The sequence below is a fragment of the Blastococcus sp. SYSU D00669 genome (genome assembly GCF_054050715.1).
In genome coordinates this window covers 56,903-102,215 of sequence record NZ_JBJGZV010000020.1, presented here as the reverse complement: position 1 = coordinate 102,215, position 45,313 = coordinate 56,903, and the positions used below count along the sequence as shown (strand labels likewise).

The 45,313-nt window shown below is 76.2% G+C and carries 48 protein-coding genes and 1 rRNA gene (1 of these 49 only partly in view); 26 read left to right on the top strand and 23 right to left on the bottom strand.

Annotated features, from left to right (window positions below; all coding sequences use genetic code 11):
- Positions 1 to 9 precede the first annotated feature (9 nt).
- Positions 10 to 126: ribosomal RNA gene (rrf, locus tag ACI8AF_RS15595) — 5S ribosomal RNA — on the top strand.
- Between the two features lie 251 nt (positions 127 to 377).
- On the opposite strand, the gene ACI8AF_RS15590 is transcribed toward rrf, so the two are convergent.
- The gene (locus ACI8AF_RS15590; protein WP_456540640.1) at positions 378 to 1,079 is read right to left on the bottom strand and encodes a PadR family transcriptional regulator; all 702 of its coding nucleotides are present in this window, start codon (positions 1,077 to 1,079) and stop codon (positions 378 to 380) included.
- A 110-nt stretch (positions 1,080 to 1,189) separates the two neighbouring features.
- Between ACI8AF_RS15590 and ACI8AF_RS15585 the strand changes: the two genes are divergently transcribed.
- The 11 genes from ACI8AF_RS15585 to ACI8AF_RS15535 all read left to right on the top strand — a co-directional run bounded on the left by ACI8AF_RS15585 (position 1,190) and on the right by ACI8AF_RS15535 (position 11,070).
- Positions 1,190 to 1,492, top strand: coding sequence for an urease subunit gamma (locus tag ACI8AF_RS15585; protein WP_456540639.1), 303 nt, complete (start codon positions 1,190 to 1,192; stop codon positions 1,490 to 1,492).
- Positions 1,489 to 1,791: an urease subunit beta gene (locus ACI8AF_RS15580; protein WP_456540638.1), complete on the top strand. Its 303-nt coding sequence runs from the start codon at positions 1,489 to 1,491 to the stop codon at positions 1,789 to 1,791. The genes ACI8AF_RS15585 and ACI8AF_RS15580 overlap by 4 nt, the downstream gene beginning before the upstream one ends.
- Positions 1,791 to 3,512, top strand: coding sequence for an urease subunit alpha (locus ACI8AF_RS15575; protein WP_456540637.1), 1,722 nt, complete (start codon positions 1,791 to 1,793; stop codon positions 3,510 to 3,512). Before ACI8AF_RS15580 ends, ACI8AF_RS15575 begins: the two co-directional genes overlap by 1 nt.
- Positions 3,512 to 4,138, top strand: a complete 627-nt coding sequence (locus tag ACI8AF_RS15570) for an urease accessory protein UreF (RefSeq protein ID WP_456540636.1) — start codon at positions 3,512 to 3,514, stop codon at positions 4,136 to 4,138. The genes ACI8AF_RS15575 and ACI8AF_RS15570 overlap by 1 nt, the downstream gene beginning before the upstream one ends.
- A gap of 18 nt (positions 4,139 to 4,156) precedes the next feature.
- Positions 4,157 to 4,822 (top strand): urease accessory protein UreG, encoded by a 666-nt coding sequence (gene ureG, locus ACI8AF_RS15565; protein ID WP_456540635.1) that lies wholly within the window; start codon positions 4,157 to 4,159, stop codon positions 4,820 to 4,822.
- On the top strand, positions 4,819 to 5,490 hold the full coding sequence (locus ACI8AF_RS15560) for an urease accessory protein UreD (protein WP_456540634.1): 672 nt from the start codon (positions 4,819 to 4,821) through the stop codon (positions 5,488 to 5,490). The genes ureG and ACI8AF_RS15560 overlap by 4 nt, the downstream gene beginning before the upstream one ends.
- Positions 5,487 to 6,797 (top strand): allantoinase AllB, encoded by a 1,311-nt coding sequence (allB, locus tag ACI8AF_RS15555; RefSeq protein ID WP_456540633.1) that lies wholly within the window; start codon positions 5,487 to 5,489, stop codon positions 6,795 to 6,797. Before ACI8AF_RS15560 ends, allB begins: the two co-directional genes overlap by 4 nt.
- 55 nt (positions 6,798 to 6,852) lie before the next feature.
- Positions 6,853 to 7,974, top strand: a complete 1,122-nt coding sequence (gene alc / locus ACI8AF_RS15550) for an allantoicase (protein ID WP_456540632.1) — start codon at positions 6,853 to 6,855, stop codon at positions 7,972 to 7,974.
- A 4-nt stretch (positions 7,975 to 7,978) separates the two neighbouring features.
- Positions 7,979 to 8,278 carry a DUF4333 domain-containing protein gene (locus ACI8AF_RS15545; RefSeq protein ID WP_456540631.1) on the top strand — a complete coding sequence of 100 codons (300 nt, stop codon included), beginning with the start codon at positions 7,979 to 7,981 and terminating at the stop codon, positions 8,276 to 8,278.
- A 63-nt stretch (positions 8,279 to 8,341) separates the two neighbouring features.
- Positions 8,342 to 9,685, top strand: a complete 1,344-nt coding sequence (locus tag ACI8AF_RS15540; protein WP_456540630.1) for a protein kinase domain-containing protein — start codon at positions 8,342 to 8,344, stop codon at positions 9,683 to 9,685.
- A 14-nt stretch (positions 9,686 to 9,699) separates the two neighbouring features.
- The gene (locus tag ACI8AF_RS15535) at positions 9,700 to 11,070 is read left to right on the top strand and encodes an 8-oxoguanine deaminase (protein ID WP_456540629.1); all 1,371 of its coding nucleotides are present in this window, start codon (positions 9,700 to 9,702) and stop codon (positions 11,068 to 11,070) included.
- A gap of 11 nt (positions 11,071 to 11,081) precedes the next feature.
- Here the strand turns inward: ACI8AF_RS15535 and egtE are convergent, their stop codons facing one another.
- From egtE to egtA, 9 genes are all read right to left on the bottom strand, one after another.
- Positions 11,082 to 12,197, bottom strand: coding sequence for an ergothioneine biosynthesis PLP-dependent enzyme EgtE (gene egtE / locus ACI8AF_RS15530; protein WP_456540628.1), 1,116 nt, complete (start codon positions 12,195 to 12,197; stop codon positions 11,082 to 11,084).
- Positions 12,198 to 12,215: 18 nt separating this feature from the next.
- A complete protein-coding gene (locus ACI8AF_RS15525) occupies positions 12,216 to 12,950 on the bottom strand; it encodes an anti-sigma factor (RefSeq protein ID WP_456540627.1) in 735 nt (244 codons plus the stop codon).
- The gene (locus ACI8AF_RS15520; protein WP_456540626.1) at positions 12,931 to 13,524 is read right to left on the bottom strand and encodes an RNA polymerase sigma factor; all 594 of its coding nucleotides are present in this window, start codon (positions 13,522 to 13,524) and stop codon (positions 12,931 to 12,933) included. Before ACI8AF_RS15520 ends, ACI8AF_RS15525 begins: the two co-directional genes overlap by 20 nt.
- Positions 13,525 to 13,568: 44 nt before the next feature.
- Positions 13,569 to 14,234, bottom strand: coding sequence for a class F sortase (locus ACI8AF_RS15515; protein WP_456540625.1), 666 nt, complete (start codon positions 14,232 to 14,234; stop codon positions 13,569 to 13,571).
- 9 nt (positions 14,235 to 14,243) lie between these two features.
- A complete protein-coding gene (locus tag ACI8AF_RS15510; RefSeq protein WP_456540624.1) occupies positions 14,244 to 15,053 on the bottom strand; it encodes a DUF4397 domain-containing protein in 810 nt (269 codons plus the stop codon).
- Between the two features lie 93 nt (positions 15,054 to 15,146).
- Positions 15,147 to 16,109: an L-histidine N(alpha)-methyltransferase gene (gene egtD, locus ACI8AF_RS15505; RefSeq protein ID WP_456540623.1), complete on the bottom strand. Its 963-nt coding sequence runs from the start codon at positions 16,107 to 16,109 to the stop codon at positions 15,147 to 15,149.
- The gene (gene egtC, locus ACI8AF_RS15500; protein WP_456540622.1) at positions 16,100 to 16,795 is read right to left on the bottom strand and encodes an ergothioneine biosynthesis protein EgtC; all 696 of its coding nucleotides are present in this window, start codon (positions 16,793 to 16,795) and stop codon (positions 16,100 to 16,102) included. Before egtC ends, egtD begins: the two co-directional genes overlap by 10 nt.
- A gap of 2 nt (positions 16,796 to 16,797) precedes the next feature.
- Positions 16,798 to 18,072, bottom strand: a complete 1,275-nt coding sequence (gene egtB / locus ACI8AF_RS15495; RefSeq protein ID WP_456540621.1) for an ergothioneine biosynthesis protein EgtB — start codon at positions 18,070 to 18,072, stop codon at positions 16,798 to 16,800.
- A complete protein-coding gene (gene egtA / locus ACI8AF_RS15490) occupies positions 18,069 to 19,301 on the bottom strand; it encodes an ergothioneine biosynthesis glutamate--cysteine ligase EgtA (RefSeq protein ID WP_456540620.1) in 1,233 nt (410 codons plus the stop codon). The genes egtB and egtA overlap by 4 nt, the downstream gene beginning before the upstream one ends.
- A 201-nt stretch (positions 19,302 to 19,502) precedes the next feature.
- Here egtA and ACI8AF_RS15485 point away from each other — a divergent pair, with 201 nt between their 5' ends.
- The gene (locus tag ACI8AF_RS15485) at positions 19,503 to 19,955 is read left to right on the top strand and encodes a DUF309 domain-containing protein (protein ID WP_456540619.1); all 453 of its coding nucleotides are present in this window, start codon (positions 19,503 to 19,505) and stop codon (positions 19,953 to 19,955) included.
- Here the strand turns inward: ACI8AF_RS15485 and ACI8AF_RS15480 are convergent.
- The gene (locus ACI8AF_RS15480) at positions 19,942 to 20,430 is read right to left on the bottom strand and encodes a MarR family winged helix-turn-helix transcriptional regulator (protein ID WP_456540618.1); all 489 of its coding nucleotides are present in this window, start codon (positions 20,428 to 20,430) and stop codon (positions 19,942 to 19,944) included. The genes ACI8AF_RS15485 and ACI8AF_RS15480 overlap by 14 nt on opposite strands.
- 109 nt (positions 20,431 to 20,539) lie before the next feature.
- On the opposite strand from ACI8AF_RS15480, the gene ACI8AF_RS15475 reads away from it, so the two are divergent.
- On the top strand, positions 20,540 to 21,217 hold the full coding sequence (locus ACI8AF_RS15475; protein ID WP_456540617.1) for a GTP cyclohydrolase II: 678 nt from the start codon (positions 20,540 to 20,542) through the stop codon (positions 21,215 to 21,217).
- Between the two features lie 4 nt (positions 21,218 to 21,221).
- Here ACI8AF_RS15475 and ACI8AF_RS15470 read toward each other — a convergent pair whose 3' ends face one another.
- Positions 21,222 to 21,515, bottom strand: a complete 294-nt coding sequence (locus tag ACI8AF_RS15470) for a hypothetical protein (protein WP_456540616.1) — start codon at positions 21,513 to 21,515, stop codon at positions 21,222 to 21,224.
- A gap of 54 nt (positions 21,516 to 21,569) precedes the next feature.
- Between ACI8AF_RS15470 and ACI8AF_RS15465 the strand changes: the two genes are divergently transcribed.
- Genes ACI8AF_RS15465 through ACI8AF_RS15450 form a run of 4 tightly spaced genes read left to right on the top strand, consistent with a single transcriptional unit; the run spans position 21,570 to position 24,097 of the window.
- On the top strand, positions 21,570 to 22,367 hold the full coding sequence (locus tag ACI8AF_RS15465) for an alpha/beta fold hydrolase (RefSeq protein ID WP_456540615.1): 798 nt from the start codon (positions 21,570 to 21,572) through the stop codon (positions 22,365 to 22,367).
- A gap of 9 nt (positions 22,368 to 22,376) precedes the next feature.
- Positions 22,377 to 22,805, top strand: a complete 429-nt coding sequence (locus ACI8AF_RS15460; protein ID WP_456540614.1) for a helix-turn-helix transcriptional regulator — start codon at positions 22,377 to 22,379, stop codon at positions 22,803 to 22,805.
- A 23-nt stretch (positions 22,806 to 22,828) separates the two neighbouring features.
- On the top strand, positions 22,829 to 23,236 hold the full coding sequence (locus tag ACI8AF_RS15455) for a VOC family protein (RefSeq protein ID WP_456540613.1): 408 nt from the start codon (positions 22,829 to 22,831) through the stop codon (positions 23,234 to 23,236).
- A gap of 57 nt (positions 23,237 to 23,293) precedes the next feature.
- On the top strand, positions 23,294 to 24,097 hold the full coding sequence (locus ACI8AF_RS15450) for a class I SAM-dependent methyltransferase (RefSeq protein WP_456540612.1): 804 nt from the start codon (positions 23,294 to 23,296) through the stop codon (positions 24,095 to 24,097).
- Here the strand turns inward: ACI8AF_RS15450 and ACI8AF_RS15445 are convergent.
- Together ACI8AF_RS15445 and ACI8AF_RS15440 are read right to left on the bottom strand one after the other, a co-directional pair.
- Positions 24,078 to 27,251 (bottom strand): BTAD domain-containing putative transcriptional regulator, encoded by a 3,174-nt coding sequence (locus ACI8AF_RS15445; protein ID WP_456540611.1) that lies wholly within the window; start codon positions 27,249 to 27,251, stop codon positions 24,078 to 24,080. The two genes, ACI8AF_RS15450 and ACI8AF_RS15445, sit on opposite strands and share 20 nt — an antisense overlap.
- A 29-nt stretch (positions 27,252 to 27,280) precedes the next feature.
- A complete protein-coding gene (locus tag ACI8AF_RS15440) occupies positions 27,281 to 28,183 on the bottom strand; it encodes a CPBP family glutamic-type intramembrane protease (protein ID WP_456540610.1) in 903 nt (300 codons plus the stop codon).
- Positions 28,184 to 28,319: 136 nt separating this feature from the next.
- Here ACI8AF_RS15440 and ACI8AF_RS15435 point away from each other — a divergent pair, with 136 nt between their 5' ends.
- Entirely contained in the window at positions 28,320 to 28,682 is a 363-nt protein-coding gene (locus tag ACI8AF_RS15435) for a cupin domain-containing protein (protein WP_456540609.1), read from the top strand.
- 38 nt (positions 28,683 to 28,720) lie between these two features.
- Positions 28,721 to 30,217: a malic enzyme-like NAD(P)-binding protein gene (locus ACI8AF_RS15430; RefSeq protein WP_456540608.1), complete on the top strand. Its 1,497-nt coding sequence runs from the start codon at positions 28,721 to 28,723 to the stop codon at positions 30,215 to 30,217.
- A gap of 42 nt (positions 30,218 to 30,259) precedes the next feature.
- Here ACI8AF_RS15430 and ACI8AF_RS15425 read toward each other — a convergent pair whose 3' ends face one another.
- The gene (locus ACI8AF_RS15425; RefSeq protein WP_456540607.1) at positions 30,260 to 30,970 is read right to left on the bottom strand and encodes a hypothetical protein; all 711 of its coding nucleotides are present in this window, start codon (positions 30,968 to 30,970) and stop codon (positions 30,260 to 30,262) included.
- A gap of 200 nt (positions 30,971 to 31,170) precedes the next feature.
- On the opposite strand from ACI8AF_RS15425, the gene ACI8AF_RS15420 reads away from it, so the two are divergent.
- From ACI8AF_RS15420 to ACI8AF_RS15410, 3 genes are all read left to right on the top strand, one after another.
- A complete protein-coding gene (locus ACI8AF_RS15420) occupies positions 31,171 to 32,025 on the top strand; it encodes an Fpg/Nei family DNA glycosylase (protein WP_456540606.1) in 855 nt (284 codons plus the stop codon).
- Positions 32,026 to 32,038: 13 nt separating this feature from the next.
- On the top strand, positions 32,039 to 32,698 hold the full coding sequence (locus ACI8AF_RS15415) for a haloacid dehalogenase (RefSeq protein ID WP_456540605.1): 660 nt from the start codon (positions 32,039 to 32,041) through the stop codon (positions 32,696 to 32,698).
- A gap of 93 nt (positions 32,699 to 32,791) precedes the next feature.
- Positions 32,792 to 33,775, top strand: a complete 984-nt coding sequence (locus tag ACI8AF_RS15410) for a LacI family DNA-binding transcriptional regulator (protein WP_456540604.1) — start codon at positions 32,792 to 32,794, stop codon at positions 33,773 to 33,775.
- On the opposite strand, the gene ACI8AF_RS15405 is transcribed toward ACI8AF_RS15410, so the two are convergent.
- The 5 genes from ACI8AF_RS15405 to ACI8AF_RS15385 all read right to left on the bottom strand — a co-directional run bounded on the left by ACI8AF_RS15405 (position 33,776) and on the right by ACI8AF_RS15385 (position 40,338).
- Positions 33,776 to 34,918 (bottom strand): MBL fold metallo-hydrolase, encoded by a 1,143-nt coding sequence (locus ACI8AF_RS15405; RefSeq protein ID WP_456540603.1) that lies wholly within the window; start codon positions 34,916 to 34,918, stop codon positions 33,776 to 33,778.
- A 146-nt stretch (positions 34,919 to 35,064) separates the two neighbouring features.
- Positions 35,065 to 37,524, bottom strand: a complete 2,460-nt coding sequence (locus ACI8AF_RS15400) for an FtsX-like permease family protein (protein ID WP_456540602.1) — start codon at positions 37,522 to 37,524, stop codon at positions 35,065 to 35,067.
- Between the two features lie 6 nt (positions 37,525 to 37,530).
- The gene (locus tag ACI8AF_RS15395) at positions 37,531 to 38,304 is read right to left on the bottom strand and encodes an ABC transporter ATP-binding protein (protein ID WP_456540601.1); all 774 of its coding nucleotides are present in this window, start codon (positions 38,302 to 38,304) and stop codon (positions 37,531 to 37,533) included.
- 169 nt (positions 38,305 to 38,473) lie between these two features.
- A complete protein-coding gene (locus ACI8AF_RS15390; protein ID WP_456540600.1) occupies positions 38,474 to 39,154 on the bottom strand; it encodes a response regulator in 681 nt (226 codons plus the stop codon).
- A complete protein-coding gene (locus ACI8AF_RS15385; protein ID WP_456540599.1) occupies positions 39,151 to 40,338 on the bottom strand; it encodes a sensor histidine kinase in 1,188 nt (395 codons plus the stop codon). Before ACI8AF_RS15385 ends, ACI8AF_RS15390 begins: the two co-directional genes overlap by 4 nt.
- Before the next feature lie 93 nt (positions 40,339 to 40,431).
- Here ACI8AF_RS15385 and ACI8AF_RS15380 point away from each other — a divergent pair, with 93 nt between their 5' ends.
- Positions 40,432 to 40,572 (top strand): hypothetical protein, encoded by a 141-nt coding sequence (locus ACI8AF_RS15380; protein WP_456540598.1) that lies wholly within the window; start codon positions 40,432 to 40,434, stop codon positions 40,570 to 40,572.
- On the opposite strand, the gene ACI8AF_RS15375 is transcribed toward ACI8AF_RS15380, so the two are convergent.
- Positions 40,569 to 41,813 carry a Rieske 2Fe-2S domain-containing protein gene (locus ACI8AF_RS15375; protein ID WP_456540597.1) on the bottom strand — a complete coding sequence of 415 codons (1,245 nt, stop codon included), beginning with the start codon at positions 41,811 to 41,813 and terminating at the stop codon, positions 40,569 to 40,571. The genes ACI8AF_RS15380 and ACI8AF_RS15375 overlap by 4 nt on opposite strands.
- Positions 41,814 to 41,957: 144 nt before the next feature.
- Here ACI8AF_RS15375 and ACI8AF_RS15370 point away from each other — a divergent pair, with 144 nt between their 5' ends.
- Both ACI8AF_RS15370 and ACI8AF_RS15365 read left to right on the top strand, forming a co-directional pair.
- Complete coding sequence (locus tag ACI8AF_RS15370; RefSeq protein ID WP_456540596.1) at positions 41,958 to 42,332, top strand: DUF485 domain-containing protein; 375 nt, start codon at positions 41,958 to 41,960, stop codon at positions 42,330 to 42,332.
- Positions 42,325 to 43,965, top strand: a complete 1,641-nt coding sequence (locus tag ACI8AF_RS15365; RefSeq protein WP_456540595.1) for a solute symporter family protein — start codon at positions 42,325 to 42,327, stop codon at positions 43,963 to 43,965. Before ACI8AF_RS15370 ends, ACI8AF_RS15365 begins: the two co-directional genes overlap by 8 nt.
- Positions 43,966 to 44,058: 93 nt before the next feature.
- Here the strand turns inward: ACI8AF_RS15365 and ACI8AF_RS15360 are convergent, their stop codons facing one another.
- Entirely contained in the window at positions 44,059 to 44,919 is an 861-nt protein-coding gene (locus tag ACI8AF_RS15360) for a manganese catalase family protein (protein WP_456540594.1), read from the bottom strand.
- A 201-nt stretch (positions 44,920 to 45,120) separates the two neighbouring features.
- Positions 45,121 to 45,313, bottom strand: partial view of a hypothetical protein gene (locus ACI8AF_RS15355; protein ID WP_456540593.1) — the final stretch only. 275 nt of this gene lie beyond the right edge of the window; the window shows 193 of its 468 coding nt (coding positions 276–468); its start codon lies beyond the right edge, outside the window; the stop codon is at positions 45,121 to 45,123.

The window sequence follows — 45,313 nt, the reverse complement described above, 5'->3', positions numbered from 1 at the left end:
TCACAGCGTTACGGCGGCCATGGCGAGAGGGAAACGCCCGGTCTCATTCCGAACCCGGAAGCTAAGCCTCTCAGCGCCGATGGTACTGCCCCGGAGACGGGGTGGGAGAGTAGGACGCCGCCGGACACACCTCCCGAACGGGGCCCCAGCCACAGGCTGCGGGCCCCGTTCGCATGTCTACGACACATCCACGGGTGCTTCATCGCGATGAAGTGCGCGCGTCTCCAGCTGCGTTGCGATCTGCCGGATTATCGGCCCGCCGTCCTCCTTCACGCCGGCGCCGAGCCACGAGGAGAGCCCTGTGGTTCGTGGGTTCACTGCTCACGTGCGATGAACCGCAGAACCACCGGGCTCCGGTCCGCGAGACCCTCGCGGGATCAGCCGGCGGGCGTCTCCCCCGACGGGTCCTGCGCCCGCTCCACCGGCACCTCGCCGGCGAGGATCAGGTACAGCGAGCGGCGGGCGTCGGCCAGCACCTTCGCCGCCGCGGCCAGCTGGGCGGGGTCGCCCACCCGGCCGAGCTGGTGGACCGCGCCCATCAGCTCGCCGACGCCGGTGCGCAGGTCGACGCGCTCGCCGTCGCCGGTGAACGCGGCGAACGGGTCGACGCCGCCCATGGTCTCGACGTGCTCGCGGCCGGCCTCGGTCAGCGCGACGAGCTTGCGCCCGCCGTCGGTGCTGACCCGGACCAGCCCCTCGTCCTCGAGCTGGGCGATGGTCGGGTAGACCGCGCCGGGCGAGAGCCGCCACGCGCCGGCCGTGCGGTCGGCGACCGCCTGCATGAGCTGGTAGCCGTGCATCGGCTCGTCGGCGAGGAGCAGCAGGATCGCCGTCCTGACGTCGCCGCGACCGGCACGGCCGCGCCGTCCGCCGCGACGAGGACCGCCGGGGCCGAACCCCGGCCCGAACTCCGGGCCGGCGGGCCGCTCGAAGGGGCCGCCGCGGTGGTGCCGGCGGGGACCGTCGCCGCGGCCGGGGTGGTCGTGCGGGGAGCGCTGGCGCGCACCGGGTTCGGTCCCGGGAGCGCCGAACGCGAGGGGGGAGCGGCCGGGCCGCATCCACGGGTTCGTGGGCCTCATGGCACACCTCCTGTCGTTGTGATGGCATCACGATATATCGTGTTGTGTCACGCCGCCAGGTCTCGTCATCGGCAACAGCGCCGTTACACGGCCGGGTTAGCGTCCGGCCCGTGCACCTGTCCCCCCACGAGCAGGAACGCCTGCTGCTCTCCTACGCCGCCGAGCTGGCCCGCCGGCGGCGGGCGCGCGGGCTGAGGCTCAACCTGCCGGAGGCCACCGCCCTGATCACCGACCACGTGCTCGAGGGCGCCCGGGACGGCGTCCTGGTCGCCGAGCTCATGCAGTCCGGTCGCACGGTGCTCACCCGGGGCGACGTGATGGACGGCGTCCCCGAGCTGCTGGAGGAGGTGCAGGTGGAGGCGACCTTCCCCGACGGGACGAAGCTGGTCACTGTCCACCACCCCATACCGTGATCCCGGGAGAGGTGTTCCCGGCCGACGGGACGATCGAGACCCTTCCCGGTGCCCCGCGGATCGAGCTCGAGGTGCACAACGCCGGCGACCGGCCCGTCCAGGTCGGCTCGCACTTCCACTTCGCGCAGAGCAACGGCGCGCTGGAGTTCGACCGGGCCGCCGCACACGGTCACCGGCTGGACATCGCCGCCGGCACCGCCGTCCGCTTCGAGCCCGGCATCACCCGCACAGTGACGCTGGTGCCCCTGGCCGGTGCGCGCGTCGTCCCCGGTCTCACCGCGGACGGAGGGCTCGGCTGATGGTGCAGCTCTCCCGCGAGCGCTACGCGCAGCTGTACGGGCCGACGACGGGCGACCGCGTCCGGCTGGCCGACACCGACCTGCTGATCGAGGTCGAGGAGGACCGCTGCGGCGGCCCCGGCCGCGCCGGTGAGGAGGCGGTCTTCGGCGGCGGCAAGGTGATCCGCGAGTCGATGGGGCAGGGTCGCGCCACCCGCGCCGACGGGGCCCCCGACCTGGTCGTCACCGGCGCCGTCGTCCTCGACCACTGGGGGATCGTCAAGGCCGACGTCGGCATCCGCGACGGGCGGATCGTCGCGCTGGGCAAGGCCGGCAACCCGGACACCATGGACGGCGTCCACCCCGACCTGGTGATCGGGCCGGGCACCGAGGTGCTGGCCGGGAACGGCAAGGTCCTCACCGCCGGTGGCATCGACTGCCACGTGCACTTCATCTGCCCGCAGATCGTGCCGACGGCGCTCGGCTCGGGCGTGACGACGCTGATCGGCGGTGGCACCGGCCCGGCCGAGGGCTCCAAGGCCACCACGATCACCCCGGGCGACTGGTACCTCGCCCGGATGCTCGAGGCGATGGACCCCTGGCCGGTCAACGTCGCGCTGCTCGGCAAGGGCAACACCGTCTCGCGCGACTCGCTCGAGGAGCAGCTCATGGCCGGGGCCTCCGGGTTCAAGCTGCACGAGGACTGGGGCTCGACGCCGGCGGCGGTCGACGCGGCGCTCACCGTGGCCGGGCGGCACGGCGTCCCGGTGGCGCTGCACTCCGACACCCTCAACGAAGCCGGCTTCGTCGAGGACACCCTCGCCGCGATCGCCGGCCGGTCGATCCACGCGTACCACACGGAGGGCGCCGGGGGCGGGCACGCGCCGGACATCATCACCGTCGCCGGGCACCCGAACGTGCTGCCGTCGAGCACCAACCCGACCCGGCCGCACACGGTGAACACCCTCGACGAGCACCTCGACATGCTCATGGTCTGCCACCACCTGGACTCCTCCGTGCCGGAGGACCTGGCCTTCGCCGAGAGCCGGATCCGGCCGACGACGATCGCCGCGGAGGACCTGCTGCACGACCTCGGCGCGATCTCGATGATCGGTTCGGACGCGCAGGCCATGGGGCGGGTCGGCGAGGTGGTGCTGCGCACCTGGCAGACCGCGCACGTGATGAAGCGCAAGCGCGGGTCGCTCGCCGGGGACGGCGCCGCGGACAACCTGCGCGCCCGCCGGTACGTCGCCAAGTACACGATCTGCCCGGCGGTGGCGCACGGCATCGACGGCGAGGTCGGCTCGGTCGAGCCCGGCAAGCTGGCCGACCTGGTGCTGTGGGACCCGAAGCTGTTCGGCGTCCGGCCGCACGCGGTGCTCAAGGGCGGGATGATCGCCTGGGCGCAGATGGGCGACGCCAACGCGTCCATCCCCACCCCGCAGCCGCAGCTGCCGCGACCGATGTTCGGCGCGTACGGCCGCGTCCCGGCCCGGACGTCGCTGCACTTCGTGGCGCCCGCGGCCCTCGACGCCGGGCTGGCCGACCGGCTCGCCGTCGACCGGCGGCTGGCCGCGGTCACCGACACCACGCGGCTGACCAAGGCGGACATGCCGGAGAACACCGCGCTGCCGGACATCCGCGTCGACCCGGACACCTTCACGGTGACCGTGGACGGCGAGGTGTGGGAGCCCGAGCCGGTGCGCGAGCTGCCGATGGCGCAGCGGTACTTCCTGTTCTGATGACGGCTGCGCTCCTCACGCTCGCCGACTCGCGGCTGCCGGCCGGCGGGCACACGCACTCCGGCGGCGTCGAGCAGGCGATCGCCGCCGGCGTGGTGACCGACCCGGCGACGCTGACCGCGTTCCTGCGCCGGCGGCTGCACACCGCGGGGGCGGTGGCGGCGGGGCTCGCCGCCGCGGCCTGCGAGGCGGACGGTCCGGGACTGGCCCGGCTCGACGCCGAGGCCGATGCCCGCACACCGTCGCCGGCGCTGCGGGCCGCCTCGCGGGCTCAGGGGCGCGGGCTGGTCCGGGTGGGCCGGCGGGCCTGGCCGTCGCCGTCCTGGGACGACCTGCCCGACCGGCCGCACCACCCGCTCGCCCTGGGCGTCGCCGCCCGCGCCGGCGCGCTCACCCCGCGCGACGCCGCCGCGGCGGCCGCCTACCTCTCGGTGAGCGGCCCGGCGACCGCGGCCCAGCGGCTGCTGGCCATGGACCCGCTCGCCGTCGCCGCCCTCACCGCCCGGCTGGCCCCCGAGATCGATCAGGTCGCCGCGGTGGACGGGCTCCCCGCGGCGGCCGACCCCCTGCTCGACCTCCTCGCGGAGGTCCACCACGCACGGAAGGACCGGTACTTCGCCTCATGAGCGTCACCAGGAGTGCACATGCCGCCTGACCACAACCTCGACGACTACGTCGACCCACCGCGCGCGCACCGCCACGGTCCGCTGCGGGTGGGGCTCGGCGGCCCGGTCGGCTCGGGCAAGACCGCGCTCGCGGCGGCGCTGTGCCGCACGCTGGGGCCGGAGTTCGACCTCGCCGTCGTCACCAACGACATCTACACGACCGAGGACGCCGACTTCCTGCGCCGCCACGCCGTCCTGCCCGACGACCGGATCGAGGCGGTGCAGACCGGCTGCTGCCCGCACACGGCCATCCGCGACGACATCACCGCCAACCTCGACGCCGTCGAGCTGCTCGAGGCGCGGCACCCGGGGCTGGAGCTGGTCCTGGTCGAGTCCGGCGGCGACAACCTGACCGCGAGCTTCAGCTACGGCCTGGTCGACGTGCAGATCTTCGTGATCGACGTCGCCGGCGGGGACAAGGTGCCGCGCAAGGGCGGGCCGGGGGTCACCGCCAGCGACCTGCTCGTGGTCAACAAGACCGACCTCGCCCCGCTGGTGGGCGCCGACCTCGACGTCATGCGCCGCGACTCGGCGGTCGTGCGGCAGGGCAGGCCGACGCTGCTGATCAGCCTGCGCGAGGACCCGTCGGCGGCCGAGGTCGCCGCGTGGGTGCGCGAGCAGGTGCGGGCGCGCGTGCCCGCGTGAACACCGCCGTCGAGGTCGTGGCGACGGCGGTCGGCGGGCGGACGGTGCTGTCGGTGGTCCGGTCGAGCGGGCAGCTCGCCGTCCGGCGCACCGGCCCGGCGACGGTGCACCTGGTCGCCACCGCGTTCGGCCCGCTGGGCGGGGACGACGCCACGGTCCGGCTGGTCGTCGAGGACGGCGCCACGCTGGCCGTGCGCACCGTGGCCGCGGCCGTGGCGCTGCCGGCCCGCGGGGGCGGGGCGCCGTCGTCCCAGCGGGTGCACGCCACCGTGGCCGGGACGCTCGACCTGCGGCCGGAGCCGACCGTCGTCGCCACCCGGGCGCACCACGTCGCCGAGCTGACCGCCGAGCTGGGCGCCGGCGCCGTCCTCACCGCGACCGAGCAGGTGCTGCTCGGCCGCACGCGGGAGGAGCCGGGGCGCTGGACCGGCACCACGCGCATCGAGCGCGACGGCGTCCCGGTGCTGCACACGACCGTCGACCTGGGACCGGGCAGCGCGGCCTGGTTGCCGCCGGTGGCCCCGCGGGCGTATGCCTCCACCGTGCACCTGGGGACCGCGGCCGATGTCGCCACCGGCGAGGACGTCGTCCGCCTGCCGCTGCCCGGCGGCTGGGTGACGACGGCGTGGGGCGAGGAGCTGCACCGGGTCGCGGCGGCGGTCGCGTGACGCTCGCCGTCCGCGCCCGGCGGGTGGTGCTGCCCGACGGCGAGCGCGCCGCCACGGTGCACACCGGGGACGGGCGGATCACCGCCGTCACCGGCTACGACGACGCGCCCCCGGACGTGGTCACCCTCGCCGACGACGAGGTGCTGCTGCCCGGCCTGGTCGACAGCCACGTGCACGTCAACGAGCCCGGCCGCACCGAGTGGGAGGGCTTCGAGAGCGCCACCCGGGCCGCCGCGGCCGGCGGCGTCACCACGATCGTCGACATGCCCCTCAACTCGATCCCGCCGACCGTGAACGTGAAGGCGCTGCAGGTGAAGCGGCAGGCGGCGGAGGGGAAGGTGGCCGTCGACGTCGCCTTCTGGGGCGGCGCGGTGCCCGGCAACGCCGGCCAGCTGCCGCGGCTGCTCGCGGCCGGCGCGGTCGGGGTGAAGTGCTTCCTGCTCGACTCGGGGGTGCCCGAGTTCCCGCCGCTGGACGACGCCGGCCTGCGCACGGCGCTCACCGCGCTGGCCGAGGTCGACGGGCTGCTCATCGCGCACTGCGAGGACGCGGAGGTCATCGCGCACGCGCCCGAGCCGGCGGGGACTAGCTACGGCGCGTTCCTCGCCTCCCGGCCGGGCACGGCGGAGGAGACCGCGATCGGCCGGCTGGTCGCGGCCGCCCGGGACACCGGCGCGCGGGTGCACGTCGTCCACCTGGCCGACGCCGACGCGCTGCCGGTGCTGCGGGCGGCCCGGGCCGAGGGCGTCCGGGTCACGGTCGAGACCTGCCCGCACTACCTCACCTTCGCCGCGGAGGAGGTGCCCGACGGCGCGACGTCGTTCAAGTGCTGCCCGCCGATCCGCGAGGCCGCCCACCGCGAGGCGCTGTGGGTGGCGCTCGCCGACGGCGACATCGACCTGGTGGTCAGCGACCACTCGCCGTGCACGCCCGAGCTCAAGCGGCTCGACATCGGCGACTTCGGGCTGGCGTGGGGCGGCATCGCCTCGCTGCAGGTGGCGCTGCCGGCGGTGTGGACGGGCGCCCGCGCGCGCGGCCTGACGCTCGCGCACCTCGTGCGGTGGATGGCGACCGCGCCGGCGCGGCTGGCCGGGCTGCCGGGCAAGGGCGAGATCGCGGTCGGCCGGGACGCCGATCTGGTGGCGTTCGCGCCCGACGAGCACTGGACCGTCGCCGAGCTGCTGCACCGCAATCCCGTGACGCCCTACGCCGGGCGGCGGCTCACCGGGCGGGTGCGGCGCACCTGGCTGCGCGGCGAGCTCGCCGACGGGGCGCCGCGCGGCCGGCTGCTCAGCCGCGCGACATGAGGCCGGTCCCGCTGCCGGGTCCCGCTCCACGCCGCCCGTGCGAGAGTGACCCGCGATGAGCGACTTCCTGCGGCTCCCCGACCTCGCGGCGCGCTCCCTGGGCGGAGCCGTCGTCGCGGCCAATGACGAGTTCTTCGCGGCCAAGGAGAACCTCGTGCTCGACGCGCCCGCCGCCGCGCGGACCGAGTTCGGGCACAAGGGCAAGGAGTACGACGGCTGGGAGACCCGGCGCCGTCGCTCGCCCGGGCACGACTGGGCGCTGGTCCGGCTGGGGACGCCGGGGATCGTCGCCGGGGTCGTGGTCGACACGGCCTTCTTCACCGGCAACTACCCGCCCCGGGCGTCGGTCGAGGGCGCGGCGGTCGAGGGGTACCCGACCGTCACCGAGCTGGAGAAGGCCGACTGGCAGCCGCTGCTCCCGCTGTCCGACCTGGCCGGCGACACCGCCAACGCCTTCCCCGTCGACTCCGACCGGCGGGTGACGCACGTGCGGCTGGTCATCCACCCCGACGGCGGGGTGGCCCGGCTGCGGGTGCACGGCACCGCGGTCCCCGACCCGCGGCTGCTCGACGCCGGACCGGTCGACCTCGCGGCGCTCGAGAACGGCGGCCGGGTCACCGGGGTGAGCGACGAGTTCTACGGCCGGCCGGCGCAGCTGATCGCCCCCGGCCTGGCCCGCTCGATGGGCGAGGGCTGGGAGACCCGGCGCCGGCGCGGCGACGGCAACGACTGGGTGGAGGTGACGCTGGCCTGCGAGGGCGTCGTCACCCTGGCCGAGCTGGACACGACCTGGTTCAAGGGCAACGCACCCGGCACCGCCCGGCTCACCGGCCTCACCGACGACGGCGAGGTGCCGCTGCTGCCGCGCACCCGGCTGCAGCCCGACACCCGGCACCGCTTCGTCCTCGACGGCGTCCCCGGCGTGCGGCGGGTGCGGCTCGACGTCTTCCCCGACGGCGGCATGGCCCGGCTGCGGCTGTGGGGCCGGCCGACGGCTGCCGGGCGCGCCGAGCTCGGCAGACGCTGGTTCGAGGCGCTGCCCGACGTGCAGGCGCTGGAGGTGCTCGGGGCGATCGGCGTCCCGCCGGCCGACGCCGGCCGGCTGGTGGGCGCGCGCCCGCTGTCGGGGCCCGTGCCCGACGCGGTGGCCCGGTTGGTGGAGGGTCCGGCAAGCTGAGGTGGTGCGTCGTCGCGTCGCCGTCCTCCTGCCCGGCCTGGTCGTCCTGGCCGGGTGCGGGGCCGGTTCCGTCGCGGCCGACGACGTCGCCGCCGCGGTGGCCGAGCAGGTGGAGGGCCAGGCCGGGGCCCGTCCCGACGTCGACTGCCCCGAGGACCTCCCGGCCGAGGTGGGCGCGACCGCCCGCTGCACGCTGACCCTCGAGGGGGTCGAGGGCGAGTACGGGGTGACCGCGACGGTCACGAAGGTGGAGGACGACCAGGCGTTCTTCGACATCCAGGTGGACCAGGAACCGCTCGGCTGACCCCGGCGCGCCCGAGGCGCTACATTCGCGACCTCGTCCGAGGTCGCACCGCGCGGGGGAACCGTGGACCTGGCACCAGGCGCATCCGTCGGCGGGTACACGCTCGTCCGGGAACTGGGCAGCGGCGGGATGGGCGCGGTCTGGCTGGCCCGGCACCCGAACCTGCCCCGCGACGTCGCGCTCAAGGTGATGCACCCGGGGCTCGCCCGCACCCCCGGCCTGCGCGCTCGCTTCGAGCGCGAGGCGGAGATGGTCTGCCGGATGTCCCACCCCAACGTCGTCGACGTCCTCGACCGGGGGCAGGACGGCGACCGGCTGTGGATGAGCATGCCGTTCGTGCAGGGCGAGGACCTCGCCGCCCGGATCGCCCGCGAGGGCGCCCTCCCGCAGGACGACGTCGTGCGGATCGCCGCCGCGGTCGGGGACGCGCTCGACCACGCCCACGCCCGCGGCCTGCTGCACCGCGACGTCAAGCCCGCCAACATCCTGCTGGCGCCCCAGCCCGATGGCAGCGAACGGGTCTACCTGACCGACTTCGGCATCGCCCGGGCGATGGAGGCGGGAGAGGCGCTGACCCGGCAGGGCGAGGTGCTCGCCACGTTCGCCTACGCCTCGCCCGAGCAGGTCGCCGGTGGCCGGCTCGACGAGCGCGCCGACGTGTACTCCTTCGGGGCCGTGCTGTTCGAGATGCTGACCGGGCGCCGGGTGTTCGACACCGAGGACGTGCTGTCGCTGATGTGGGCGGTGGTCAACCGGCCCGCCCCCGACGTCCGCGGCCTCCGCCCCGACCTGCCCGCGCCCGTGACGCAGGTGCTCGCGCGGGCGCTGGCCAAGGAGCCGGCCGAGCGGTTCGGCTCGTGCCGGGAACTGGTGGCGGCGCTGCGTTCCGCGCTGACGAGCAGACCGGCCGCACCGCCGACGTCGGTCGGCGCCGGACCGCCGGTCCCGCACGTGCCGCTGCCGCCCCCGCCCGTGTTCACGCCGGCGCCTCCGCCGTCGCCCGCTCCCGGCTCCCGGTCGTGTGTGTGGGTGCTGGTCGCCGGGGCCGCGGTGGTCGTCGTCGGCGTCGTCCTGGCGGTGGCGCTCGCCGGTGGGGGGAACGGCGACGGCGACGGCACGGCCGGCGGCACGACCGCGCCGACCGCGGCCACGGCGTCGTCCGCGGTCGGGACCATCTCCCCGGCCGAGGTCGCGACCGGCGCCGAGGACGCGCTGGAGGAGGCGATCGGCCGGCGCCCGGACATCACCTGCCCCGACCCCCTGCCGGCGGAGGTCGGCGCCACCACCCGGTGCTCCCTGACCGACCCCGAGACCGGGTCGGTCTACGGCGTCTCGGTGACCGTCACCTCGGTGGCCGGCACGCAGGCCCGCTTCGACGTCCAGGTGGACGACCAGCCGCAGGGCTGAGGCACGATGCGCGGGTGGAGAAGCCCGCGGACCTGCTGGTCACCGACGCCGAGCTCGTCGCCACCGTCGACGGCACCCGCCGCGAGATCCCCGGCGGGTGGGTGGCGGTCACCGACGGGCTGGTGAGCGGCGTCGGGTCGCCGGCCGACCCCGCGCCCGCCGCCGTCCGCACGATCGACGCTCGGGGCTGCCTGGTGACGCCGGGGCTGGTGAACACCCACCACCACCTGTACCAGAACCTGACCCGCGCGTTCGCGCCCGCGCTGACCGGCGGGCTGTTCGAGTGGCTGGTCACGCTGTACCCGCTGTGGGCGCGGCTGGACGAGGAGGCCGCCTACGTCAGCGCCTACGTCGGGCTGACCGAGCTCGCGCTGGGCGGCTGCACCACCTCGACCGACCACCTCTACGTGCACCCCCGCGGCGCCGGTGACCTCATCGCGGCCGAGGTGGCCGCGGCGCGCGACCTGGGCATGCGGTTCCACCCCACCCGCGGCTCGATGTCGCTGTCGGTCAAGGACGGCGGGCTGCCGCCGGACTCCGTCGTCCAGGACGAGGAGGAGATCCTGGCCGAGTCGCAGCGGCTGGTGGAGGCGCACCACGACCGCGCGTGGGGCGCGTTGACCCGGATCGCGCTGGCGCCGTGCTCGCCGTTCAGCGTCTCGACCTCGCTGATGGCGCGGACGGCGCAGCTGGCCGAGGCCCTGGACGTGCGGCTGCACACGCACCTGTGCGAGACGCAGGACGAGGAGGCGTTCTGCCTCGCGCGGTTCGGCCGCCGGCCGGTGGACTACCTGGCCGACGTCGGCTGGATGACCGACCGGGTGTGGCTCGCCCACGACGTGTGGCCCTCGGCGGACGAGGTCTCCCGTCTCGGCGCGGCCGGGGTCGGGACGGCGCACTGCCCGTCGTCGAACATGATCCTGGGCAGCGGCCTGGCGCCGGTCGGCGAGCTGCGGGCCGCGGGGGCGCCGGTGGGGCTGGGCGTCGACGGCTCGGCGTCGGCGGACTCCGCGTCGCTGTGGCTGGAGGCCCGGACGGCGATGCTGCAGGGCAAGCTGCGCCACGGCGCGGCCGCGATGTCGGCGCGCGACGCGCTCGAGATGGCCACCGTGGGCGGCGCCGCGGTGCTGGGGCGGGCGGGGGAGATCGGCGAGCTGTCGGTCGGGGCGTGCGGCGACCTGGTGGTCTGGCCGCTGACCGGGCCGGCGTTCGCCGGGGCGCTGTCCGACCCCGTGGAGGCGTGGCTGCGCTGCGGGCCGGTGGCGGCACGGCACACCGTCGTCGCCGGGCGCCCGGTGGTCGAGGACGGCGTCCCCGTGCACCCGGCGCTGGACGAGCAGCTCGCCGTCCACCGCCGGGTGGCCGCCGGCATGCAGGGGCTCTAGCCCGAGCTCCGCTACAGCGCGGCGGCGAGGGCCTCGAGGTCGTCGAGCGAGGCGTCGAGGTGCGGGGAGACGCGCAGCACCGGCCCGGTCATCTCGCCCGGCGCCCGCTCCGGCGAGATCGCGGTGACGACGATGCCGTGCTCCGACAGCAGCCGCGTGCGGGTGGCGACGACGTCGACGCCGTCCGGCGGGCGCAGCGTGGTGATCGCGGTCGGCTCGTCCAGCGGCTCCACCACCGCCCAGCCGGCGACGCCGTCGAGCAGCTCGCGGGTGGCCCGGCCCAGTCCTGCCAGCCGCTCGCGCACGCGGTCGGGGCCGGCGGCGAGGTGGTCGCCGGTCGCCACGACCAGACCCACCCGCCCGGCGACGTGCGCCTCCCGGGACTCGTGCATCGCCATCGGCCCCAGCCCCTCCACGGGCAGCAGCGGCGTCAGCTCGGCGGCCAGCGAGGGCCGCACGCACAGCACGCCGACCCCGCGCGGGCCGGCCAGCCACTTGCGCGAGGGGAAGTAGACCGCGTCGGCGCCGACGTCGACGTCGGCGTGCCCCATGGACTGCGCGGCGTCGACGACGAGGCGCACGCCGGCCTCGCGGCAGAGGAACGCCGCCTCCGTCGCGGGCTGGAGCAGGCCCCGGTGGCTGCCGATGTACGTGAGGTGCACGAACCTCGGCGGGTCGTCGTCGAGCAGCCGCTCGAAGGCGTCGAGGTCCAGCCGGCCCCGGCCGTCGACCGGCAGCGGTTCCGGGTCGAGGCCGAACGCGCCGAGCTGGGCGATGTTCGGCGCGTACTCACCCGGCAGGCAGGCGACGCGCGAGCCGGCCGGCAGCCGCCACCCCTGCAGCAGCGCGGTGAGCGCCGCCGAGGCCGACTCGACGAAGGCCACGTCGGCGGCGGCCATGCCGGCCAGGCCGCCGAGCACCGACCGCCCCTGCTGCAGCAGGTCCCCGGCCGCGGCCTCGGCCACGTAGGCGCCCAGCTCGGCCTCGTGCCGCGCGTGGTGCGCCGCGGCATCCAGGGCCCGCGTGCTCTGCCGGCTGGACGCGGCGCTGTCCAGGTGGCGGCCGGCGGGCCGGGGGCGGACGGCGCGCCAGGACGCACCGAGGTCCTCGTGCGGCAGGTGCTCCACGAGGGGAACGCTATGCGGTCAGCTCTCCAGCACGCCCCGCGCCACCGAGACGCCCGAGTGGGTCGGGTCGCCGTCGAGCGGCTCGACCGAGACGTCGACGATCGGGTACTCGGCGAGGTCGACCCCGGCCGGCACGGGCAGGTCCGTCGTCCCGGCCCGGACGACGCCGAGGGAGTACATGCCCTCCACCCGCTCGTCGATGAGCCACACCTCGTAGTAGCCGTCGTCCGGCGCCGCGGCGTCGAGCCGCACCTCCAGCACCCGCTCGCCGTCCCGGACGACCACCTCGGCGGTCCCCGACGCCGACGCGTCGTCCAGCGGGTCGAGGGCCGCGGCGGCCACCACCGTGGCGTCGTCCCGGGTGGCGACGACGACGGCGGTGCCGCCCGCGACCGCGACCACGGCCGCCGCGGCGGCGGCGACCAGCAGGGGCCGGCGTCGCCGCCGGAGGGGGACGACGGGGGCGACCGGCGGCGGCTCGGGCGCGGAGATCAGCGGAGAGGCCACGACCTCCGGGCGCGGCCGGGCCGAGACGCCGGTCTGCGCGGCGATCCCCTCCCAGACCGACGGCGGCGGCGGGACCGGCGCGGCGGGCGCGGCCAGCTGCGGCACCGCGAGGGCGTCGACGCTGCGGCGCAGCGCGGCCACCTCCCGCGCGCACGCCGCGCACGCGGCGAGGTGCTGGGCGTCGGGGGCGGGCAGCGGCTCGCGGAGGGCGGCGAGCGCGAGCTGCTCAGGCGTGCAGTGCGGCACCGTCCACCTCCAACCGTGTCCTCAGGCGTTCGAGCGTGCGCCGGATGTGGGATTTCACCGTGCCCAGCGGGATCCCGGTGCGGGCGGCGATCTGGGCGTGGGTGAGGTCCTCGAAGAACGCCAGCTCGATGATGCCGCGTTGCGGCTGGCCGATCTGCTCCAGCTCGCCGAGCAGCAGCACGCGGTCGGCCACCGCGGTGTCGACGGCGCCGGGCGCGGCGGCGGGCGCCGCCTCGTGGGCGACGGCCTCCGTGGTCCGGCGCTGCCGGTCCAGCCGCTCCCACGTGTCGGCGATCTTGTGCCGGCAGATGCCGACCAGCCAGGCCGGGAGCGGGCCGCGGTCGGCGCGGTAGCCGGCCCGTCCGGTCCAGGCCGAGACGAAGGTCTGCTGGGTGACGTCCTCGGCGTCGGGACCGGGGCCGAACGCGCGCACCGCCATGCCGTGCACCTGGCCGGCCCAGCGCTCGTAGGCCCACGCCAGCGCCTGCTCGTCGCCCGCGGCGAAGCGCCGGGCCACCTCGGCGTCGTCCGGTTGGACGTGCTCGAGGGTCCCCCGCGGGACCTCGGTCGTCACGGGTCGTACGCTACCGAATCGCGCGCGAGGCAGCGCGAGATCGGTCATGCCACCGGCTCCGCGACGACGACGACGTTGTCCCGGTAGCTGCGCGACCCGGGGTCGAACGGCCCGCCGCAGGTGACGAGCACCAGCCGCGGCGCGCCGTCGCGGGTGAACATCTCAGCCAGCGGCAGCTGCTGCTTGGAGATCAGCTCCCGCGAGACCACCCGCCAGCGCGTCGTCGTCCCCGCCGCGTCGGTGACCGCCACCTCGGTGCCGGGGGCCGCCTCGCGCAGCCGGGCGAGCGCGCCCAGCCCCTGCTCGGCGTCGTCGACGTGCCCGGCCAGGACGGCGTTGCCCGCGCCGCCGGGCGCGGGCCCGAACCGGTACCAGCCGGCCCGGGTGACGTCGTCGGGGATCTGCATCTGCCCGTCGGGCGCGACGCCGACCGGCTCCACCGGGGCGTCGATCCCGAGGGCGGGCACGGTGAGCCGCACCGGCGCCGGGACGGCGCTGTCCCGGGCCGGTGCGGCGTCCCGGACGGTCACGGGAGGCAGGGTGACCGCCGGGGCCGCCGGCGCGGGGGACTCGGAGGGCGCCGGCGGGGTCCGGAGCGCCTCGGCGACCGGTGCGCCCGCCGCCGTGTCCGGCCGGGTCAGCGCCCAGGCGGCCGGGATGCCGACGGCCAGGACGGTGCCGAGCACGGCGACGACGGCGGCGGGTCGCACCGGTCGTCCTCAGGCGCGGCCGGCGAGGAGCCGGCGGCCGGTGAGGGCGGCGGCGACCAGACCGGCCAGCGCGACCCCGGTCAGGGGCAGCGGCAGGTCGTCGTCGACCAGGCCGGCGCTGCCGCCCGGGACGCCGGACGGCGCGGAGTGCCCGCCGGTCAGCGTCTGGACGGCCAGCTCGTAACCGGCCTCCTGCGAGCCCCACGCGTAGACGACGGTGGTGGCGCCCTCGGCCAGCGAGAGGTCGGCCGGGCCGATCGCCACCGTGTCGGTGCCGGCCAGGACGACGTCGGCGCTCACGGTGCCGGCCGGCACGGTCAGCGACTGCTCGTCCGGGTTGGTCAGCCCCTGGATCACCGAGGTCCCGCCGGCCCGCACGTCGACGGCCGGCGCGGCCGCGGTGTGCCGCACGACCACCCGCGCCTGCCCGGCCGGGACGGCGGAGGTGTCGTTGACGAACGGCGTGAGCCGCGGGGTGCCGTCCTCGCCGAGGTGGGCCACCACCGTGGCGTTGGCGCCGGCCGGGACCTGGACGCCGTCGGCGCTGATCGCCGGCTGCGTGGTCGCCGGGTCGGAGCCCGCCGGGTAGATGTCCAGGTCGTACGTGCCGGCCGGGAGCTCGAGCGGGTCGGTGAGCGTGCCGGGCTGGAAGTCGGGGATGAGCTCCTGGCCGTTGGCGTAGACGTCCACCGGGGTGTCGGGGACGGCGTGGAGCACGGAGACGGTGGCGGTGTCAGCCGCTGCCGCCGGAGGGGCGCCGAGCACGAGCAGCGCGCCGGCGGCACCGGCGGCGAGCGCGACCGTGCGGGTCCGGGTCACGGGGGTTCCTTCCGGGTCGGAGGGGGGTCTGTCACCCGCTCCTTCCGGCGGCCCCCCGCACCTGGATGCGGTCGAGCGCGGAACTTCCCGGGGTCAGGACGGGACGGACAGGCTGAGGCCGAAGTCCCCGACCGGGTCGGTCCACCAGTGCGTCATGGTCAGCCCGGCCGCGGCCAGCTCGCGCTCGACGCCCTCCCGGCGGAACTTCGCCGAGATCTCGGTGCGCAACTCCTCCCCGGCGGCGAACGGCACCTCCAGGTCCAGCTCGGCCACGGTGACCACCTGGTCGCGGGTCGAGCGCAGCCGCATCTCGATCCACTCCCGTTCGGCGTCCCAGAGCGCCACGTGGGTGAAGGCGTCGGGGTCGAAGTCGGCCTTGAGCTCGCGGTCGAGGACGGCGAGCACGTTGCGGTTGAACTCCGCCGTCACGCCGGCCGCGTCGTCGTAGGCGCGGACCAGCCGGCCGGCGTCCTTGACCAGGTCGGTGCCGAGCAGGAAGGCGTCGCCGGGGTGCAGCGTGCTCGCGAGCTCGGCGAGGAAGGCGCGGCGCTCGGCCGGCTCGAGGTTGCCGATGGTGGAGCCGAGGAAGGCCACCAGCCGGCGGCCGGAGCGCGGCAGCTCGCCCAGGTGCCGGGTGAAGTCGCCGACGACGCCCTCGAGCTCCAGGCCGGGGTACTCCTGCGCCAGCGCCGCGCCGGCCGCCTGCAGCACCGACGGGTCGACGTCGAAGGGCACGAACCGGCGCAGCGTCCCCGCCTCGCGCAGCGCGGTGAGCAGCAGCCGGGTCTTCTCCGACGTGCCACTGCCCAGCTCGACCAGCACGTCGGCGCCGGACGCCGCGGCGATCTCACCGGCCCGCGCCTCGAGGATCGCCCGCTCGGCGCGGGTGGGGTAGTACTCGGGCAGCCGCGTGATCGCGTCGAACAGCTCGCTGCCCCGCTCGTCGTAGAACCAGCGCGGGGGCAGGGTCTTCGGCGTCGCGGTCAGCCCGGCGAGGGCGTCGGCGCGCAGCGCGGCGGCCGCGTCGTCGGGGTCGAGGTGGTAGGTCAGCTGCACGCGATCTCCTCCGTCGAGACGCCGTCGGGGGTCACCACGACCAGGTGCCGGTCGGGGACGTCGGTCCAGCCGGGGTCGTCGTCCCAGGGTTCGCTGGCCAGCGCGACGCCGTCGTCGGTGGTCAGGACCGACAGGGTGTCGCCCCAGGTCGTGGCGAGCAGCCGGCCGCCGTCGGTGGCCAGCAGGTTGAGCCGGGCGGCCGGGTCGGCGGCGGCGACCTCGGCGACCGTCGCGGCCAGCCGGTCGACGCCGCGCTCGAACACCAGCGCGGCCAGCAGCGCGCTGTCGACCGTCGACTCGGCCGCGCGCGCCGGCGGCAGCGCCGCCCGGTCGACCCGCCCGTTGTGCGAGAGCAGCCAGCGGCCGTCGGTGAACGGCGCGGCCGCCGACTCCTCGATCGGCATGCCGACCGTCGCCGAGCGGACCGCCGCCAGCACGCAGCCGCTAGCGACCGCGGGGGCCACCGAGGCGAACGAGGCGTCGCCCCACAACGGCCGGGCCGAGCGCCAGCGGGCGGGCTCGGTGCGGCCGGGCACGTAGAACCCGATCCCCCAGCCGTCGGCGTTGACCGTGCCGTAGCGCTGCCGCCGCGGCGCGTAGGACTGCACGAGCAGCGACGACGGCGGCTCGAGGACCAGCGCCGCCAGGGTGCGCGGCCGGCCGAGCCAGGCGAGGTGCCGGCACATGCTCAGACGTCCCAGGCCAGGCGGATGCCGCTGAAGACCTGCCGGCGCACCGGGTGGTCCCAGTTGCGGAAGCTGGGCCGCAGGATCGACGGCGCCACCGCCCAGGAGCCGCCGCGCAGCACGCGGTAGTCGCCGTCGAAGAACGGCTCGGAGTACTGCGCGTAGAGCATCGGGCGGAAGCCGGGCCACGGCCGGAACGGCGAGGACGTCCACTCCCAGACGTCGCCGAGCAGCTGCTCCGCGCCGCACGGGGAGGCGCTCGCCGGATAGGCGCCCACCGGCGCCGGGCGCAGGGCGGTGCCGCCGAGGTTGGCCAGCGCCGCCGTCGGCTCGGTGGACCCCCACGGGAACCGGCGCCGGCGGCCGGTCGCCGGGTCCCAGACCGCCGCCTTCTCCCACTCGACCTCGGTGGGCAGCCGGGCGCCCGCCCAGGCCGCGTACGCCTCGGCCTCGAAGAAGGTCACGTGCTGCACCGGCTCGTCGGGCGGGACGTCCTCGACGACGCCGAAGCGGGTGCGGCTGCCGTCGGCGCGCCAGAACTGCGGCCGTTCCAGGCCGGCCTCGACCCGGTGCGCCCAGCCGCGCGCGGACCACCAGCGGGGCTCGGCGTACCCGCCGTCGGCGACGAACCGCGCGTACTCGGCGTTGGTCACCGGCACCCGGCCGATGCGGAACGCCGGGACGTCGACCACGTGCGCCGGCCGCTCGTTGTCGAGCGAGAACGGTTCGTCGGCGGCGTCGACGCCGAGCACGAACTCGCCGCCGGGGACCAGCACCGACGTGCCGGCCACGCCGGGCCGCCCGGCCGGCAGGGGGGCGCCGCGGCCGAGCAGCGGCGGGCCCGACCGCAGCTGCAGCGCCTGCAGCATCGTCTCGTCGTGCTGCTGTTCGTGGCTGACCACCATCGCGAAGTCGAACGGGTCGTCGTCCGCGCCCAGGGAGTCCAGCCGGTCCAGGACCCGGCCGCGCACCTCGGCGCAGAACGACCGCGCCTCGACCGGCGGGAGCAGGGGCAGCTTGTCGCGCACGGCGCGCGGGTGGGTGAACGCGTCGTAGAGCGCCTCCACCGACGGCGGCAGCAGCCCCTCGCGGCGGCCGTCGCCGCGGCGCAGCAGCCAGAGGTCCTCCTGCTGGCCGATGTGCGCCAGGTCCCAGACCAACGGGCTCATCAGCGGGTCGTGCTGGCGCAGCAGCTCGGGCTCGTCGTGGTCGGTGAGCAGCAGGGTGCGGTCGCGGGCGGTGGTCAGCTCTCGCGCCAGGTCGTCGGCGAGGGTCACGAGGCCTCCAGGGTCTCGGTGGCGGACAGCAGCGCGGCGACGGGGCCGCCCCGGGCGGCAGCGGCGAGGACGGCGTCGCCGGGGCTGCGCCCCCGCTCCGCGAGCGCCGCCAGCGCCTCGACCTCCGGCCGGAGGACGGCGGGGACGCGGTCGACCGCCGCGGCCAGGCAGCCGGCCGCGGCCAGCCGCAGGGCGGGGTCGGCCAGGCCGTCGCGGGCGGCGCGGTCCCACGCACCGGCGACCGGGGCGCTCGCGGCCCGCGCGAGACCGGCGGCGACCGGGTCGTCGAGCAGCGTCGCGGTGACCGCGGCGAGCGCCGGCCACCACGGCTCGGGGGCGGCGTCGAGGTAGCGGATCTCCAGGAAGCCGCGCGGGCGCACCGGCGGGAACAGCGTGGTCAGGTGGTAGTCGAGGTCCGCCGTCGTCGGCCGGCGGCCGAGGTCGTCCTCGCCGGTGAGCCAGTCGGCGAAGGCCGTGCGGGTGCGCACCGGGACGGCGCCGCCGTCGTCGTCGCGGACGAGCATCACCGGCGCGGACAGCGCGTACGCGGCCCACTCGCCGGCCGGGTCGGCGCCGCCGAGCAGCGGCCCGCAGCGGGCCTGGTCGATCTCGCCCCAGACCTTCTGCCGGCTGGAGCGCCACCCCGTGCGCCGGCCGGACAGCAGGGGCGAGCAGGCCGAGACGGCGATGAGCACCGGCCCGAGCTGGTGGGCCAGCGCCACCCGCTCGCTCCAGCCGGCCGCCGGCCCGGCCTCCAGGTTCACCTGCAGCGACGCCGTCGACGTCATCATCGCCAGCCCGGGAGCGGTGCAGCCGACGGCGGCCCAGTGCGCCTCCATGGCCGCGTAGCGGGCACCCGGGTGCACGCGGCCGGACGGGCGCAGCGGATCGGTGCCCACCGACGCGACGCCCAGCCCCCCGCGGGCCAGCGTCGCGAGCAGGACCCGCCGGTCGGCGCGCAGCGCCGCCACCGCGGCGGCCACGTCGGGCAGCGGCGGGCCGGACAGCTCCACCTGCCCGCCGGGCTCCAGGGTCAGCCGGCTGCCCCCGGGCAGCGGCCCCAGCCCGTCGACGGCGGCGCGGATCCGCGGCCAGGTCACCCGCCGCCCGGGACCGGCCAGGTCGACCAGGTGGCCCTCCAGCTCGAGGCCGACCCGGCCGACCGGCCCCGGCCGCAGCGCGGCACGGGTGACGTGCTCGACGGCCTCGTCGAGGTCGGAGCGGAACACAGCTGGGCACGTGCGCGGAACGGGGGCCACGGGGCCCCACCCCCTCCAGGTCCGGACCGGTCAGCGTTCGACCGCGGGTCGGTGCGGGGGCGGCCCTGCGAGCGTGGCCGTCCTCGTCGTCCATCCTCCACCGCTGCGCCAGTGGAGCAAGACCCTCTGACACGTTCGGTGGCTGAACGGTGTTCGGGAGAGGATCGGTCCGTGGATGCCGGCACCGATCGCGACCGCGACGACGCCGGCCGGGCCCGCAACGCCCGGCCGCGGGACGCGCTGGGTCGGCCGCTGCCCTACGGCGCGGTGGGCGAGGAGCGCGCGCCGGAGGGCGTCGTCCGCACGCCCGAGGCGGCCCTCGCCGAGGCGCAGGCGCTGCTCGACGCCGGCCGCCCGTTCCACGCCCACGAGGTGCTCGAGGACGCCTGGAAGAGCGCGCCCGACGCCGAGCGGCGGCTCTGGCGCGGCCTGGCCCAGCTCGCCGTCGGGCTCACCCACGCCGCCCGAGGCAACGCCACCGGTGCGGCCACGCTGATCGAGCGCGGCGCGGGCAACCTCGCCCCCTACGCGGCCGACCCGCCGCACGGCGTCGCCGTGGCCGCGCTCGTGCGCTGGGCCGGCGGAGGCGCGGCCGGCCCGCCACCGCGGCTCAGCGCTCGCTGACGCCGCGGGCGGTCACCTTCCCGTCGGGGTCCAGCCGGCCGAGGATCGCCTCGGCGATCCCGGAGAGCTGGGTGATCTGCTCGGGGGTCAGCGCGTCGATGACCGTGCGCCGCACGTGCTCGACGTGCTGCGGGGCCGCCTCCCGCAGCGTGCGCCAGCCGGTCTCGGTGAGGCGGGCGTTGGTCGCCCGGCGGTCCCAGGCGCAGGGGTTGCGCGCCACCAGGCCGCGGTCCTCCAGCCGGCTCACCACGTGCGAGAGCCGGGGCAGCGTCGCGTTGGTGCGTGCCGCGAGCTCGGTCATGCGCAGGGTGTGCTCCGGCGACTCGGACAGCATCGCCAGCACGAAGTACTCGAAGTTGGACAGCTGGGCGTCGCGGCGCAGCTGGCCGTCGAGCGCGCCGGGCAGCAGCTCGACCACGGCGATCAGGCGGACCCACGCCGCCCGCTCCTCGTCGCTCAGCCACCGCACGTCCACGGGGAGGAGTCTCCCAGAGAAATGCTTGCAGCGACAACAACCGCGGGCTACGGTCTGGGAGGACACAGTTGAAGCAACAACTTTCTCTGCCCGACCGGAGACCCGCCCCATGAGCCTCGCCGACCTCCCCGTCGCCGTCCTGCCCGTGAGCCCGCCCGTCGCGGTGCGCACGCAGGTGACCGTGCCGCTGCGGTTCCCCGACGGCTACGCCACCTCCGCCGACGTCTTCACCTTCACCGGCCTGGCCGACGGCGAGGAGCACCTGCTGCTCGGCCTGGGCGACTGGCGGGCGGCGCTCACGCGGTCGGCGGCCGGCGGCGAGGCGCCGCTGGTGCGGCCGCACAGCGAGTGCCTCACCGGCGACGTCTTCGGCTCCGAGCGCTGCGACTGCGGGCCGCAGCTGCGCGAGGCGGCCGAGCGGATCACCGACGCGGGGGGCTTCCTGCTCTACCTGCGGCAGGAGGGCCGGGGCATCGGCCTGTACGCCAAGCTCGACGCCTACGCCCTGCAGGACGCCGGCCTCGACACCTACGAGGCCAACCGCGCCCTCGGCCACGGCGAGGACGAGCGCGACTACACCGCCGCCGCCCAGATGCTGGCCGCCGTCGGTGCCGACCGGGTCCGCCTGCTGTCGAACAACCCCGACAAGGCCGCCCAGCTCGACCTCCTCGGCGTCACCGTCGCCGAGCGCGTGCCGACCGGCGTGCACGTCTCCGCCGCGAACGCGCGCTACCTGGCGACCAAGCGCGACCACACCGCGCACACGCTCGAGCTGCCCGCGGCCTGACGGGTCACGGGCGCGGGTTGGTCCGCGTCCAGCCCTTCTCGTCCCGCCGTCCACCCAGGGCGGCCCGGCAGCGCCGGCACACCGCCTGCACCTCGTCGGCGTGCCGGCCCGACTCCGGCTGGGCGTCGGCCCAGCTCACGTGCGGGAACCGGGTGAGCCGCGACCGGCTCAGGGACAGCCCGCAGGCCGTCTCGTTGCGCCCCGGTTCCCACGCGTGCACCTCGCCGGCCGGCCGCCGGATCCCGTCCGGATCGGTCCACCGGTCCGTCGCCGCGACCGCCGCGTTGCGAGCACCCATGCGCCGTCCCTACCCGGTGCGATGAGTTCCCGCGCCCGACGGCGTCGGCCCTGCATGACCCACGACACGGTGCGATCGGCCGACGGGACGGTCATCGCGTACGAGACGACCGGACGGGGACCCGCGCTGATCGCGGTCGGCGGCGCGACGTGCGACCGCGCCGTGCTGCGGCCCACCGCCCGGGCCCTCGGCGCGCACTTCACGACGTTCGTCCACGACCGCCGCGGCCGGGGCGACAGCGGCGACACCCTCCCGTACGCGGTCGAGCGCGAGATCGAGGACCTGGCCGCGCTGGTCGACCGGGCCGGGGCCCCGGCGCACCTGTACGGGCACTCGTCGGGGGCGGCGCTGGTGCTGCGGGCCGTCGCCGCGGGGCTGCCCGTCGACCGGTTCGTCCTCCACGACCCGCCCTACTCACCGGACGACCCCGCGGCCCGGGAGGAGGCCCGCGCGTTCGCCACGACGCTGGGCGAGCTGCTGCGGGCGGACCGGCGGGCGGAGGCCCTCGAGACGTGGTTCCTCGGCACCGGCATGCCCGCGGACGCGCTCGCCGAGCTCCGCGGCTCCCCGGCGTGGGCGCGCCTGCTGGCCGTGGCGCCGACCCTGGCCTACGACTCCGCCGTCATGGGTGACGTCGAGCGCGGCGGTGCGGTACCCGAGGACCTGGCGGTCCGGGCAGCCCGGCCGGGCCTCGTCCTGGTCGGCGGGGCCGACCTGCCGTTCCTGGTCGAGGTGGGACGGCGGCTGGCGGAGCTCCTGCCCGACGGGCGGTTCCGGCGCCTCGAGGGGGAGGGGCACGTCGTGCCGCCCGAGGTGCTCGCGCCGGCCGTGACCGCGTTCCTCACCGCCTAGCATCTGCCGGTGCCCGGTGGACCCGCCCCGCAGCAGCTGGCCGACCTGGTGCGGCTGCGGCGCGTGCGCGACCGGATCGACCGGGAGTACGCCGAGCCGCTGGACGTCGAGGCGCTCGCCCGCGGGGTGCACATGTCGGCGGGCCATCTGAGCCGGGAATTCCGGCGGGCGTACGGCGAGTCGCCGTACGCCTACCTGATGACCCGCCGCATCGAGCGCGCGATGACGCTGCTGAGGCGGGGCGGCCTCACCATCACCGAGATCTGCTTCGCGGTCGGCTACGGGTCGCTCGGCACCTTCAGCACCCGCTTCAGCGAGCTGGTCGGCATGCCCCCCAGCACCTACCGGGAGCGCGCCGCGCGCGACGGCGCGGGCATCCCGCCGTGCCTGGCCAAGCAGGTCACCCGACCGGTCAGGGATCGAGAAGCCCGCAGCTGAGCGCCGCACCTAGCGTGGCCGGCATGAGCGTGATCATCCACTACACCTTCCTGCCGCACACCGACCCGGAGGCGTCGCTGGTCTTCTACCGCGACGTCCTCGGCTTCGAGGTGCGCAAGGACGTCGGGTACGGCGACATGCGCTGGATCACCGTCGGCCCGCCCGACCAGCCGGACACGTCGATCGTGCTGCACCCGCCCGCGGCCGACCCCACGATCACCGACGACGAGCGGCGGACCGTCCTCGAGCTGATCGCCAAGGGCAACTACGCGGCGGTCACCCTCGCCAGCGACGACCTCGACGCCACCTTCGCGCGGTTCGAGGCCGGCGGCGCCGAGATGCTGCAGGAGCCGATGGACCAGGACTACGGCGTCCGCGACTGCGCCTTCCGCGACCCCGCCGGCAACCTGATCCGGATCAACCAGCTCTGATCCGTCCGCGGCTGCAGGAGGTGGTCAGCCCGGTGCGAGCCGGAGCACACTGCGGGCATGACGTCCCCGGCCACCGCCCCCGGTGCCGAGCGGGTCCGCGAGCTGTGGTCGGTCGGCGACTACCAGCGCGTGGGGGTCCGCCTGGTGCCCGCCAGCGAGCAGCTCGTCGCCGACCTGCAGGTCCGGCCCGGCGAGCGATTGCTGGACATCGGCGGCGGCACCGGCAACACCGCCCTGGCCGCGGCCCGCCGCGACGCCGACGTGCTCTGCACCGACGTCGTCCCCGAGCTGCTGGAGCACGCCCGCCGCCGGGCCGAGGTGGAGGGGCTGCGCTTCGACACGGAGGTCGCCGACGCCCAGGCGCTGCCCTACGACGACGGCTCCTTCGACGTCGTCACCTCCACGCTCGGCCTCGTCTTCGCCGCCGACGCCGAGCGGGCGGCCGCCGAGCTGGTCCGCGTGCTGCGGCCCGGCGGCCGGTTCGGGCTGACCTCGTGGGTGCCGGAGGCGCCGGGGGGCAAGCTCCTGGAGCTGATCCGCCGGCACGACCCCCGCGACCACCCGGGGGACCTGCTCCGCTGGGGCACCCGCGCCGGGGTGGACCAGCTGCTGGGTCGCCGTGGGGTGTCGCTGCGCTACACCGAGCGGACGGTGGACTTCACCGCGCCGTCGGTCGAGGAGCAGTGGCACCGCTACGTCGAGTGGTACGCCCCGGTGCGGGTCGCCTGGGAGCGGCTCGACGAGGCCGGCCGGCAGGCCTTCCACGACGAGTTCGTGGACATGTGGGGCAGCTACAGCCGGGGTTCGCCCGGCGTCCTGGTGCCCAACACGTACCTGCAGGTCATCGGCGTCCGGAGCTGAGGGCCAGCAGCGCCCGCGCCCGGGCGGCGTAGGGCCGGAACCCGAAGAGCTCGCAGATCTCCAGCGCGCGCTCCAGCTCGGCGGCGGCGCCCGGCTCGCCACGCAGCGCCCGCAGCCCGCCGCGGTAGAGCGCCGTCGGGCCCAGCACTGGCCAGCCGGCCCACAGGACGACGACGGTGTCGCCGTAGCTCTCCAGCTCGGGCAGCACGGTGGCCGCCCGCTCGGCCTCGCCCAGCTCGAGGTACACGTCGGCGAGCACCACCGCGCGGTAGGTGGCGCGCACGCCCTCGCCGGGGTGGGCGAGCAGCCGGTCGACGGCGGCCAGCGCCGCGTCGCGCCGTCCGGCCTGCGCGTGCGCCTGGGCGAGGACGCCGAGCCAGTCGGGGTCCACCGTCGCGGCCAGGTCGACGGCCGCGGGGACGACGTCGGGCAGCCGGTGCTCGTGCCAGGCGGCGATGCCCTCGACGGTCTGCCGCGACATGCGGGTCACGTCCGCCGCGGCCGGCGAGGTGGCCGGCGCGTCGGCGACGGCGCCGTCGGCCACCCGCCGGGCCTCGTCGGTCTCGCCGCGCGCCAGCGCCAGGCCCGAGCGCCACCAGGCGTCGAGCAGCAGCAGGTCGCCGTCGCCGCGGCGGGTGGCCACCTCGGTGAACCGCCGCGACACCGCCGCCGCCTCCTCGGCCTGCACCGTCTCGACCAGCGCGCAGCGCAGCAGGTGCAGCCCGGTCGCCTCGGCCACCGGGTCGCCGGCGGCGTCGCGCACCAGCGACCGCGCCAGCTCGACCCGCTCGGGGGCGTGCCGGGGCGACCAGTCGGCGACGAACCGGGCGACCGCGGCCCGCGACCGGGCGGGGGACGACGACGCCACGGCCAGCGCGCGCGCCGCGAGCTCCCGCCCGCCGGAGCGGCCCACCGACGCCCGCTGCACGGCGAGCGCGGCCAGCACCGCCGAGCCGAGCTCCGCGGGCAGGTCGTCGGCACGCGCGGCGGCGTCCTCCAGCAGGCCGACGTCCGTGGCGGCCAGCGAGCCGAACGTGGCCCAGTAGCCGCCCAGCCCGCCGCCGGCGGAGGCGATCGCGGCCCGGGCCAGGCGGGCGGCGTCACCGGCGCGGCGGGCGGCGTCGGCGGCGGCGCGCAGGGCCGCGCCGCTCGCCTCGATGAGACCGAGCCGGCGCAGCGCCGACCCGCGGACGAGCTCCAGGTCGGCGGTCAGCTCCGTCCCGGCCTGCGGCGCGTGCCGCAGGCCCCGCTCGGCCAGCCGCGCGGCGTCGTCGGCGCCGGCCCGGTCCAGCGCCTCGCGCGCGGCGCGCAGGCAGGCCTGCGCGGCGGCGGGGTCGGCGGCACCGGCGGCCGCCTCGCTGCGGTGGACGGCGATCGCCGACGCCGAGGTGGCCGCGGCGGGGCCGGCCTCGAGCGCGTCGGCGAGCCGCCCGTGCAGCCCGGCGCGGCGGGCCGGCGGCAGGTCGGCCATCAGCGCCTCGCGCACCAGGTCGTGCGCGATCCGCACACGCCCCGGTGCCGGCTCGACCAGCAGGCCCGCGCGCAGCGCCGCCGGGACGCCGTCGACGGCGGCGACCGCCCCGAGCAGGGCCAGCGAGAGCTCCCGGCCGGCCACCGCCGCGACCTCCAACACCGCCCGCGCCGCGGGGTCGAGCCCGTCCAGGCGCAGCCGCAGCACGTCGCGGACGCCGGCGGGCACGGCCGTGGCCGGGTCGTCGGGGAGCGCGGCCAGCTCGCCGACGAAGAACGGGTTGCCCGCGGAGCGCTCGGCGACCGCGCGGACGCGGGCCGCGTCGGCGCCGACGCCCAGCCGGGCCACCAGCTCGGCGACCTCGGCGTCGTCCAGGCCGGCGAGGCGCAGCCGCCGCGCACCGGGCAGCCGGGCGGCCAGGCCGAGCACGCGGGTCAGCTCCGGCCGGCCGGTGGCCTCCTCGCGGCAGGTCATCGCCAGCAGCACGGGTGCGTCGTGCAGCTGGGAGAGCACCACCTCCAGCACCGACAGCGAGTCGCGGTCGGCCCACTGGAGGTCGTCGAGGACGACGAGCAGCGGCCCCGGACCGGCCAGCGCGCGCAGCCGGCGGGCGGTGTCGAGGCCGAGCGCGAAGCGGGCGCCGGCGTCGCTGCCGAGGGCGCCCTCGGGCAGCCCGCCGAGCACCTGCTGCCACATCCAGTACGGCGGGGCGCCGCCGATCTCGGCGCAGCGGCCCCAGCGGGCGGCGGCGCGGGCGCGGGCGGCGAAGGCCTCGACCAGCCGCGTCTTGCCGATCCCCGGCTCGCCGGTGACGACGACGGCGGTGCCGCCGCCCCGCCCGGCCACGGCCCAGGCGTCGGCGAGGGCGGCGAGCTCGCGGGGCCGGCCGACGAAGCCGTCGGCCGTGCGGGCCGCCGCCGGCCGCGGCGGGGCCAGCGCCGGGTCCTGACGGAGCAGCCCCGTCTCCAGCGCCCGCAGCTCGGGCGAGGGGTCCAGACCGAGCTCGTCGGCGATCCGCTCGCGCACCCGGCGCAGCACGTCCAGCGCCTCGCCGGGGCGGCCGGCGCGGTGCAGCGCGCGGGCCAGCAGCGCCGCGGTGGACTCGCGCAGCGGCTCGGCGGCGGCCAGCTCGGCCAGCTCGGGCACCGACTCGGCCCCGCCGCCCAGGGCCAGCCGCGCGGCGGCCAGCCGCTCCACGGCGGCGAGCCGCAGCTCGGCCAGCCGGACGGTGACCGGGGCCAGCTCGGGCACGTCGGCGACATCGGCGTAGGGCCGGTCCTGCCACAGCGCGAGCGCCCCGGGCAGCAGCCGGACGGCGGTGGCGTCGTCGGCCGCCGTCCCCTCGCGGACCAGGTCGGCGAAGGCGTGGGCGTCGACGGCCGCGCGGTCGAGGACGAGGGCGTAGCCGTCGCCGCGGGTGACCAGCACCTGCGCGTCCCGGGCACCGCGGCCGGGGTCGAGCACTCGCCGCAGCCGGGAGACGTAGCCCTGCAGCGTGGTCGCGGCGGTGGCCGGCGGGCTGCCCCGCCACAGCCGGTCGGCCAGCGCGTCGGCCGGCACCTGCCGGCCCTCGGCCGCCGCCAGCAGCGCGAGGACCTCGGCGGGCTTGCGCCCGCCGAGGTCCTCGTCGGCTCCGCCGCGGGTGACCCGTGTCGGTCCGAGCACGGCCACCCGCAGCTCCACGCTGCGGAGGGTAGGTGGTGCCCCGCCCGTCAGCGGCGCGGCACGACCTCCGTGCCGCCGGCGGCCCGGCGGACCAGCGGCAGGAACCGCAGCCACAGGGCGGCGCCGGCGACGAGGGCGAGGGTGCCGAACAGGCCGGACTCGGTGGCGAACCAGCCGGTCGGGCCGGTGTCGCCGGTCAGCGGGTCCAGCACGTGGTACAGGACGGCGTTGACCGCGGCGTGCGCCACGACGCCCGGCCAGATGCCCCAGCGCAGCTGCATGCTGGCCAGCACGGCGCCGAAGGCGACGGTGCCCACGCTGAAGCACAGCAGCGCCCACCAGGTCGGCACGCCCGCCGGGGTGCCGCCGAGGAACAGCACCAGGCCCCAGTGGAACAGCGCCCACGGGATGCCGCTGACCAGCACCACGGTGCGCGGCCCGCACACGGTGGCCAGCCGCTCGACGAGCACGCCCCGCCAGCCGATGTCCTCGGCCAGGGCCAGCAGGACGTAGGGCACCGTGAGCACGGTCAGGCCGAGCAGCACCTGCACGTCGAGCCCCTCGTCGCGGAACCCGCCGAGGCCGGTGGCCCAGATCAGCGCCCCGCCGACGAGCGTGGTCAGCAGGCCCCAGAGCCAGGCGGTGAGCAGGCTGCGCCACGACGGGCGGCGGAAGCCCCAGCCCGGCCGGCGCAGCCCGCCGGTGGCCAGCCGGGCCACGACGGCGGCCAGCAGCGGGATCAGCGCCTGGCCGAAGAGGAGCGCCTGGACGAGCGGGGGTGCCTCGTCGACGCGGCGGACGTCGGCGCCGTGCGCGACGGCGACGCCGGTGGTCGTGGCGACGAGGGCGGCGGTCGTCCCGAGGAAGACGCCGATCTCCTTCCAGGGCGAGGGGGTGCGGCCCGGCGGCGGCGAGGCGGTCGCCGGGTCGAGGTGCGGGGTGGTGGTCATCGCGGGTCGTCCTCCGGGACGGGTTCGGTCCGTGGTGTCGGCACCGACCGTCGGGGACGCCGCTGGTCGCGGGCTGGTCGGCCGCTGGTGGACGGCGACCAGCGGGCCACCAGCGCCGGCGCGCAGGGTGCGGCCCATGGAGAACACGCCCGGCGCGGCCACCGTCACCCTCCCGGCCGGCGCCCTGCCGCGGCGGTGCCGCGCCCGCGGCTCCGACGTGGTCCTCGTCGTCCTCGACGGGTGCCCGCTCGTCGCGCTGGGGAGCGAGCCCGAGCGGCCGCGCCCGCCCGGCTCGGTCGTCGTCTGCCCGCGCGGGACGCCCTGGTCGTGGCGCGGCGGGTCGGCGCCGTCCCGGCTGGTCGTCGTCGCCTTCCCGGCCGGGCCGCAGCGGGCGGTCGCCGCCCTGGTGGACTCCGGCGGGCTGGACGACGCCACCCTGCTCGCCGTCGCCGCCGACGAGGGGCTGGAGCTGGTGCTGGGGCCGGTGGGAACCGCCTGACGCCTCGGCGGGGCGGCGGTGGGACCATGTGGGACGCCATGAGCATCGACACCACCAGCGACCCGACCGACCTGGGCGAACCCGCGACCCCGCCCCAGCGGGGCCCGGTCACCTCGGCCTCCTACTCGATCACCGTCCGGCTCACCGCCGACGGCGACCCGGCCAGCATCGGCCGCATCGCCACCGCCGTGGGCTCGGCCGGCGGCGCGGTCACCGCGATCGACGTGGTGGACAGCCGGCCCGACGGCCTCACGGTCGACGTCACGTGCTCCGCGGCCGACGCGAAGCACTCCGAGGAGATGGTCGAGGCGCTGCGCGGGGTGCCCGGCGTCAAGGTCCGCAAGGTCAGCGACCGGACCTTCCTCCTGCACCTCGGCGGCAAGCTCGAGGTCGCCTCGAAGGTGCCGCTGAAGACCCGCGACGACCTCTCGATGGCCTACACACCCGGCGTGGCGCGGGTCTGCCTGGCGCTGGCCGAGCACCCCGAGGACGTGCGCCGGCTGACCGTCAAGGGCAACAGCGTCGCCGTCGTCACCGACGGCTCGGCCGTGCTGGGCCTCGGCGACATCGGCCCGGGCGCCGCGCTGCCGGTGATGGAGGGCAAGGCGGCGCTGTTCAAGCGGTTCGCGGACATCGACGCCTGGCCGATCTGCCTGGACACGCAGGACGTCGACGAGATCGTGCGCACCGTCGAGCTGATCGCACCGGGCTTCGGCGGCATCAACCTCGAGGACATCGCCGCCCCGCGCTGCTTCGAGATCGAGGCCCGGCTGCGGGAGAAGCTCGACATCCCGGTCTTCCACGACGACCAGCACGGGACGGCGATCGTCGCCCTGGCCGCGCTGCGCAACGCGCTGCGGGTCGTGGACAAGCAGCTGGAGTCGGTGAAGGTCGTCGTCGCCGGCGGCGGCGCGGCCGGCACGGCCATCGTGTCGCTGCTGCTCGAGGCCGGCGTCGGCTCGGTGCTGGTCTGGGACCGCGAGGGCATCCTCTCGCCGGACGACGAGCGGCTCTCCGGCGCCAAGCTGGAGCTGGCGCGCCGCACCAACCCCGCGTGCGTCCGCGGGGAGCTGCCGGAGGCCCTCGACGGCGCCGACGTCTTCATCGGCGTCAGCGCGGCCAACGTGCTGCCGGTCGAGGCCATCACCCGCATGAACGAGCGCGCGGTGGTCTTCCCGATGGCCAACCCGACCCCGGAGGTCGACCCGGTGCGGGCGCGGCAGCACGCCGCCGTCGTCGCCTCGGGCCGCTCCGACCTGCCGAACCAGATCAACAACGTGCTGGCGTTCCCCGGCGTCTTCCGCGGCCTGCTCGACGCGAAGGCCACGGAGATCAGCACCGGGATGCTGCTCGCCGCGGCCGACGCGCTCGCCGCCGTCGTCCGGGACGACCAGCTCAACGCCAACTACATCATCCCGAGCGTGTTCGACCCCGCCGTCGCCAAGGCGGTGGCCGCGGCCGTCGCCGACCAGGCCCGGCACGAGCCCGGCGCCACGGTCCGGCTCGACGAGGACCGCAACGGGCTGAGCGGCTGACCGCCGGGGGCCGGAGCGTCGCCTCCGGCCCCCGGACAACGGTCAGCGCGTGCAGTCGTACGGGCCCTCCCCGGGTGGCGCCGGCTCGGACCCCTCGAGCGCCCAGGAGAAGACGAAGGCGAGCGCGTCGACGTCGCACTGCGACAGCACGGGGTCGCCGAGGTCGGGCCAGCCGTAGCCCATCAGGTCGGTGCTCTCGAGCAGGTTCGTCGCGTGCCCCAGCCCCAGTGCGTGGCCGAGCTCGTGCAGGGTCACCCAGCCCAGGTACTCCGGGTCGTACGGGTCGAGGCCCAGGCTCGGCGGCAGGTCGGACCGCACGAGGATGTTCGGGCACCCGTGGTCCCCGCAGATGGCGTAGCCGCCGAACACCACGCCGCCGGCGGTCGGCACGTAGTGCACGACGATGTCCGCCGACTGCCGGTCGTCCACCCGGGTCAGCGTGATGAGGCCGTCGAAGCACTCCTTCAGGGTTGCCGACCAGGTCGCGATCGCGTCGTCGATCGCCTGCAGCTGCTCGTCGGTGGCACCGGGGTGCGCCCGGACCGTGACCGTGAGATCGGTGTGGTCCCACCAGTAGCCGGGGTAGAAGTTGCTCAGGATCACCAGGGCCTCGGCGTTCGACTTCGGCAGGTGGCAGGTCGGTCCGTTCGCCGCGGATGCCTTGGGGGCCGCCGATGCCGCGGGCGCCACCAGGAACGACAGGAGCAGGGCCAGCAGGGCCAGCGGGAGGACCGCGAGGTTCCGACGAGACATGTGAGCTCCCTGATCGACGGCGGCGGCGCCCGCTCCAGGGTGAGGTCCCCCTCGGGACGGCGCGTTCCGGAAAGCTACGTCCACCGCGCGACCGGGCAGAGGGCCGAACGGCCCTGGCCCCGCGCCGGCACGTGCCCGATCGGGTGGCCCGGACGGCGCGGTGCCCCCGGAGGCGTGGTTGTGCGGGTATCAAGGTCACCGTGCCCGAGCTGCCCGAGGTGGAGGCGCTGGCGGAGTTCCTGCGCGAGAACGCCGTCGGCTCCGTCGTGACGCGGGTCGACCTGGCCGCCGTCCAGGCGATCAAGACCTTCGACCCGCCGCTGTCGGCGCTGGGCGGCCTGGAGCTCACCGGCGCCTCCCGGCACGGCAAGTTCCTCGACCTCGACGTCAGCGGGCTGCACCTCGTCGTCCACCTCGCGCGGGCCGGCTGGCTGCACTGGCGCACCGGCCTGCCGCCGGCGCCGCCGAAGCCGGGCAAGGGGCCGCTGGCGCTGCGCGTGCACCTCGACAGCGGCGACGGCTTCGACCTCACCGAGCAGGGCACCCGCAAGGGCCTGGCCGTGTACGTGGTCCGCGACCCCGCCGAGGTGCCCGGCATCGCGCGGCTCGGCCCCGACGCGCTGCAGGTGACGTTCGACGAGTTCGCGGCCCTGCTCCGCAGCCGCTCGGGCCAGCTCAAGGGCGCGCTCACCGACCAGACGCTGCTGGCCGGCATCGGCAACGCCTACTCCGACGAGATCCTGCACGCCGCGCGGCTCTCGCCGTTCAAGATGGCCGACAAGCTCAACGACGACGAACTGGTCCGTCTCTACGACGCGGTGCGGGCCGAGCTCACCGACGCGCTCGACCGCCAGCTCGGCCAGAAGGCGGCCACGATGAAGGGCGAGAAGCGGTCGGGGCTGCAGGTGCACGCCCGCACCGGCCTGCCCTGCCCGGTGTGCGGCGACACCGTCCGCGAGGTCAGCTTCGCCGACACCTCGCTGCAGTACTGCCCCACCTGCCAGACCGGCGGCAAGCCGCTGGCGGACCGGCGCATGTCGAAACTCCTCCGCTGAGACACTGCGCTGCGTGCTCGTCACCTTCGACCTGTTCAGCGCGCTGATCGATTCCCGCTCCGGCGGCTCGGCGGCCTTCACCGGCATCGCCCGCGCCCACGGCTGGCCGGTGACCGGCGAGGAGCTCTACGACCGCTGGGACGCGGCCAACAAGGCCTCCCAGGCGCTGCTGGCCGAGTGGGTGCCGTTCGCCGAGCACAGCCGGCGCGCGCTGGAGGCCACCTACACCGCGCTCGGGCTCGACGGCGACGCCGAGGCCGACGTCGCCGTCCTGCTGGAGTCGGTCGAGCTCTGGCCGCTGTGGCCCGACGTCGCGACCGGCCTGCCCGTGGTGGCGCACCGGCACGCCGTCGGCGTGCTGTCCAACGTCGACGACGAGGTCTTCGCCCGCACCCGGGTCGCCCCGCTGGTCGCGAGCGAGGCGGTGCTCACCTCCGAGCGGCTGCGGGCCTACAAGCCCGACCGCGAGATCTACCGGCGGGCGCGGGAGCTGGCCGGGGGCGGGCTCGTGCACGTCGCGACCTCGGCGCGCGACGTGCGCGGCGCCCTGGAGGCCGGGATCGACGTGGTGCGGCTGCGCCGGCCCGGTCACCGGCTGGACCCCGACGGCCCGGCTCCGCTGCGCGAGGCGGACGACGTCGCGGGCGTGCTGGGCCTGCTCGACGGAGGCTGAGCCTGCAGGTTCCCTGCACCGGGAGCCTCCGCTGAGAGCGCTTCCACCGCCGGGGGAGGTCCCACCGCCGTCCCGGCGTGGTACGACGGGCGGGTGCGCGACGAGGCAGCACCGCCGGTCACCCTCGAGCACGTGGCGCGCGCCGCGGGCGTCTCCCGCGCCACGGCCTCCCGGGCGCTGACCGGCACCGGGCCGGTGTCGGACGAGGCGCTGCGCCGGGTGCGCAGGGCCGCCGACGCGCTGGGCTACGTCGCCGACCCCGTCGCCCGCGCGCTGGTGCACGGCGCCGGCACCCGCGTCGTGGTCGCGGTCACCAGCGACACCCCCGACGTCGTCTGCACCTACCTCGCCCGCGTGCTCACCGCCGGCGCCCGCGTCTGCACCCCGCAGGGGCTCGGCATCGGCGTCGTCCCGCTGCGGCGGGCGAACCCGCTGCCGGCCCTCGACCGGCTCGCCCGGGACCGCACCGTGGCCGGGGTGGTGCTGCTCAACACCACGCACGAGGTGCTCGACGCCCTCCCGCGCGGGCTCCGCGGCCGGACCGTCTCGATCGGCGTGGGCAGCGCCGACGTCCCCTCGGTCGACGTGGACGGCCCCGCCGTCGGCCGGCGGGCCGCCGAGCACCTGATCCGGGCCGGCCGGCGCCGGATCGCGATGATCACCGGGCCGTCCTGGCTGCCCTGCGCGCAGCGGCCGGTCGAGGCCTTCCGGGCGGCGGTGGCGGCCGCCGGGCTCCCGGTGCGCACGGTGCCGGGCGGCTTCGAGCAGGTGCACGGCGAGACCGGCGCCGCCGCGGTGCTCGCCCGGTGGCCGGACACCGACGCCGTCGTCGGCATCTGCGACGCGGTCGCGCTGGGCGCGCTGCGGACCCTGCGCCGGCTGGGCCGGCGCGTGCCCGAGGACGTCGCGGTCGCGGGGTTCGACGACCTGCCGATCGCCGACGCCGTCGACCTCACCTCGGCGACGCACCCGGTCGAGGACATCGCCGCGGCCGCGGTCGGCGGGACGCTCACCCGGCTCGCCGCCGGGGGCACCCACTTCTTCCCGTCGGAGTTGGTGGTGCGGCAGAGCGCCTGACTAGTGGTGCTCGTGGTCGGACTGCGAGCCGACCGCCGTCCACCAGTCCTTGAGCTCCGGCAGGTCCGCCACGTCGACCCGACCACCGGGCTGCGGGACGACGACCTCCACCCCGGCGCGCTCGGCCGCGGCGAGGGTGCGCTGCACCGGCTCGGCCCAGCGGTGGAACGCCAGGTTGAAGGTGGCCCAGTGGATGGGCAGCAGCACGCGGCCGCCGAGGTCGCCGTGCGCGCGCACCGCCTCCTCGGGGTCCATGTGGATGTGCCGCCAGGCCTCGTTGTAGGCGCCGACCGGCAGCAGGGTGAGGTCGAACGGGCCGTAGCGGGCACCGATGCCGGCGAAGGCGGGGGTGTAGCCGGTGTCGCCGCCGAAGAACACCCGGTGCCGCGGCCCGGCGACCACCCAGGACGCCCACAGCGTCGTGTCGCGGGCGAAGAACCGGCCGGAGAAGTGCCGCGCCTCGGTGCAGGTGAGGGTGAGCCCGCCGATCGTGGTGCTGCCGTCCCAGTCGAGCTCGACGATCCGCTCCCCGGGCACCTGCCAGGTGCGCAGGTGCTCGCCGATCCCTATCGGCACCACGAACACCGCGCCCGACCGCTTGAGCAGCCAGCGCACGGTGGGCAGGTCGAGGTGGTCGTAGTGGTCGTGCGAGATGAGGACGGCGTCGACCGGCGGCAGGGCCTCCAGCGGCACCGGGTTGGGGTGCAGGCGGGTGGGGCCCAGCAGCGGCGAGGGGGACACCCGCTCGCCCCACACCGGGTCGACCAGCACCCGCTGCCCGTCGACCTCCAGCAGCGCGCTGGCGTGCCCGAACCAGGTGACGGCGAGCTCTGCGGCCTCCACCGGGAAGTCGGAGCGGGTCAGCGGGACCGGGCCGCCGGGGTGGCCGTTGTGCCGCTCGTCGTGCCACTGCCGCAGCAGCCCGTCGCGGGCGTTGGCCGGCTTGAACGTCGGCGTCGGCAGGGTGTTGTGGAACTTGCCGTCGGAGAACTGCGGGGAGCCGGTGACGCTCGGGCGCAGCTGGCGCTGGCTGGCGCCGAGGGCGGTGGGCAGGCCCCATGCCGCCCGGGCGACCCAGGAGACGCCGCCGGCGAGAGCGGCGGCAGCGGTGACGGCGGCGGCGCGGCGCAGAGCAGGTGACACGCCTTCCAGCATCCCAGGCGATCCCGTCCTCCCGGTGTCACCCGGCCGGGACGCTGGTGCTCTGCGTGCGCTGCGCACGCAGAGCACCAGCGTCCGAGGGGCAGGTGCCGGGGCCGGCCCGGGGGCACGGGAGCCGGCCGCGGGCGTCAGCCGGCGATCGCCGCCACGGGTGCCGTGCGGGCGGCCCGGCGAGCCGGCAGCACCGAGGCGAGCAGGCCGGCGAGCGTGGCGACGGCGACGATCGCGGCCACCTGCAGCCACGGCACGCTGAGCACCACGTCGCCCAGCCCGCCGAGCACCGACGCCGCCCCGGCCAGCCCGTAGGCGCCGCCGAGCAGCACGCCGAGCACGGCGGCGACGCCCGCCACGAGCACCGCCTCCCACGCCAGCAGCCCGCGCAGCTGGGCCCGGGTGAGGCCGAGGGCGCGCAGCAGCCCGTTCTCCTGCCGCCGCTCGACCACCGACAGCGCGAGGGTGTTGCCCACGCCGATCAGCGCGATCACCACCGCGACGCCGAGCAGCCCGGTCACCACCAGCAGCAGCGTGTCGAGCACCGAGTCGATCGCCGCCCGCTCGCTGGCCAGCCCGGCCACCATCGCCGTCGGCGCGGCCGTGCCGACCAGGTCGGTGAGCGCGTCGACGGTCGTCGCCTGGTCCGCGGCGCCGGTGTAGGCCAGCCGCAGCCACAGCTCGCCGACCTCGGTGCCGGTGGTCAGCGTCCCGAGGTCGGTGGCGGTGAGCAGCGGTTCGTCGACGTCGTTGGACCCGACCACCACGGCGGTGAAGCTGCCGTCGCCCAGCGCGACGTCGTCCCCGGCGGTGACCGCCCACACCTCGGCCAGCCACCCGGGCAGCACGACCTGGCCCGGATCGGGCAGCACCAGGCCGGTGGTGGAGCGCAGCACCGGCGCGGCCGCGGCGGTGTCCACGCCCTCGACCCGCCAGGTCTCGCCGTCCGGACCGGTCACCTCCGCCCCGTCGAGCGCGACGCCGCCAGTGACGCCGTCCACCGCGGTGGCGTCGGCGAGCAGGCCGGCCGGCAGCGGCTCGCCGGCGCGCACCAGGACGTCGGTGGGGTAGGCGGCGGCCAGCCCGGCGACCGCGGTGGCCCGGGTGGAGGCCGCGCCGACCACCATCGCCGTCGTCAGGGTGACCCCGATGAGCAGCGCGGTGGCGGTGGCCGCCGTCCGCCGCGGGTTGCGGGTGGCGTTGCCCGACGCGAGTCGTGCCGGGACGCCCCCGAAGCGGCCGGCCAGCCGGCCGGCCCCGGCGACCACCGGCGGGACGGCGCGCTGGGCGAGCAGGACGACGCCGAGGAAGCTCAGCACCCCGCCGGGCAGGCCGACGAGCACGTGGGCCAGGACCACCCCCGCGCCGAGCAGCGCGACGCCGGGCAGCAGCAGGGCCAGGCCGAGCAGGAGCCGCCGCACCCCCGGCCGGGAGCGCAGCGGCGCAGCGTCCACCGGGCGCAGCGCGGCCAGCGGCGCGACCCGGGTGGCGGCCCGGGCGGGCGCCAGCGCGGCGAGCAGGGTGACCAGCGTGCCGACCAGCAGGCCGGTGAGCACCGCGTAGACCGGCACGGTGACGCCGGCCAGCGGGATCGGGGAGTCGCTGCCGGTGAGCGCCGAGACCAGCGCCGCCAGCCCGATGCCGGCGCTCACGCCGACCGCCGAGGAGACCAGCCCGGTGACCAGCGCCTCGCCGAGCACGCTGCGGCGCACCTGCCGGGCGGTGGCGCCGACGCATCGCAGCAGCGCCAGCTCGCGGGTGCGCTGGGCGAGCAGCACGGCGAACGTGTTCGCGATGACCAGCCCGGCGACGACGACGGCGACGGTGGCGAACACCAGCAGGACGGCGGCGAGCGCGGTGGCGTTGCCGGTCAGCGCGGCGGTCGCCTCCTCGGCCTGCTCGGTGCCGGTGCGCACGGTGACCGCGCGGCCGGAGAGCGCGGCCGCCGCGTCGGCGACGACGTCCCCGCTCGAGTAGCCGGGGGCGGCGGCCAGCCGCAGCTCGGTCGGGGCGGGGACGCCCCAGACCTGCGCCTGCTGCGGGACCACGGCGGCGCGGCCGTAGAGGCCCGCGGTCGGGTCGCCGCCGAGGTCGAGGATGCCGGTCACGGTCACCTCGCCGGACGTGGGCGTGCCGTCGGCGTCGTAGCTGCTCACGGTGAGCACGTCGCCGACCTGGGCGCGGGCGCGGTCGCTGACCGCGATCTCGCCCGGCCGGGTGGGCAGCTCGCCGTCCGACAGCTGCTGCCAGCGCAGCGCGGGGTCGTCGGCGACGGTGCCGACCACCAGGTACTGCGCGCCGGTCCGCCCGGGGACGACCGCCTGCACGGAGGTCTCCCACTCCGGGGCGACCGCCTGCACCGAGTCCAGGCGGGTGAGGGCGTACACGGCGTCGTCCAGGGCGGCGCCGTCGTCCGAGGTGACCACGGCGTCGGCGCCGACGTACTGCGCGCCGACGGCCTCGAACATGGTGCTGCGGGTGGTCTCGTTGAGCACGAGGGTGGCCACGACGAAGCCGACGGCGATGACGACGGCCAGGGTCGAGGCGACCAGCCGCGCGGCGTGGGCGCGCAGCTGGGCGAACAGGACGGGACGCACGGCGGCTCAGGCCCCCAGCCCGCGGAGCGCGTCGAGCACCGACTCGGCCGTGGGCCGCACGAGCTCACCGGCCAGCCGCCCGTCGGCGAGCAGGACCACGCGGTCGGCGTAGGCGGCGGCGGACGGGTCGTGGGTGACCATGACGACGGTCTGGCCGGTCTCCTTGACGCTGGAGCGCAGCAGGCCGAGCACCTCGGCGCCGGCGCGGGAGTCGAGGTTGCCGGTGGGCTCGTCGGCGAAGACGACGTCGGGGCGGGGGAGCAGGGCGCGGGCGATCGCCACCCGCTGCTGCTGGCCGCCGGAGAGCTCGTGCGGCCGGTGCCCCAGCCGCTCGCGCAGGCCGAGCCGGGCGATGACGGCGTCGAGCCACGCGCGGTCGGGGCGCAGGCCGGCCAGCTGCATCGGCAGGGTGATGTTCTCCAGCGCGTCGAGCACCGGCAGCAGGTTGAACGCCTGGAAGACGAAGCCGATCCGCTGCCGGCGCAGGCGGGTCAGCTGGTCGTCGCGCAGGCGGGTCAGCTCGGTGTCGCCCAGCCAGACCTGGCCCGCGGTCGCGGAGTCGAGGCCGGCCAGGCAGTGCATGAGCGTCGACTTGCCCGAGCCCGACGGGCCCATGATCGCGGTGAACTCGCCGCGGGTGAACTCGACGTCGACCCTGGCGAGGGCGTGCACGGCGGTCTCGCCGCTGCCGTAGGTCTTGCGCAGCCCGGCCGCGCGGACGGCCGCCGTCGCGGGCGGGGCCGGCGGCTCGCCGGGGACGGTCAGGACGGGGACGGACACTCTCGGACCTCCAGGCACGTGTTCGCGGACGCTGATCACGCTGCCGGTCGAGGTCGTCACTCCGCGTCGGAGCGGAGGCCGATCTGGGCCTCATCCCCCGGTCGGACCCTCTCCGCTTTCGGTGCCGAAAGCGGGTCCGCTTTCGGCACCGAAAGCGGTAGGGAAAGGCTCAGGCGTTGCGGAGGAGGTCCGCCGGCTGGACCAGGCCGGTGCGGTAGGCCAGCACGACGGCCTGCACCCGGTCGCGCGAGCCCGTCTTCGCCAGCACCCGCCCGACGTGCGTCTTCACCGTCGCCTCGCTGACCACGAAGTGCTCGGCGATCTCGGTGTTGGTCGCGCCGTACGCCATCTGCACCAGCACCTCGCGCTCGCGCGGGGTGAGCTCGGCCAGCTGGTCGGCCGCCGGGGCCGGTGCGGTGCCGCGCAGCATCGGCGCCACGTGCTGCAGCAGCCGGCGGGTCGACGACGCCGCGATCACCGAGTCGCCGGCGTGCACGGTGCGGACCGCGCCGAGCATCTCCTCCGGCGGGGCGTCCTTGAGCAGGAACCCGCTGGCGCCGGCGCCGATCGCGGCGACCACGTACTCGTCGAGGTCGAACGTCGTCAGGACGACGACCCGCGGTGCGTCGGGCAGCGCGGTCACCTGCCGGGTCGCCTCGATGCCGTCGGTGCCGGGCATGCGCACGTCCATGAGGACGACGTCGGCCGGCGTCCGCCGCAGCAGCTCCACCGCCGCGGCGCCGTCCCCGGCCTCGCCGACGACGACCAGGTCGTCCTGCGAATCGATGACCATGCGGAATCCGGCACGCACCATCTGCTGGTCGTCGACCAGCACCACCCGGACGGTCATCGACCGGAACGGTAGGGCAGGACGGCGGAGACGCCGAACCCGCCACCGTGCCGCGGACCCGCCTCGAGCCGGCCGCCGTGCAGGTGCGCCCGCTCGAGCATGCCGCGCAGGCCCTGGCCGGCGCCGTCCGAGCCGGCCATCGCCGCCGACGCGCCCCGCCCGTCGTCGAGCACGGAGAGCTCCAGCGCGTCGGCCCGCCACTGCAGCCGCACCCAGGCGCGGCTGGCCGGGCCGGCGTGCTTGAGCACATTGGTGAGCGACTCCTGCACGATCCGGAAGGCGGCCAGCTGCGGGCCGGCGGGCAGCGGCTGCGGCTGCCCCTCCTCGATCAGGTCGACGTCGAGCCCGCTGGCCCGCACGTCCTCGACCAAACCCTTGACCGCGGCGACGTCGGGCTGCGGCGCGTACTCCTGCCGGCCGTCCTCGCGCAGCACGCCCAGCAGCGCCCGCATGTCGGTGAGGGCCTGGCGGCCGGTGGCGGCGATCTGCTCCAGCGCGCCGGTCGCCTTGTCCGGGTCGGTGCGGCCGGCGTAGAGCCCGCCGTCGGCCTGGGCGATCACGACCGACAGCGAGTGGGCGACGACGTCGTGCAGCTCGCGGGCGATCCGCGCCCGCTCCGCGGTGGCCGCCAGGCGCATCTCCTGGTCGCGCTCCAGCTCGAGCAGCCGGGCGCGCTCCTCCAGCGCGGCGACCCGCTGCGCCCGGGCCCGCCTGAGGTTGCCCAGCGCCCAGGCGGCGACCACCGAGATCCCGCCCGCCGCGGCCGTCCCGATGACCATGTCGTCGGCGACGTAGCGGTAGTAGACGAGGCCGGCGAGCAGGGCCCCGAACAGGCCGAGCGCCAGACCGGCGCGGGCGGCCCAGCGCGGGGCGTAGGCGGCGAGGGCGTAGACCATCAGCGGCGCGGCGATGTCGGCCGCCAGGAGGCTGGGCACCACCGCGAGCTGCAGGAGACCGGCGGCGGTCACGACGGCGGCCGCGTGGACCGGTGCCCGGCGGCGCCAGGCCAGCGGCGCGGTGAGCAGCAGGCCCAGGGCGAGCGCGGCGCCCTCGGCCGGGGCGTAGGAGCCGGCCGGCAGCACGACGGTGAAGAAGGCGACCGTCGCGGCGATCGCCACGTCCACGCCGAACGGGTGGGCGCCCAGCCGCGCCGTCAGGCGCTCGCGGGCAGGGGTGCGCTCCATCGCCGACGACAGTAGGCAGCGGGTGTCGCGGTGTCGTCGTCCCGAGGGATGAGCCGCGGCTCCGACCCGGGTCGGACGGGGCATCCTGGTCCCGTGAGCGCACCCGAACCCGACGACGGCGGCGACCCGGCCTGCTGGCTGCACCGGGTCTGCCCGGAGTGCGGGCGGCTGGCCGACGAGGACCCGCCGACCCGCTGCCCGGCCTGCGGCACCGAACTGCCCGGGGAGCGCTAGGCGGCCGCGCGCGCCCGGCCGGCCAGCTGGAAGTCGCACAGCGACCGGCGCAGCGCCACCCCCAGCCGGTCGGCGCGCACGTGCAGCTCGTCGCGTGGGTCCAGCGGCAGGCCGTCGCGGGTCAGGCGCACGTGCAGCGCCAGGTCCTCGGCGAGCACCCGTTCCTCGGCGGCGACCGCCCCGGCCACCGCCTCGGGGCCCGGCAGCGGCTGCCCGGGGCCGGCCGACAGCAGCACGCAGCTGTAGATCCGGGTGGAGTCGGCGTCCTCGGGCTGCAGCAGGAACAGGGTCGTCGTCGCCGCCCCGGTGGTGAGGTGGTCCAGCCGCAGCCGCAGCTGGAACGGCGCCCGGAACGCGTAGGTCATCCGCCGGCCGTCGGCCTGCTCCTGCAGGCCGTCGAACCCGCCGGGCCCGCCGACGACCGAGGGGACGACCTGCTCGGGCCCCTGGGAGGTGCCCGGGTGCACGAACGGGACGTGCGCCGGGTCGAGCACCGTGTCCAGCAGCGTGCCCGCCGGCCCGGTCGAGCGCTGCGGCTGCAGCCAGCGGGCCACGAAGCGGCGGTCCCGGGCCTCGGGCACCTCGAGCGGGACGTCCCGCGGTTCGGCCGGGGCCAGCCACACCAATCCGAGCCGCTCGCGGACACCCCAGGCCGGCGGGTCGACCTCGAGCCCCTCCGGCGTGCGGCGCAGCATCCAGGTGCGGCCGAGGAGCCGCACCTGCAGCCAGCCGCCGGGGCGCAGCTCACGGGAGAGCGCGACCGGGTGCCAGGCGTGCTCCAGCGACGGGTCGAGGTTGCCGAAGACCGGCCCGGACGGCGGCTCGGGCGCCGGGACCGGCTCAGGCTCGGTGGCGTCGCGGGGCGGGCAGCGCTCGCTCGTCGGCGACGGGGCGATCCAGACCCAGCCGCCGCGCTCCTCGACCGCCCACGGGACCCGCAGGTCGGCGCGGGGCGGCGGGGTGCCGTCGGGACCCAGAGAGGGGATGTCGACGCAGCGGCCCTCCGCGTCGAACCGCCAGCCGTGGTACGGGCACTGCAGCCGTCCGTCGACGACGGTGCCGGCCGCGAGCGGCACCAGCCGGTGGGGGCAGCGGGTGGGGAAGGCGCTGACCTCGCCGCCGGGGCGCAGCCGGACGACGACGTAGGACCTCCCCCCGGCGCCGACCGGCAGCGGCGTCGTCCCCACCTCGCCGGACCGGGCGACGGGGTACCAGCCGGAGGTCCTGTGCGCGACGGCCATGACCCATTGCACCGGCGGCGCGTTCCCGAGGCGTTACGGCCGCCGAAAGGTTTCGCAACGGAGCGGACTCGCTGAGCTGCGGACTCCCGAGTCGGGGCCTACGGTGACGCCGATCACACAGCTACCCCAAAGGAAGGCTGCCCCGTGACACCACCGGATGACCGCCGGCTGCTCACGCCGGATGAATACCTCGAGGCCCAGCGCTCACCGGAGTTCCAGGAGCTGAAGCGGCGCTTCTTCCGCTTCGCCATCCCCATGACCGTGGCGTTCCTCGCCTGGTACCTGCTCTACGTCCTGCTCTCGACCTACGCGCCGGACTTCATGGCGACCCGGGTCTTCGGCAACATCAACCTCGGGTTGCTGCTCGGCCTCGGCCAGTTCGTGAGCACCTTCCTGATCACGCAGCTGTACGTGCGGCACTCGGCCCGGTCGACCGACCCGATCCGCGACGAGATGAACGAGCGGCTCGAGCACCACCAGTTCGCCGCCGGACACGGCGAGGGGGCCACCCGTGTCTGACGTGCTCGCCGCCGCGGCCGCCGACGAGACGATCGGCAGCCCGGCGATCAACATCTCGATCTTCGGCGTCTTCGTCCTGATCACGCTGGTCATCACGTTCCGGGCCAGCCGGAGCAACAAGAGCGCGACCGACTTCTACGCGGCCGGGCGCACGATCGCCGCGCAGCAGAACGGCCTGGCGATCGCCGGCGACTACCTCTCGGCCGCCTCGTTCCTGGGCATCGCCGGCGCCATCGCCGTCTACGGCTACGACGGCTTCCTGTACTCGATCGGCTTCCTCGTCGCCTGGCTGGTGGCGCTGCTGCTGGTCGCGGAGCTGCTGCGCAACACCGCGCGGTTCACGATGGCCGACGTCCTGGCCTTCCGGATGCGCCAGCGCCCGGTGCGGACGGCGGCGGCGATCTCCACGCTCGTGGTGTCGCTGTTCTACCTGCTGGCCCAGATGGCCGGCGCCGGCGGCCTGGTGACCCTGCTGCTGGGCGTTACCGGCGAGGCCGCGCAGGCGCTCGTCGTCATCCTGGTCGGCGCGCTGATGATCATCTACGTGCTCGTCGGCGGCATGCGCGGCACGACGTGGGTGCAGGTCATCAAGGCGACGCTGCTCATCGCCGGGGCGCTGGTGATGACCCTGTGGGTGCTCGGGGAGTTCGGGTTCAACCTCTCCGCCCTGCTCGGCGGTGCCGCCGACAGCGCCGGCGAGCAGGTGCTGGCGCCGGGGGCGCAGTACGGGGTCACCGACACCTCGAAGCTCGACTTCGTCTCGCTGGGCCTCGCCCTGGTGCTGGGGACGGCGGGCCTGCCGCACGTCCTGATGCGCTTCTACACGGTGCCGACGGCGAAGGACGCCCGTCGCTCGGTGGTGTGGGCCATCTGGCTGATCGGCATCTTCTACCTGTTCAGCCTGGTGATCGGGTACGGCGCGGGGGCGCTGGTGGGTCCCGAGCGCATCCTCGGCGCGCCCGGGGCGGTGAACGCGGCGGCGCCGCTGCTGGCGTTCGAGCTGGGCGGCACGGTGCTGCTCGGCATCATCGCCGGGGTCGCGTTCGCCACGATCCTCGCCGTCGTCGCCGGCCTGACCATCACGGCGTCGGCGTCCTTCGCGCACGACGTGTACGCCAACGTCATCAAGCGGGGCGAGGTGTCGCCGAACGGCGAGGTCAAGGTGGCGCGGGTGACGGCCATCGTCATCGGCGCGGTCTCGATCGGGCTGGGCATCCTGGCGCTGCAGGCGGGCCTGAACATCGCTTTCCTGGTGGCGCTGGCGTTCGCGATCGCGGCGTCGGCCAACCTGCCGACGATCCTCTACTCGCTGTTCTGGAAGCGGTTCAACACCCAGGGCGCGCTGTGGTCGATCTACGGCGGGCTGATCTCCTGCGTCGGGCTGATCATCTTCTCGCCGGTCGTCTCCGGGGCGCCGGTCAACCCGACGACGGGCAAGTCGACCTCGCTCATCCAGGACGTCGACTTCTCGTGGTTCCCGCTGAACAACCCGGGTCTGGTGTCGATCCCGCTGGCGTTCTTCCTCGGCTGGCTCGGCACGGTCCTGTCCAAGGAGCGGGACGAGGCGAAGTTCGCCGAGCTGGAGGTGCGCGCGCTCACCGGCATCGGCGCGGAGAAGGCGATCCAGCACTGACGGGGCCCGGCCACGATCAGGTGAGCTGATCCCAGAGGGTCCTACCTCACGTCGCAGCGTGAGGTAGGACCCTCTGCCGGGGGGAGGACGGCGTCAGGTCAGCATGTCCTTGGCCTTCTGGATCAGGTTCTTCGTGTCGCTCTGCGGCGTGCCGTAGAGCCGCGGGTCCCCCGGCGGCAGGAGCGGCGCGTCGGCCGTCGCCTCGATCGGGCGGGCGCTGAACTGGCCGCGGCCGTCGATCGAGGGGCCGGAGGCCCAGCGGCCGGCGGCGGCCTCGGGGCCGTCGGAGGCGTCGATGAACACGTAGCCGAGGTCGCCGACCTCCTCCTCGAGCGGGAACGCCTCGGGCACCGGGACGCCCTCCAGGCCGTCCTCCCTGAGGTTCTCGAGCGCCGCCAGCCACTGCTGCTGGTGGTAGTGGTCGCGGGTGATGAGGAACCGGAGCAGGTCCTTGACGCCGGGGTCGTCGGTCATGTTGTAGAGGCGGGCGACCTGCAGCCGGCCCTGCATCTCGGCCGTGGCGTTGTACATGAAGTCGGCGTACAGGTTGCCGCTGGCGGTGACGTACGCGCCGGTCCACGGGTTGCCCATGCTGTCCATGTAGGACGCGCCGCCGCCGTTGACGATCGGGTGCTGCGGGTTGTGCTGGCCGTAGCCGGCGGCGGCCTCCTTGGTGCGGTCGGCGGAGTCCGGCTTGAGCGGCATGTGGTCGAGCAGCCGGTCGATCATCGTCACGATCATCTCGACGTGCGCGAGCTCCTCGGTGCCGATGGCGAGGAGCAGGTCCTTGTACTTGCCGGGCAGCCGGCAGTTCCAGCCCTGCAGCAGGTACTGGGTGGCGACGGTCATCTCGCCCCACTGACCGCCGAGGACCTCCTGCATCTTGCGCGCGAAGTCCGGGTCCGGTCCGTCGGGCTTGGCCTCGTACTGCAGGGCGTGGGTGTGCGTGAACACGGGGTCTCCTCGCGTCGTCGGCGACACCGCTGCATGCGGTGACGACGCAGAACTGCCCCGGCTCGTTGGCCTCCCGGTGCCGACCGCTGGCCCGAGGGTGCCAAGTTGTCGGCTGGGTTGTCGGCGCTTGCGGTGTCGTGCGCGCTCTTGCGGTGGTGCAACGCCGAGAAGCATGCGGGACACCGCAAGAGCCAGGAGCGGTCAGTCGTACGGGTTGGTGAGGACGGCGCGGGCCTGGAGGACCGTGAAGGTGACCGGCGGGCCCTCGGTCGTCGTCGTGCCGGGGACGTCGGCGCTGACCCCGCCGTTCACGCTGAACGTCCCGCTCCAGGTGGTGGTCAGCGAGGCGGTGTAGGTGCCGGCCCGGTAGTCGTGGGTGATCGTGTGCTCGGGG

Coding starts and splice junctions, on each gene's coding strand:
- ACI8AF_RS15590 (WP_456540640.1), bottom strand. CDS start 1,079: ATGAGGCCCACGAACCCGTGGATGCGGCCCGGCCGCTCCCCCCTCGCG.
- ACI8AF_RS15575 (WP_456540637.1), top strand. CDS start 1,791: ATGGTGCAGCTCTCCCGCGAGCGCTACGCGCAGCTGTACGGGCCGACG.
- ACI8AF_RS15570 (WP_456540636.1), top strand. CDS start 3,512: ATGACGGCTGCGCTCCTCACGCTCGCCGACTCGCGGCTGCCGGCCGGC.
- ureG (WP_456540635.1), top strand. CDS start 4,157: ATGCCGCCTGACCACAACCTCGACGACTACGTCGACCCACCGCGCGCG.
- alc (WP_456540632.1), top strand. CDS start 6,853: ATGAGCGACTTCCTGCGGCTCCCCGACCTCGCGGCGCGCTCCCTGGGC.
- egtC (WP_456540622.1), bottom strand. CDS start 16,795: ATGTGCCGGCACCTCGCCTGGCTCGGCCGGCCGCGCACCCTGGCGGCG.
- ACI8AF_RS15475 (WP_456540617.1), top strand. CDS start 20,540: ATGAGCCTCGCCGACCTCCCCGTCGCCGTCCTGCCCGTGAGCCCGCCC.
- ACI8AF_RS15470 (WP_456540616.1), bottom strand. CDS start 21,515: ATGGGTGCTCGCAACGCGGCGGTCGCGGCGACGGACCGGTGGACCGAT.
- ACI8AF_RS15465 (WP_456540615.1), top strand. CDS start 21,570: ATGACCCACGACACGGTGCGATCGGCCGACGGGACGGTCATCGCGTAC.
- ACI8AF_RS15455 (WP_456540613.1), top strand. CDS start 22,829: ATGAGCGTGATCATCCACTACACCTTCCTGCCGCACACCGACCCGGAG.
- ACI8AF_RS15450 (WP_456540612.1), top strand. CDS start 23,294: ATGACGTCCCCGGCCACCGCCCCCGGTGCCGAGCGGGTCCGCGAGCTG.
- ACI8AF_RS15440 (WP_456540610.1), bottom strand. CDS start 28,183: ATGACCACCACCCCGCACCTCGACCCGGCGACCGCCTCGCCGCCGCCG.
- ACI8AF_RS15435 (WP_456540609.1), top strand. CDS start 28,320: ATGGAGAACACGCCCGGCGCGGCCACCGTCACCCTCCCGGCCGGCGCC.
- ACI8AF_RS15430 (WP_456540608.1), top strand. CDS start 28,721: ATGAGCATCGACACCACCAGCGACCCGACCGACCTGGGCGAACCCGCG.
- ACI8AF_RS15425 (WP_456540607.1), bottom strand. CDS start 30,970: ATGTCTCGTCGGAACCTCGCGGTCCTCCCGCTGGCCCTGCTGGCCCTG.
- ACI8AF_RS15390 (WP_456540600.1), bottom strand. CDS start 39,154: ATGACCGTCCGGGTGGTGCTGGTCGACGACCAGCAGATGGTGCGTGCC.
- ACI8AF_RS15385 (WP_456540599.1), bottom strand. CDS start 40,338: ATGGAGCGCACCCCTGCCCGCGAGCGCCTGACGGCGCGGCTGGGCGCC.
- ACI8AF_RS15375 (WP_456540597.1), bottom strand. CDS start 41,813: ATGGCCGTCGCGCACAGGACCTCCGGCTGGTACCCCGTCGCCCGGTCC.